General features: G+C 45.1%; 44 protein-coding genes (1 of these 44 cut by a window edge). 7 read left to right on the top strand and 37 right to left on the bottom strand.

The genetic code is table 11. The features are described 5' to 3' along the window. Nucleotides 1-174: 174 nt before the first annotated feature. The 10 genes from NOM01_RS10860 to NOM01_RS10815 form a co-directional block, all read right to left on the bottom strand. Nucleotides 175-315 carry an FbpB family small basic protein gene (locus tag NOM01_RS10860; protein WP_255748511.1) on the bottom strand — a complete coding sequence of 47 codons (141 nt, stop codon included), beginning with the start codon at nt 313-315 and terminating at the stop codon, nt 175-177. A 95-nt stretch (nt 316-410) separates the two neighbouring features. Next, nucleotides 411-1,550: a metallophosphoesterase gene (locus tag NOM01_RS10855; protein WP_255748510.1), complete on the bottom strand. Its 1,140-nt coding sequence runs from the start codon at nt 1,548-1,550 to the stop codon at nt 411-413. Nucleotides 1,551-1,799: 249 nt separating this feature from the next. Further along, the gene (locus NOM01_RS10850; protein WP_255748509.1) at nt 1,800-3,218 is read right to left on the bottom strand and encodes a M20 family metallopeptidase; all 1,419 of its coding nucleotides are present in this window, start codon (nt 3,216-3,218) and stop codon (nt 1,800-1,802) included. A gap of 21 nt (nt 3,219-3,239) precedes the next feature. Continuing rightward, nucleotides 3,240-4,616, bottom strand: a complete 1,377-nt coding sequence (locus tag NOM01_RS10845) for a M20/M25/M40 family metallo-hydrolase (protein WP_255748508.1) — start codon at nt 4,614-4,616, stop codon at nt 3,240-3,242. A 133-nt stretch (nt 4,617-4,749) separates the two neighbouring features. Further along, complete coding sequence (locus NOM01_RS10840) at nt 4,750-6,384, bottom strand: ABC transporter substrate-binding protein (RefSeq protein WP_255748507.1); 1,635 nt, start codon at nt 6,382-6,384, stop codon at nt 4,750-4,752. A gap of 30 nt (nt 6,385-6,414) precedes the next feature. Further along, the gene (gene opp4C / locus NOM01_RS10835; RefSeq protein ID WP_255748506.1) at nt 6,415-7,347 is read right to left on the bottom strand and encodes an oligopeptide ABC transporter permease; all 933 of its coding nucleotides are present in this window, start codon (nt 7,345-7,347) and stop codon (nt 6,415-6,417) included. A gap of 15 nt (nt 7,348-7,362) precedes the next feature. Beyond that, complete coding sequence (locus tag NOM01_RS10830; protein WP_255748505.1) at nt 7,363-8,313, bottom strand: ABC transporter permease; 951 nt, start codon at nt 8,311-8,313, stop codon at nt 7,363-7,365. 14 nt (nt 8,314-8,327) lie between these two features. After that, complete coding sequence (locus NOM01_RS10825) at nt 8,328-9,323, bottom strand: ABC transporter ATP-binding protein (RefSeq protein ID WP_255748504.1); 996 nt, start codon at nt 9,321-9,323, stop codon at nt 8,328-8,330. A 1-nt stretch (nt 9,324) separates the two neighbouring features. Next, on the bottom strand, nt 9,325-10,347 hold the full coding sequence (locus NOM01_RS10820; RefSeq protein ID WP_255748503.1) for an ABC transporter ATP-binding protein: 1,023 nt from the start codon (nt 10,345-10,347) through the stop codon (nt 9,325-9,327). Between the two features lie 18 nt (nt 10,348-10,365). Continuing rightward, the gene (locus NOM01_RS10815; RefSeq protein ID WP_255748502.1) at nt 10,366-11,586 is read right to left on the bottom strand and encodes a M20 metallopeptidase family protein; all 1,221 of its coding nucleotides are present in this window, start codon (nt 11,584-11,586) and stop codon (nt 10,366-10,368) included. Nucleotides 11,587-11,988: 402 nt separating this feature from the next. Here NOM01_RS10815 and NOM01_RS10810 point away from each other — a divergent pair, with 402 nt between their 5' ends. Both NOM01_RS10810 and NOM01_RS10805 read left to right on the top strand, forming a co-directional pair. Beyond that, nucleotides 11,989-13,227, top strand: a complete 1,239-nt coding sequence (locus NOM01_RS10810; protein ID WP_255748501.1) for a M20/M25/M40 family metallo-hydrolase — start codon at nt 11,989-11,991, stop codon at nt 13,225-13,227. 78 nt (nt 13,228-13,305) lie between these two features. Then, nucleotides 13,306-14,463 (top strand): amidohydrolase, encoded by a 1,158-nt coding sequence (locus tag NOM01_RS10805; RefSeq protein ID WP_255748500.1) that lies wholly within the window; start codon nt 13,306-13,308, stop codon nt 14,461-14,463. A gap of 537 nt (nt 14,464-15,000) precedes the next feature. Here NOM01_RS10805 and NOM01_RS17260 read toward each other — a convergent pair. The 23 genes from NOM01_RS17260 to NOM01_RS10690 all read right to left on the bottom strand — a co-directional run bounded on the left by NOM01_RS17260 (nt 15,001) and on the right by NOM01_RS10690 (nt 41,148). Next, on the bottom strand, nt 15,001-15,660 hold the full coding sequence (locus tag NOM01_RS17260; RefSeq protein ID WP_255748517.1) for a helix-turn-helix transcriptional regulator: 660 nt from the start codon (nt 15,658-15,660) through the stop codon (nt 15,001-15,003). Between the two features lie 121 nt (nt 15,661-15,781). Next, complete coding sequence (rarD, locus tag NOM01_RS10795) at nt 15,782-16,705, bottom strand: EamA family transporter RarD (protein WP_255748499.1); 924 nt, start codon at nt 16,703-16,705, stop codon at nt 15,782-15,784. 75 nt (nt 16,706-16,780) lie between these two features. After that, a complete protein-coding gene (locus tag NOM01_RS10790) occupies nt 16,781-17,932 on the bottom strand; it encodes a M20 family metallopeptidase (protein WP_255748498.1) in 1,152 nt (383 codons plus the stop codon). 423 nt (nt 17,933-18,355) lie between these two features. After that, nucleotides 18,356-19,492, bottom strand: coding sequence for a carboxynorspermidine decarboxylase (nspC, locus tag NOM01_RS10785; protein WP_255748497.1), 1,137 nt, complete (start codon nt 19,490-19,492; stop codon nt 18,356-18,358). A gap of 11 nt (nt 19,493-19,503) precedes the next feature. Next, nucleotides 19,504-20,703, bottom strand: a complete 1,200-nt coding sequence (locus NOM01_RS10780; RefSeq protein ID WP_255748496.1) for a saccharopine dehydrogenase family protein — start codon at nt 20,701-20,703, stop codon at nt 19,504-19,506. Nucleotides 20,704-20,836: 133 nt separating this feature from the next. Next, nucleotides 20,837-21,688 carry a polyamine aminopropyltransferase gene (gene speE / locus NOM01_RS10775; protein WP_255748495.1) on the bottom strand — a complete coding sequence of 284 codons (852 nt, stop codon included), beginning with the start codon at nt 21,686-21,688 and terminating at the stop codon, nt 20,837-20,839. Nucleotides 21,689-21,693: 5 nt separating this feature from the next. Continuing rightward, the gene (locus tag NOM01_RS10770) at nt 21,694-23,142 is read right to left on the bottom strand and encodes an aminotransferase class I/II-fold pyridoxal phosphate-dependent enzyme (protein WP_255748494.1); all 1,449 of its coding nucleotides are present in this window, start codon (nt 23,140-23,142) and stop codon (nt 21,694-21,696) included. 16 nt (nt 23,143-23,158) lie between these two features. Continuing rightward, nucleotides 23,159-23,950, bottom strand: a complete 792-nt coding sequence (speD, locus tag NOM01_RS10765; protein ID WP_255748493.1) for an adenosylmethionine decarboxylase — start codon at nt 23,948-23,950, stop codon at nt 23,159-23,161. A 333-nt stretch (nt 23,951-24,283) separates the two neighbouring features. Continuing rightward, entirely contained in the window at nt 24,284-25,432 is a 1,149-nt protein-coding gene (gene tuaH / locus NOM01_RS10760; protein ID WP_255748492.1) for a teichuronic acid biosynthesis protein TuaH, read from the bottom strand. Between the two features lie 21 nt (nt 25,433-25,453). Beyond that, nucleotides 25,454-26,224 (bottom strand): teichuronic acid biosynthesis protein TuaG, encoded by a 771-nt coding sequence (tuaG, locus tag NOM01_RS10755; RefSeq protein WP_255748491.1) that lies wholly within the window; start codon nt 26,222-26,224, stop codon nt 25,454-25,456. A gap of 18 nt (nt 26,225-26,242) precedes the next feature. After that, nucleotides 26,243-26,920, bottom strand: coding sequence for a hypothetical protein (locus tag NOM01_RS10750; RefSeq protein WP_255748490.1), 678 nt, complete (start codon nt 26,918-26,920; stop codon nt 26,243-26,245). Further along, on the bottom strand, nt 26,921-28,405 hold the full coding sequence (gene tuaE / locus NOM01_RS10745; protein WP_255748489.1) for a teichuronic acid biosynthesis protein TuaE: 1,485 nt from the start codon (nt 28,403-28,405) through the stop codon (nt 26,921-26,923). A 13-nt stretch (nt 28,406-28,418) separates the two neighbouring features. After that, nucleotides 28,419-29,354, bottom strand: a complete 936-nt coding sequence (locus tag NOM01_RS10740) for an NAD-dependent epimerase/dehydratase family protein (protein WP_255748488.1) — start codon at nt 29,352-29,354, stop codon at nt 28,419-28,421. A gap of 35 nt (nt 29,355-29,389) precedes the next feature. After that, nucleotides 29,390-30,007 (bottom strand): sugar transferase, encoded by a 618-nt coding sequence (locus NOM01_RS10735; RefSeq protein WP_370646065.1) that lies wholly within the window; start codon nt 30,005-30,007, stop codon nt 29,390-29,392. 235 nt (nt 30,008-30,242) lie between these two features. Continuing rightward, nucleotides 30,243-31,670 (bottom strand): lipopolysaccharide biosynthesis protein, encoded by a 1,428-nt coding sequence (locus NOM01_RS10730; RefSeq protein ID WP_255748486.1) that lies wholly within the window; start codon nt 31,668-31,670, stop codon nt 30,243-30,245. A gap of 87 nt (nt 31,671-31,757) precedes the next feature. Then, nucleotides 31,758-32,987: a glycosyltransferase gene (locus NOM01_RS10725; RefSeq protein WP_255748485.1), complete on the bottom strand. Its 1,230-nt coding sequence runs from the start codon at nt 32,985-32,987 to the stop codon at nt 31,758-31,760. A 43-nt stretch (nt 32,988-33,030) separates the two neighbouring features. Next, on the bottom strand, nt 33,031-34,350 hold the full coding sequence (locus NOM01_RS10720; protein WP_255748484.1) for a UDP-glucose dehydrogenase family protein: 1,320 nt from the start codon (nt 34,348-34,350) through the stop codon (nt 33,031-33,033). Nucleotides 34,351-34,575: 225 nt separating this feature from the next. Beyond that, complete coding sequence (locus NOM01_RS10715) at nt 34,576-34,869, bottom strand: hypothetical protein (RefSeq protein ID WP_255748483.1); 294 nt, start codon at nt 34,867-34,869, stop codon at nt 34,576-34,578. Between the two features lie 57 nt (nt 34,870-34,926). After that, nucleotides 34,927-36,402: an ABC transporter ATP-binding protein gene (locus NOM01_RS10710; RefSeq protein ID WP_255748482.1), complete on the bottom strand. Its 1,476-nt coding sequence runs from the start codon at nt 36,400-36,402 to the stop codon at nt 34,927-34,929. A 32-nt stretch (nt 36,403-36,434) separates the two neighbouring features. After that, on the bottom strand, nt 36,435-37,121 hold the full coding sequence (locus tag NOM01_RS10705) for an energy-coupling factor transporter transmembrane component T (RefSeq protein WP_255748481.1): 687 nt from the start codon (nt 37,119-37,121) through the stop codon (nt 36,435-36,437). Further along, nucleotides 37,114-37,734 carry an MptD family putative ECF transporter S component gene (locus NOM01_RS10700; RefSeq protein WP_255748480.1) on the bottom strand — a complete coding sequence of 207 codons (621 nt, stop codon included), beginning with the start codon at nt 37,732-37,734 and terminating at the stop codon, nt 37,114-37,116. Before NOM01_RS10700 ends, NOM01_RS10705 begins: the two co-directional genes overlap by 8 nt. Before the next feature lie 17 nt (nt 37,735-37,751). After that, entirely contained in the window at nt 37,752-39,422 is a 1,671-nt protein-coding gene (gene cydC / locus NOM01_RS10695; protein ID WP_255748479.1) for a thiol reductant ABC exporter subunit CydC, read from the bottom strand. After that, the gene (locus NOM01_RS10690) at nt 39,388-41,148 is read right to left on the bottom strand and encodes an ABC transporter ATP-binding protein/permease (RefSeq protein ID WP_255748478.1); all 1,761 of its coding nucleotides are present in this window, start codon (nt 41,146-41,148) and stop codon (nt 39,388-39,390) included. The genes cydC and NOM01_RS10690 overlap by 35 nt, the downstream gene beginning before the upstream one ends. A 258-nt stretch (nt 41,149-41,406) precedes the next feature. Between NOM01_RS10690 and NOM01_RS10685 the strand changes: the two genes are divergently transcribed. Continuing rightward, nucleotides 41,407-42,825: a lipopolysaccharide biosynthesis protein gene (locus NOM01_RS10685; protein WP_255748477.1), complete on the top strand. Its 1,419-nt coding sequence runs from the start codon at nt 41,407-41,409 to the stop codon at nt 42,823-42,825. Beyond that, nucleotides 42,822-44,012 carry a glycosyltransferase family 4 protein gene (locus NOM01_RS10680; protein ID WP_255748476.1) on the top strand — a complete coding sequence of 397 codons (1,191 nt, stop codon included), beginning with the start codon at nt 42,822-42,824 and terminating at the stop codon, nt 44,010-44,012. Before NOM01_RS10685 ends, NOM01_RS10680 begins: the two co-directional genes overlap by 4 nt. Before the next feature lie 145 nt (nt 44,013-44,157). Here the strand turns inward: NOM01_RS10680 and NOM01_RS10675 are convergent, their stop codons facing one another. The 4 genes from NOM01_RS10675 to NOM01_RS10660 all read right to left on the bottom strand — a co-directional run bounded on the left by NOM01_RS10675 (nt 44,158) and on the right by NOM01_RS10660 (nt 48,694). Next, entirely contained in the window at nt 44,158-45,627 is a 1,470-nt protein-coding gene (locus tag NOM01_RS10675; RefSeq protein ID WP_255748474.1) for an NAD-dependent succinate-semialdehyde dehydrogenase, read from the bottom strand. Nucleotides 45,628-45,934: 307 nt separating this feature from the next. Continuing rightward, the gene (locus NOM01_RS10670) at nt 45,935-47,257 is read right to left on the bottom strand and encodes an N-acetylmuramoyl-L-alanine amidase (RefSeq protein WP_255748473.1); all 1,323 of its coding nucleotides are present in this window, start codon (nt 47,255-47,257) and stop codon (nt 45,935-45,937) included. 21 nt (nt 47,258-47,278) lie between these two features. Next, on the bottom strand, nt 47,279-47,602 hold the full coding sequence (locus NOM01_RS10665; protein ID WP_255748472.1) for a hypothetical protein: 324 nt from the start codon (nt 47,600-47,602) through the stop codon (nt 47,279-47,281). A gap of 123 nt (nt 47,603-47,725) precedes the next feature. Next, nucleotides 47,726-48,694, bottom strand: a complete 969-nt coding sequence (locus tag NOM01_RS10660; protein ID WP_255748471.1) for a phosphoglycerate dehydrogenase — start codon at nt 48,692-48,694, stop codon at nt 47,726-47,728. Between the two features lie 461 nt (nt 48,695-49,155). On the opposite strand from NOM01_RS10660, the gene NOM01_RS10655 reads away from it, so the two are divergent. The 3 genes in view from NOM01_RS10655 to NOM01_RS10645 are tightly spaced (at most 23 nt apart) and all read left to right on the top strand, a layout consistent with a single transcriptional unit that may run on beyond the window. Continuing rightward, the gene (locus tag NOM01_RS10655) at nt 49,156-50,049 is read left to right on the top strand and encodes an ATP-grasp domain-containing protein (RefSeq protein ID WP_255748470.1); all 894 of its coding nucleotides are present in this window, start codon (nt 49,156-49,158) and stop codon (nt 50,047-50,049) included. Between the two features lie 23 nt (nt 50,050-50,072). Then, on the top strand, nt 50,073-51,242 hold the full coding sequence (locus NOM01_RS10650; protein WP_370646057.1) for a M20 peptidase aminoacylase family protein: 1,170 nt from the start codon (nt 50,073-50,075) through the stop codon (nt 51,240-51,242). Next, a protein-coding gene (locus NOM01_RS10645; protein ID WP_255748469.1) for a M20 metallopeptidase family protein crosses the window boundary here: on the top strand, nt 51,239-51,855 show its 5' portion. It continues 571 nt past the right edge of the window; 617 of the gene's 1,188 nt are visible here — the first part of the coding sequence; its start codon is at nt 51,239-51,241; its stop codon lies beyond the right edge, outside the window. Before NOM01_RS10650 ends, NOM01_RS10645 begins: the two co-directional genes overlap by 4 nt.

The following is a 51,855-nucleotide window of genomic DNA, read 5'->3' as shown; positions in this document are numbered from 1 at the left end:
GTAAATACAAGCTAGCTTCTCAGTTCCATAGTATTTTCATTAAGTGGTGTCCCCCGCCCCTCAAGCAAGTCATAGATGTTTCTTTACTTGTCAAAAAGACGGCCAGAGATTAACTCAGCCGTCTCTATTTAAAGCAACAATAGACAGGTTATTCATGTACCCAAACACAATCATTTATCTCGTCGCGCTTTTTTTTACTTGCGAGGTGCGGCGTTCATCAAGTATTCGATCGATCCTGTTCAATTCGATCCGATCCCTCATTATCTCTTCTTTATTTTTTTTCACTAATTGCAGATACGTAACCTTTTTTCTCATTTCAATCATCCTCTCTTCTTGTTAACTAAATCATAACGCAGTTATTTGAAGAAAAGATTAACGAATTGTGTGATATTTTTGACTTTAATACCAAGTCACCGTGCAACATGTTTCTTTTTCATTTTTTTCACCTTTTTGGTCTTCTGGTCAAGGTCGAAGCCGAATGTAAAGTTGTCTTTGTTTTTCTTAAATGCATGCGTTCGATTCACTTGCGGCGAGAAGGTGCGCACATAAATTTTATCATGCTTTAGGTCAAAGCCCATGACACGAATGTAGCCTTGCCCGCCTTTCACCGATTGATAATCAGACAAAATTTGCATGACCTTTCGATCCGGTTTTCCATCGAAATTATCATCAATCTTATCAATTCGACGCGCGGCACCAAAGCTGTGACCGTTCATAACCATTCGAACATTGGGATTGGGACGCACCACATTTTCAAAGAGCATCTGTCCCTGTGCGGTGCGCCTTCCATAGCTTCCCAAGTAATCGTGTACGAACAGGATAGCAATCCGTTTGCGATAAGCCTGCAGCACATGATTCATCCAGGAAATTTCTTCACCGCCTATGCCCCAACCCATGCCAAGCATAATGTACTTTTGACCATTTGAGTTAATTAAATCAAAATGGCCTTTATTGTTATCATAGGAACCGCCGTACCATGGGTTCAGCTGATAACGCTGTTCTCCAAAATAACGATCGAATGACGCATATTTTTTTTGAAAACCAACATCATGATTACCTGTAATAATCCCATATGGCACATTTGCCTCATCCAGGATTTTCATTGCCTTATCAGCTGTTTTCCATTGATAAGGCTGATCATAATTATTAACAATATCACCCAAGTGAAAAATATATTTCAGATTTAATGAATCTCGGTTAGCGACAAACCAGTGATTCATCCGTTTAAATATGTCCGGATGCAACTTACTGTAGTATTGTGTATCCGGAAGTACACCAAAAGTAAAATCAATGGAGTGAATTCCTTTAAACAGCTCATGTGCTACCTTTGGTTCCTGATTATCAACCGGACTTAAACTCGGCCGTTGAAAAAATACATGGTGAGCTATTTTTGTATTCTCTGCATGCCGCTTAACACTAGTCGTTTGAGCATTGGGTTCCGTTTGTTTACCTGGGAAAAGACTAAGAATCCCTGAAATGACGCAACAAAGAAAAAGAATAATAATCATTATCTTTACAGCTAAAAAATCTCTCCAGTTCATATGCTGCATACTGCCTTCTCCCTTCCGTATCGGACGATTGTCCCGGAGGGCAAGCTCGCCATCTTCGGTTCGCCTTTGAGTCCCTTCCCGTTTTAACTGTGCAAAAATAGTGATTCTCACACGAGCAACTGTATTTAAATTGCACGATTTCTGCTCATTTCATGCAATAAAAAAAGAACTTTCTCCCAAGTTACGGAAAAAGTTCTCTTTAGATGTTTGCTGAAAAAAGTCAACTATCCTCTTAAAGCTGACTTTTCATTATAAACTAGATGGCGTTACATCCGGTGGAATCAAACATTCATAGGTTTCACCGTCAAGTCGTTCTTTGAATTCCCGCTTTGCCTCAGCAAGCAGTTCCGGATCTTCCAATGCCTTGAGTGCAGTGCAAGCCATGGCTTCTCCGGCGTAGAGAGCCGCATTCAACGCAAAGTCTTGAGTTCCCTGAGCAACCACTTGCCAAGTATGCGGTACCGTTGCAAATGCCCATGTTGATGTAAAGCATTGCGCAGTCGGAACATTCCAGCTGACATCGGAAACGTCAGTAGAGCCCTCCATAAATGTATCGTGTTCAGGACATGGAATCACCCAATCAGCAATAGGCTTTTCATCAATCGTTTTACGCTGTTCAGTCGTAAGGAACTTTTTCGCAAAGTTCTTTTCATTATCTCCTAGCGATGCATAGATATCTTTAATGAAAGCAAGATCTTTCTCTGATGGTTCAGGGTAACCGATTTCTTCCATTAAATCAGCCATCACTTGATGCAGCGCAGTGTTCGGAATCAAATTACAGCAACCGCCTTCAATCTTATAGCTCATTTCCGTATCTGTCATCAGTGCCGCACCTTTAGCAACATTAACCACACGTTTAAACAATTCTTTTACTTCATTTGGTTTCGGCGAACGAACCAGGAACCGCTCCTCAGCAATGGCTTGAACAACATTTGGTGAGACGCCGCCAGTGTTCGTTACTGCGTAATGGACACGTGCCTTATCTGCCATATGTTCGCGCAAATAATTGACACCGACATTCATCAGTTCTAATGCGTCCAGTGCACTGCGCCCCAGTTCCGGCAAAGCAGCTGCATGCGCACTGACTCCTTTAAACGTAAAACGTGCTTCAATGACCGCATTGCTTGAGAGATGCTGCACCGCATTTTTTGAATCCGGATGCCACGAAAAAGCTGCATCTACATCTTTAAAACAGCCTTCACGGGCCATATAGGCTTTACCGTTTCCGCTTTCTTCAGCCGGGCAGCCGTAATAACGAACCGTTCCCTTGAGTTGGTGCTTCGTTAAATATTCTTTGGCAGCAAATGCCGCAGCAAGCGAGCCGACGCCCAGTAAATTATGGCCGCAGCCGTGACCGTTGCCATTCGGCACGATCGGATCGTGAACCGTTTTATTACGCTTCTGACTCAACCCTGCAAGCGCATCGAATTCACCAAGGAATGCAATGACCGGCTTACCTTCACCATAGCTGCCGACAAATCCGGTTTTTAATCCTGCTATCTCTCTTTGAACTGTAAAACCTTCATCCTCAAGTGCTTGACTCAGCAGCTCTGCTGATTTCACTTCGCCAAAATGGAGTTCTGCAAAATCCCATACCTTTTCGCTCAGCGCTTGGTAGCTGTCTCTTTTTTCATAAATCATATGCTTTATCTCATCAATTAGGCCCAAGTTAGATTCTCCTTCTCTCTTTTATTGCGCAGCGAAATCAGTCAATAAGTAAGCCATGTGCAGGCTTCCATCCACATAATCTTTCATACGAATCGATTCATTCGGTGCATGTGCTTTAGATTCAGCCCAGCCGACACCAGTGCTGACAATCGGAAGATGGAGGTATTTATCGAAAACATACATCGGACCCGTTCCTGCTGAATTCGGATACAGGATGGCCTCAGACTGATAAGCCTCTTCCGCTGTTTTTTTAACTAATTTAAGAAATGGATCATTAATATCTGAGCGGAAGGCACGCTGTGATTCGATCATGTCCACCTTGACGTCTGAAAAACCGTGACGGGCAAGATGACGCTCGAAACAAGCAAGCAGATGTTCTCCAGTTTGTCCGGGAACCATGCGGCAATCAATCTTAACCTTTGCTTCCTTAGGCAGCACGGTTTTAGCGCCTTCACCGATATAACCGCTCACCATACCGCAAATGGTCAAAGTCGGATGCAGCATGAGTGCGTCTTGGGGCACCTCGCCGCGCGCCTCTGTAATAAACGGACGACTGAGTCCAAACGATTTTTTCAATGCTTCATCATTAAAAGGAACGGCGCGAACCGTTTTAATTAATGCCTCATCGGGTTCCTCTATCTCGTCAAAAAATCCTTCAACAGTTATGTCGTTATTCTGGTTTTTCATGCTGGCCAGTGCCTGCACCAAACGCCAGGCCGGGTTATCAATGACAGCGGCAAGTGATGAATGGATATCGATATTTGCGCTCTTCGTAGAGAATTCATAATAAGCAGATCCTTTTATTCCTGCAAAAAGCGAAACGCGTTCCGCTGCATCCTTATTGCCGAACTCCCAGATACATGCGTCAGCCTTAAAAAGTTCTGCATATTTTTTTAGATATGCGGTGAGACTGGGACTCCCGATCTCTTCTTCCCCTTCAATAAGAAATTTGATATTGCATGGCAGTCCGCCGGTTTGTTCCAATGCTTTAATCGCCGCCAAACGCTGCATCAACGTTCCCTTATTATCAGCAGTACCACGTGCGTAAAGAATGCCATCCTTTAAATAAGGTTCGAATGGCTCTGAGTTCCATTCATCAAGCGGATCCGGTGGTTGAACATCATAATGATCGTAGAAAAGCAAGGTTTTGTTTGCATTGCCCTTTTCCCCCGCAGGTAAAAAACCGTAAATAACGGGGTTGCCACCCAAATCGTCAAGAACCTTAACTTCTGCGCCAAGACCATTCAACAATTCAGAAACAAAATTGACTGTTTCCGGAATTGCCAAGTTCTGAGCAGAAACTGTTTTAAGCCGCAAATAGCTGTAAAGTGTCTCAATCGACCGATCCGCTTGTGCGCGTACTTCTTCCTCCAGTGCTTTTCTCTTGCTGCTCTCCATGATATCGCTTCCTTATCTCGTTTTATTAAGTCGCTAAAGCGGTATAAAAAATTTAAACAGCTGACTCAGAAGAGCAGCTGTTTAAATTTTTAACCATTTAATTGAGCTGGATCCAAAAGTTCAAGCTTGTTTATTATTTAAAAGCCCATTTTTGGAAATTGGCAACTGTGCCCGGCCAGTAAGCAGAAGCACCGCCGTAAGCAAGATCCTTACTCTTCACAACAACTTCGTTGTCAGAGTAGAGCGTAATTACAGGCATATCCTTTTCCCAGATTGATTGAAGCTTGCTGTAAATAACCTTTCTCTTCGCGCTGTCCGGTTCAGCCTTGCCTTCGGCAATAAGCTTCGTTGCTTCCTTATTTTCATATTTCATGAAGTTGTATGCACCTGTTGGACCATAAAGTGCGGAAACATCAGGATCAAGGTTGAATGTAAATCCGATCAAGAGCAGATCAAAATCGCCTGCCGCACCTTTTTGCATGATCGTTGGGAAATCATAAGTTGTTTCTTTAACTTTTACGCCGATCGCTTTGAAGTTCTGAACAATAATATCGGCGGATTGTTCACGCACTTTGTTTCCGATCGGAACAACGAAATTCAACGTCTTGTTGAAATCCCATCCAGCATCTTTCAACATTTGTTTTGCTTTCTTAGGATCATATTTAATCACGTTTGTGCTCTTGTCGAGATAAGGGCTTTGTGATGTGTATGGTCCGTCGACAATTTCACCGTTTCCTTTGAGCAGCTTGTCAACGATCTGCTGACGGTCAATTGCATACGCAAGTGCTTGACGAACTTTCGCGTTTGGCAATGTCTTTGTGTTGTACTGCATGGTCTGGAATCCAATTTGCGGATGAATTTCTGTTTTTACATTCTTAAGTTTCTGAGCTGTTTCAACATCTTGGAACGGTAGATTTCCGATACCGCCTGATGTGTTTGCCTGAATGGTTCCTGCTTGCAATTCAGCTAACAGGTTAGAAGCTTGCATAATCTTGATGAAGAACTTAGGTGTCTTAGGCTTACCAAGGTAATAGTCATTATTCGCTTTATATTGAATGTATGTGTTCTTGTTATAGGTTACAAATTTATATGGACCGTCTGTTACGTTAGGTGCCTGTACAAATTTGCTCTTAGAGAAATCTGCCGGAGCAATGTCTTTCAAGACATGTTTTGGCATCGTAATGATCTTCGTACCGATCATTTCTTTAATGTAATTAGGATCAACCGGTTTCTTCGTTTTGAAAGTAACCGTATGTTCGTCAACTTTTTTCAGATTAGGAATCGTCGTCGCGCCGCCGGTCAATTTACCATTGGCATCAACGCCTGTTAGCGTCGAGATATTCGTTCCGACAGCTACTTCTGATTTCGGGTTGGCAATCAAGTTGAACGTGAAAATAACATCATCAGCGGTAACCGGTTTGCCATCGGTCCATTTCGCTTTAGGATTCAAATTAATTGTATAGGTCTGGTTATCGGTCGTGTCGATCGACGTTGCCAGTTTCGGCTGAAACTTCAATGGTGACGTCATATCAAGAAATGCATCGAACATAACGCGAATCGCGAATTGTCCCCCAATATCTCCGGTATTAAACGGATTAAAACCGCCGGGAGGGTTTACGGTTCCAACATAAATTGTATCTTTCTTCTTGCTGCTTCCTGATGATCCTGAACCGCCACCGCAAGCTGCGAGAAAAACGAGGGACAGAGCCATAAAGGATGTGATCACATATTTTAAGATACGTTTTGAAATGATTTTGTGTCTGTTCATTGTGTTGTTTGCATCCCCTTTTATTGTTTCTTATTTTGCGTTCTGTGACTCAATTGCATCACGGAGGCCGTCACCGATAAAGTTAACCGATAGCACGGCAAGTAAAATCATCATGCCCGGCGGAATCCACAGCCAAGGCTGCGATGAAAGCACGGTAATCGATTCCGCCTGTGTGAGCATATTTCCCCAGCTCGCCGCCGGCGGACGAACGCCCATTCCAAGGAAGCTTAATGACGCCTCCATGATAATGGCCGACGCAACGCCGAATGTGGCGTTAACTAGGATTGGCGCCAGCGCATTCGGAAGAATGTGCTGGAATAGGATCTTCGGCGTTGAATAGCCGAGTGCAACACCTGCCTTTACGTAGTCCATTTCTTTTATAGAGAGCACACTGCCCCTGACCAAGCGGGCAATAGCGGGCCAACCGAGAAGACCAATAACGATGGTAATATTGAAAAGGCTAGGTCCTATAATACTAACCAAGACAAGAATAACCATGAAGTATGGAAAAGACATGAAGATATCGGTGAGCCGCATAATAATCATGTCGATCCATTTGCCGAAATAACCGGCAACAAGTCCTAAAACAATACCAATTGCAACATAAATGGCCACAGCTCCAATCCCAACAGAGATGGATACTTGAGCGCCATAGATCAAGCGGCTCATCACGTCGCGCCCGACGGGGTCGGTACCTAATATGTGTGTTGCTGATGGTGCGGCCTCAAATTCATTAAAAATCTTATTTGGATCATGAGGCGCGATCACAGGAGCCAGCGCAGCAATAAGGATAATTAACAGAAAGACAATTAGTCCGATAAAAGCGAGCCGATGTTTAAAGAAGCGCCGGCTGACCATATGCAGATAACTTTCTTCATCTCCAAGCTTTGCAATCATTTGTTCGGAAGTCGCAAGGCCGTCTGCTTCCGGAACATTTTTATTCGGGTTTAATTTCATAGCCATCTCTTCCGCTCCTCCTTAGTCATACCTGATTCTTGGGTCGGCGACGGCATACAGAATATCTGTCAGCAGGTTAGCAACAAGTACGGTTAATGCTGCAAGCAAGTTGATCGCCATCAGTGTCGAGTAATCCCGAGAAGTAATTGATTGGATCGTGAGCAGCCCAAGTCCCGGCCATTGGAAGACCTGCTCGGTAACAATCGCACCGCCGATCAGCATCGGAATATCAATTCCAATTACAGTAATAATAGGAATCAATGAGTTTCTCAGCGCATGCTTATTCGTAATTATAAACTGTGAAAGTCCCTTAGCCTTCGCTGTTCTCAGATAATCTTTGCCGAGGACGTCCAGCATACTGGAACGAACATAGCGCACCATGTTTCCAGCGATTCCTGTTGCAAGGACCAGAACCGGAAGAACGAGGTGATTAATCGTATCCATCAACCCTCCGTCTCCGCCAAGAGTATTCATGCTACCCGTTGGGAACAGCAACAGTTTGCTGGCAAATACATAAATAACGCCGAGTCCTAAGAAAAAGTGAGGAACTGAAATGCCGAAAAATGAAAAACCGGTAACAAGATAATCAATCCAAGAATTTTGCTTTCGCGCGCAAAGGATACCGAGTGGAATGGCAATGAGATAGCCGACAATTAGTGACACACCCATCAACATGACCGTAGGACCTACATGAGCAAGCAAAATCTGCGTTACGGGTTCACGTGTTGAATAGGAAAAGCCCAAATTACCATGAAACAACTGAGTAAGCCAATTCCAATATTGCACCCAAACCGGCTGATCCAAACCAAGCGCATGCTTGGTGGCAGCAAGCTGCTCCGGTGTTGCGGAAGGATTGACCATCATATCCACGGGATTTCCTGGAGCAAGATTAATAATGAAAAAGTTCAGTACGGTTACCCCAAAAAGCACGGGAATAGCGATTAAAATTCGCCTAATGATGTATTGAAACACTTAAAGTCCTCCTTTCATGCATTTACTGGCTCAAGCGGAAAATGACAAGCAACGAGATGATCTTTTCCTGTGAGCGCGGGCACTTTTTCGCGGCAGATATCTTTTGCGAACGGACAGCGCGTATGGAACACGCAGCCCTTCGGCGGATTCGCCGGACTCGGAACATCGCCTTCGACAACCATCTGATTCCGACCGCGCATATGCGGATTCGGAATTGGATAAGCGTTAAGCAAGATTTCCGTGTAAGGATGTTTCGGATGTTCAAATATTTCTCGTGTAGTCGCAAGCTCCATAACTTTTCCCAAATACATGACAGTGATCCGGTCGCTTATGTACTTTACAGCGCCAAGTCCGTGTGCAATAAACACATAAGTCAGATTGAGCTCTTTTTGAAGATCTTTAAGCAGATTCAATACCTGAGCTTGGATGGAAACATCAAGAGCAGAAACCGGTTCATCACAAATGATCAGCTTCGGATGCAGCATCAAGGCACGGGCAATCCCGATTCTTTGCCGCTGTCCGCCGGAAAATTGATGGGGGTAACGGTTTTTATATTGTTTCGAGAGACCGACAATTTCCAGAATTTCATTCACCTTTTTGTCTGCCTCGCTTTTGGTCGCCAACTTATGGGCGATCAGTGGTTCAGCAAGCAAGTCGCCGACGCGTTTTCTCGGATTTAATGAGGAATATGGATCCTGAAAAATGATTTGCAGATCGGTTCTCAGCTTCCGCATTTCCTTATGCGAGATACTCGCTAAATCCTTGCCCTGAAATAAAACTTGTCCGGCTGTCGGGTCTTCCAAACGAACCAGCGAGCGTCCGGTCGTGGATTTTCCGCATCCGGATTCGCCAACCAGACCCATCGTTTCGCCCGGATAAATGTCGAAGCTTACATCATCGACTGCTTTTACGTAGCCGACTGTTCTTGAGATAACGCCTTTCTTAATTGGATAATACTTTTTTAAATTCTTGACTTGGAGCAACGGCTCTTTTTTTTCAACGGATGGCATGTTATGAACTCACTTCCTTTTCTGCATGCTTCGTTTCATATTCTTGCTCTTCTTTTTCATATAAGAAGCATCGAATGCTGTGAGCCTGCTTGTCCTCAATTGGCTTAAGTTCAGGCTTTTCTTCCAAGCAGCGCTTCATTGCGTGCGGACAACGGTCATAGAAACGGCAGCCCTTCGGCATATTATGAACACTCGGTACGGAACCCGGGATGGAGTTCAAACGCATATCGTCCGGATTGGTGATGTGCGGAATGGATTTCATCAATCCCAGTGTGTACGGATGTTTCGGGTTGTCAAAAAGGGTATAAACATCCGTTTCCTCAACAACCTGACCCGCGTACATGACCGCAACTTTATCCGCCATCTCAGCTACAACACCTAGGTCATGAGTAATCAAGATAATTGCGGTATTCGAGTCTTCACGCAAATTTTTCATTAGTTTCAAAATCTGAGCCTGAATCGTCACATCGAGCGCTGTCGTTGGTTCATCAGCGATCAGCAGCTTCGGGCGGCAGCTGAGCGCCATGGCAATCATGACACGCTGCCTCATACCGCCGGACAGCTTATGCGGATACTCATCAATAATTCCTTCAGCTCTTGGAATACCTACTTTTTTCAACATTTCTACCGCATATTTTTTTGCTTCACTCTTTGAAAGCTTCATATGCAGCTTGATACCTTCAGTCAGCTGATCGCCGATAGTAAGGACAGGGTTGAGTGACGTCATCGGTTCTTGAAAAATCATGGAAATATCATTCCCGCGGATTTTTCGCATGTCTGATTCAGTTGCATGTGCGATATCCTTGCCGTTGAAAAGGATAGAGCCCTCAGTTACTGAGCCGTTTCGATCCAGGAGATGCATGATCGAAAGTGAGGTCACTGACTTCCCGCAACCTGACTCGCCGACAAGGCAGATCGTTTCTCCTTCATTTAAATCGAAACTCACTTCGTCAACGGAAGTAACGGGACCTTTTTCCGTTTGAAATTCGGTTTTAATTTTGTCTACCTTTAAGAGTTCACTCAAAACGTTGTCCCTCCTCAGTTATTTTACGGCAGCCGCATTGTCGGTTAATTGTGGCGTTTCCTTCGCACATAGATATTTATCAACCAGCGACAGGAATGCTTTTCCGGCTACCAGCATCACGCGTTCATCAAAATTGAATTTCGGATGATGATGCGGATAGCTGGCTCCCACTTCCGGATTGCCTGCTCCGGAAAACCAAAACATACCCGGTTTTTTCAGCAGGAAGCTTGAAAAGTCTTCGCCGCCCATTTGCGGAGCGATTTCAACGGCTGTACCTTCACCGAATGTCTCATCCATTGCCGTTTTGAAAACATCGGTCTCTTTTTCGTGATTGTAAACCGCCGGGTAGCCGTCATGATAGTCGACATGACCTTGTGCATGATACGCAGCACAAACATTTTCAACGATAGAATCTAATTCCTTCTTTATTTTTTCGCGAACCTCCGGATCAAAAGTTCGAACAGTTCCTTCAAGTGTCGCCGTATCTGCGATTACATTCGGAGCAACGCCCGCATTGAATTTTCCAATCGTTACGACTGCTGCTTTTTGCGGATCGACTTCCCTGCTGACAATCATTTGCAGCTGATTGACAACTTGAGCGGCCACTGCAACAGAGTCAATTGAAATGTGCGGTGCGGATCCGTGTCCACCCTTGCCTTGAATTTCAATTTTTATATAATCGGCTGCTGCCATGAAATAGCCTTTACGGTAGCCAATCGTGCCATAAGGTACCGTACTCCATAGATGTGTTCCAAAGACCAAGTCCACATCATCCAGGCAACCATCTTTAATCATTGCCTGAGCTCCTCCCGGCGGAAATTCTTCAGCTGGCTGGTGCAGCAACACAACGTCGCCGGCGAGTTCATCTCGATGCTCTTGGATAACTTTCGCAACCCCAAGCAGAGTGGATGTGTGTCCGTCATGTCCACATGCATGCATCACATTCGGTACGTTCGATTTGTAAGAAACATCGGTTTCTTCATTGATCGGAAGTGCATCGAAATCCGCGCGCAAAGCGACAGACAATCCCGGTTTTGTTCCATGAATTCTTGCAACAATTCCGTAACCGCCGACATGAGTCTTAATATCGGTGATGCCAAAGCTTTTAAGCTTTTCTAAAATAAACGCCGATGTTTCTGTCTCGTGATATGAGAGTTCCGGATGCTGGTGAAGAAATCTTCTCCACTCCACCATTGAATTGAATGATTTTTCCAAATCGTCAGACCATGAAGTGTTCATTTTCTGACCCCCTGCTATGAATTAATTACGAATAGTAACAAGTTAAAACAATGAAACTATAAATTATTTTCAGAATTCACAAAAACTATAAAGCAATTATAAATGACGCAAAGCAATTAGTCAAAAAAATTATTAAAATGATAAAATGTTTTTACAAATATGCGTTAAGAATCCTAACACATCAGTCATTATTATGACTACAATGAATTATTTTTCACTTTTTTTTGAATAACGAGCTTTAATTCGGAGAGATATGATAGAATTTATTACAATAATAATAAATTATTTATGATTTGACAATAAGAAATACTATAAATTATTTAAATAGTGTATTCTAATAAAGAAAGTCAGGCATCTTCTGACTCATTAATTTTTCTATTATTCTTTCAGGGGTGAGTAGTTATGGATGGTCAGAATCAATCACCGAACTTCAGCAAAATCGTTTGCGACTTGCGGGCACTTCCCTCCGTTAATGATGCATTGACGTATCTCGCTGCGGACAATGACAGGACCACCACAGAACAAATCGAGTTGACATCGATTCCTGCGCCGCCGTTCAAAGAATCTAAAAAGGCAGCCTGGATGGTTCATCGTTTTCAAACACTCGGCTTGACAGATGTACATACGGACGATGAAGGAAATGTCATGGGATTGATTCAAGGTAATTCGGATGCAAAGAAAATCGTTGTTTCCGCTCATCTTGATACGGTTTTTTCCGAAGGAACACAAATTAAACCCATCATCAAAGATGGCATTGTGTACGCTCCAGGCATCTCTGATGACGGCCGTGGTCTTGCCGTACTCTTGACTCTTATTCGTGCATTGAGTGCATCCGGAATTAAGCCGCAGCGTACACTCCTTTTTGTTGCCACCGTTGGAGAAGAAGGTCTGGGAGACTTGCGCGGCGTCAAAGCACTCTTTAAAACACGTAGAGACATTGGCGGTTTCATCTCCGTTGAGCCCGGCAGTCCCGATCGAATCACGGCGACTGCAGTCGGCAGCCATCGTTATTCGATTACATTTACAGGACCGGGCGGACACAGCTTCGGAAACTTCGGCATTCCAAGTGCCATTCACGCACTCGGACGAGCTATTGCAAAAATAAGTGAGATTCAGGTTCCTGACAATCCGGTAACTACATTCACTGTGGGTACAGTCAGCGGCGGCACATCGATCAATTCGATTGCACAGAATGCGGAAATGGGATTGGACATGCGTTCGATTTCGCAGGAAGCGCTGCTGGAGCTGGAGAATAAGGCGCTTGCCTGTATCCATCAAGCGGTTGAAGAAGAGAATGCGCGTTGGAAAAAAGGAGAATTGATTAAAGCAGTAATCCGGCTTGTCGGAGACCGCCCGGCCGGAGCTCAAATGAAAGACGCTCCGGCGGTTCAAACCGCAATGGCTGTCATTCAAGATTTTGACCTTGAACCGAAACTGCTGCCGATGAGCACCGATTCCAATGTTGCCATCCATTTAGACATTCCCGCGCTCACTCTTGGCGGAGGCGGTGAATGCGGCGGTATGCATACTTTGGAAGAATTTTATAATCCAAAAAATGCCTATATCGGTGCACAAACGGTTCTATTGACCGCACTCGCATTCTCAGGCATCGCGGAAGCTTCACCCTCTGTATTACCCTAACTACTTATTTTTTGCTTAGAACCGCATCCTGCGGCTTTAACGGACTAATAAACGAAACCGTATAAAGGGGACTTACCATTGACTAAAACTCTCGAAGAAAAAGAATTAGAACAGAAGCTGATTGCATGCCGCCATCAGCTGCATGCAAATCCCGAGTTGTCCTTTGAAGAATATGAAACAACGAAAGCACTGAAAGACTGGTTGTCCGAAGCTGGTGTGGAAATGCTGGATTTACCGCTGGAAACAGGAGTGCTCGCAGTTATTCACGGAGAAAAACCTGGTCCGGTCATTTGTCTGCGTACAGATATTGACGCCTTACCCATCCAAGAGACAACCGGACTTCCTTTCGCTTCCAAGGTTCCGGGCAAAATGCACGCCTGCGGTCACGATTTTCACACAGTCTCGATTCTCGGTGCAACCTTGCTGCTCAATGAACGTAAAGATGAGCTTGAGGGAACTGTTAAAATCATTTTCCAACCTGCTGAAGAAAATGGCGGTGGTGCAGTAAAAGTATTGGAAACCGGTGTCCTTGACGATGTACAAGCCATCTTCGGTATGCACGATATGCCGCATATTCCAACGGGAACCATCGGTATCAAGCCAGGTGCCCTGATGGCCGCTGTTGATAAATTCACCATCGATGTTGAAGGGACTGGAACTCATGCTGCAGCACCAGAAAAAGGAATTGATTCTATTCTCGTTGCAGCGCACATCATGACCGCGCTTCAATCTATTGTTGCTCGAAATATTTCGCCTTTGGATAATGCCGTAATCAGTGTCACACGTCTGGAAGCCGGAAACACTTGGAACGTCATTCCGCAAACGTCTCAGATGGAAGGCACTGTGCGCACGTTCCAAGAACATGTACGCGACCAGATCCCTGCTAAAATGCAGCGAGTTGTTGAAGGAGTTGCCGCAGGACTTGGTGCAAAAGGTACCTTGCACTACACGAAGCTTGGACCGGCAACAATCAATAACGAGAAACTGGCGAATTGGGCGGTCGATACCGCTAAAGCATCAGGTTTGAATGTCATCACACCGATTCCTTCGTCTGCCGGTGAAGACTTTGCCGAATATATGAAAAAGATTCCCGGTGCCTTCTTCTTCATGGGTGTCTCCGGAAATTCCGGATTGCATCATCCCGACTTGATTATCGATGAAACAGCAATTCTCCCAAGTGCCAAATTCTTCGCAAATTTAGCGGTTGATATGTTAAAGAAGGTCACAGATTTATAATCTCATCTGGTTCAAACAGAAAATGCCTGAAAGATCGGAAACCGGTCTTTCAGGCATTTTTTATACGATAAAGAAATGAAGTAGTGGGCAAGAAAGACGAACTGCGAGGTATATGAAAGCGACATGAACGGCAGCAACATTGCAAGCTAATGCGGACCCGAGAAAAGTGAAAACTAATGGCGGAAAGCTTAGAGCTAATCCATTAAAAATTAAAGCGAAACCCCAGAGTTTAAAGCCAAACCTATAAAAGTGAAAGCGAACCGCACCTATTATTATCTCGTTACCGAACTTCATTCGTTTCAACTTTTCATGATTTCGTTACGACTTTTTCTCGATTCGTTACAAGTCCAGACATCCGCACATCTTACGGGTTCTTGAGCATCTTCCGACTACTGTTCAGAAAATCCATTAAAATCTTCACTTCTTTTTTCTTCCAAGAACAAAAAGAACCGGTATCCTGATCTGATCCCCAAAATTTGGATCTTGTTGTCCAATTTATGGGGCAGTTTATTCAGGACCGGTTCTTTCACTATTTTTTCACACACTGCCGTGCACTTTTTTAACCTTGCTCAGATAGCGGTAGATCGATGCTTCCGAAGTGCAGAGTTCCTCAGCAACAATGCTGACAATCCCCTTTAGCAGGAAGATTCCGTTTTCATTCAGTTTCTCAATGATTTCCAAGCGTTCTTCTTGAGACATTCGCTCCGGCGGTATATTCACGCCGCCGACAATTTCTTTAATACTTGCCTTGGCAAGATCTTCAATGGACGGGCTTAAATGTTCAACAGTCGGCAAGCTCTTCTTTTCTTCCGGTTTGCGGACACCGATAAACTTACTTAGATAGTCTATAACTCGTTCCATTTTTTTATAATCAACGTTAATACAGAGCATGCCGATGATCTCATCTTTTTCATTACGAATAAAGAAAGTCGACGAACGCAAAATCGTGCCGTCTTTGGCTACGCCTTCATAATTTGTGATGAACGATTTGTTTTGCGATCTGCCTTCTTTAAGCATTTTAAGAATCAAATTGGTAACCGGAGAACCTATTTCGCGTCCACTTAAATTGGTTTCACTAATCGCTACAATCGAATTCTCGAGATCCGTCACATCATGAAGAATAATTTCAGTATCATCTCCAAGCACTTCTCCCAGAAAATCGACCAAATCTTTATACCTTTCTAATTCCGCGTTGATAAAACCACCGCCCTACTTGTTCATCAAATATAAGAAGAAACAATTATCATAATAAAAAAATAAAGGTATATTTATTGTCCAATATACATTCATGCTTGTCAACGAATGAGCAGCTGCGCCGCTATATAGTGGAAGATCGATCCACACGTCTATTCGATCCTTTAGCCATTTCGTTCCATGCATAGACCGCAATGGACAGCCATATGAAAATAAAGGATACGATCTGAATCCGATCCATCGGTTCGTGAAAAACAAAAAGGCCAATAAGGAAAGCAGCCGATGGTGTCATGTATTGGAAAAAGCCAATCATTGTTAATGGAATACGTTTCGCACCTTCGGCAAACCAAATCAGTGGAAGCGCAGTAAGCACACCGGCGCCAATGAGCAACAGTCCTGTTGGTTGAGAAAAGACGCTTATGGATTGTGGTATTTGAATGCCACGAACGATGAGAAAGATCAATGCAAACGGAACAACCACCAGCGTTTCGATGGTCATGCCGACGTATGCTTCAAAGAGAACGAATTTCTTGCTGAGACTATAGACACCGGAAGTCGCGGCAAGCGACAATGCCAGCCAAGGTACATGCCCATAGCTGAATGCCATCACAAGGACACCAGCAGCTGCGAGAAAAATAGAAAAGATCCCTTTATTCCCCGGTCTTTCACTTAAAAAGAGAATGCCCATCAGCATGCTGACCAGTGGGATAATGTAGAGACCGAGACTTGCTTCAATTACATGTTCATTGGCAACAGCCCAGATATAAATGATCCAATTAGCACTGATTGATAACGAGCTTGCGATGACAATGATCAGCTGCTTCGGCTGCTTCAGCAGCCATTTGCTTTGAACGATCAAATCGTTAAATTTCTTGCGAATCAGGATCATAACTACCATAAAAACAAATGCCCAAATGATGCGGTGAGCAAGTACCTCACTTGATGGAACAGACCCCAGCCATTTCCAATAGAGCGTGAGGAAACCCCAAATCGAGAAGGCAAAGAATGTATAAATAACTCCTGAACGCATGTCATCTCGTGAATTCATCCTCGGCGCACCGTCAAATCGCCAGCGGTAAAAGATCTGGAACGGATCCCTTTATTCATCTTTAGACAATCCCTGTCAGTTAAGGAAATCAAGAGCAATTTTCTTATAGATCTTAATTGAATCAAAATATGGTTCACGCTCAACATACTCATTCGGCTGATGCGCGACCGGGGGATAGCCCGGTCCGACAACGGTAATCGGAAAGGTCTTTTCAACTTGAGAGAAAAATGCACCATCGGTATATCCGGAAAAGCCATACGGCTCAACTTTTTTCCCACGTACTTCCTCAATGACTTTCACAAGCCGTTGCACAAAGTCATCATCCTTCGGTGTTTTGACCGGATGCATATCATTGAGAATGTCGATTGTCGCATTTAATTCAGGAATATCATTTTTAACTGTATTAATTAAAGACTCTATTGCAGCGATGATTTCTTTATGATTTTGTGAAGGCAGTGTCCGCATATCGATTTCCACGGTGCATTTGTCCGGAATGACGTTCGTTCCATTTCCGCCGTGCATAACATCTATGCTGGAGGTCGGCTCACTGAGCAGATCGTCTGCTTCATAGTCGAATTGAAATTCAGATTGAAATTTTGAGAGGATCGCAATCATGTGCTCGTTAGCGTTAATTCCGCAGCTCGGCGTTGATCCGTGTCCAGTTTTTCCAAATGTAGTCAATCGAACCCACAATGCTCCCTTTTCCGCGATTGAGAGCTCATTATCGGTCGGTTCGCCGATCAGCACTGCATCAAGATCATCTGCGTAACCGCCTTTAACCAGCTGCTCCGCTCCGATCGAGGAGGTTTCTTCACCGACAGTCGCAATGAATTTAAGTGTTCCTTTTATTGACGCACCCTCCTCCTTCAATTGAATCATCGCTGCAATCATTGCCGCAAGGCCGCTCTTCATATCTGAAGCACCGCGTCCATAAATCTTTCCATCTGCCTCTTCAGCACCGAACGGAGAATAATCCCATGGAATTTCTCCTACCGGTACAACATCCATATGCCCGGTAAAGGCCAACGTTTTTCCTGGTTCTGCACCTTCTAATGTCGCAATTAACTGGTGACGCTTTCCGCTGTATGCAACAACTTCAGTATCAATACCCGCCGCTTCAAATAAAGGCCGAATCAGGGCAACAGCCTCAGCCTCATTTCCCGGAGGGTTCGTCGTGTTGATTTTTAATAAGTTCTTGAGCAGCTCAATTGCGCTCTCATTATCCATTGATTATACCTCTTTTCTTAGGACGAAAGTCTGTCTATTGTATTAAAAATGCGTTTACCGATCTCTCAATTCCACAAATATAATCGGCATTTGGCAAGCAGCTTGACGTATGGCACTCTGACAAACGAGAACCATGGGCGGCTGCCCTCCAATCGTGCCAATGTTCAGAACAATTATGGTACAATGTGTTTCTCAGTTGTTTCGTTCCCCCTTTAGGAGCGATTTTTTACGACTCGCAGTAATGGCTCTGTTGTCTTTGTCTGAAGGTGCAACTTTACGGAAGTCTAACCCTTAACGCTAAGTATAGCAAAATTCTGTCGATTTCTGCACTCCCTTGCAATATTTTCTAACAGAAACCATAGATAAAGGCAGAGGCTCTTGAATAACCGTTGGTTTTTCAAGAGCCTCTGCTTAAATTCTCTATTATGAAAGTCTTGTTTTAAAATTTTCGTAATTGAATTGCTTAATCACATGAATGCCTTCTGTATCGTTGTACGAAGCAATGGCAGGCAGTGCAATCCCGTTAAACGTATTGTTTTTAACCATGGAATAGATCGCCATATCGCAGAACACGAGACGATCACCGACCTGAAGCGGATGGTCAAAAGAATAATCGCCGATCACGTCACCGGCGAGACAGGTTGGCCCGCCGAGTCGATACGTATGCGCTCGCTCCCCCGGTTTTCCGGCATCAATAATTTCAGGACGATAAGGCATTTCCAACACATCGGGCATATGGCAGGTCGCCGATGTATCCAGAATCGCAATCGGCATGCCGTTTTCGAAAACATCGAGTACGGTGGAGACAAGGTAGCCTGTATTCAAGGCAACAGCTTCTCCCGGTTCAAGATAAACATCAAGATCATATTTTTCTTGAATCGACGTAATGCATCGAGCAAGGCGATCCATATCATAGTCCGCGCGTGTAATATGATGTCCACCGCCGAAGTTAATCCATTTCATTCTCTTAAGGTACTTGCCGAATTTGCGCTCCACTGCTTCAAGTGTATGTTCGAGCGCGTCCGAATTTTGCTCGCACAAAGTATGAAAATGCAGCCCGTCAAGACCATCCAAAGCGTCAGGTTCAAAGTTTGCTTCCGTAACGCCCATGCGCGAAAATGGAGCACAGGGATCGTATAGTCCAGTCTCAACTTCCGAATACTCCGGATTGACACGCATCCCGCATTGAATCCGGCGCGGCGATGCTTTTACTTGGTCCTTGAATCGTGCCCATTGGCTGAACGAATTAAAAACAATATGGTCACTGACCTTAAGAATATCGGCAAAATCCTTTTCGTCATAAGCCGGTGAGTAGATATGGACTTCCTTATCCATTTCCTCGCGTCCAAGTCTTGCCTCGTATAACGAGCTGGAGGCTACACCGCTAAGATAGCGACCGATGAGCGGATAAAAGGCATACATCGAGAATGCCTTCTGGGCGAGTAAAACCTTGCAGCCGGTGCGGTCCTGAAGCTGCTTTAAAAGCTCTAAGTTCTTCACAAGCAGGCGTTCATCAACAACATAACTTGGCGACGGAGCCGCCGAGAAATCAATAGTCATTCACAGACTCCTCAATCAATCAGTGCCGGCGCGAAGCTCTCATGCCAAGGCAACCCGAATTTATTTAGGGCATCCATGAATGGATCCGGATCGAATTCTTCAATATTGAACACGCCCGGACGCTTCCATTTACCCGTCATGACCATAGAGGCTCCGATCATTGCCGGAACACCGGTTGTGTAAGAGATCGCCTGTGAGCCGACTTCTTTGTAGCATTCCTGGTGGTCGCAGACATTGTAAACATAGTAAGTGCGCGGCTTGCCGTCTTTGACGCCTTGGAAGATACATCCGATATTCGTCTTGCCCTTTGTCCTCGGTCCTAGTGACGCCGGATCCGGTAGAACGGCTTTCAGGAATTGTAGCGGAACGATTTGTTTTCCTTCAAATTCAATCGGTTCGATCGAGGTCATGCCGACATTTTCCAAAACCTTAAGATGGGTCAGATAGCTTTGACCAAAGGTCATCCAAAAACGAATCTTCTTAATGCCCTTGATGTTGAGGGCGAGTGATTCCATCTCTTCATGATGTAGCAGGTAAATGTCCTTTTCTCCGATCTGCGGGAAGTCATAAACACTCTTGATCGACATCGGTTCGGTTTCGATAAATTTTCCATTCTCAAAATAGCTGCCGTTCGCCGTCACTTCACGAATGTTGATTTCAGGATTGAAGTTCGTCGCAAAAGCATAACCATGATCACCGGCATTTGCGTCAAGAATGTCAATTGAATGAATTTCATCAAAATAATGCTTTTGTGCATAAGCTGAGAATACACTCGTCACACCCGGATCAAAACCGCTCCCGAGCAGCGCAGTGATTCCCGCTTCTTTAAAGCGATCGCGGTATGCCCATTGCCATTTATATTCAAACTTTGCCGTATCTTCCGGTTCATAGTTAGCCGTATCCACATAATCCACTTTAGTCGCAAGGCAGGCATCCATAATCGTTAAATCCTGATAAGGAAGCGCGACGTTGATTACGATGTCCGGCTTCACCTTCTCAATGAGTGCAATCAGTTCCGAAACATTGTTTGCGTCTACTTGCGCCGTCGTAATTTTCGTCTTTCCGCCATCAAGCTTCGCTTTAAGCGCATCACATTTTGAGACAGTGCGGCTCGCAATACAAATTTCTTCAAACACCTCAGAATTCTGACAACATTTATGTACCACAACGCCAGCAACGCCGCCTGCGCCGATAATTAATGCTTTACCCAAACTAAACGCCTCCTTAAAAATTTATCTCTGTCAGCAAACTGTATTGACCCATACGAATTAGGGAACTTGAGGACACGATCAACATTTAGCCTGTCCACATGATTCCTGCATTAGCCCTCAGACACACAAGGCTTTATTCCATTTCTTCCAACAGTTCCTTTACATAATTTGGCAATGCAAAGGCGCCAACGTGAATTTTATCATTATAATATTTGGTTTTCATGCCTCGCACTTTCCATCCGGCGGCGTTAAAGTCTTCAACCGGATGGTACTTCTTCGAAGCGAACCCGAAAAGCCAATGACCGGATGGATAGGTCGGTATATGAGCCTGATAAACACGGCTGATCGGGAATGAATCAATGATCCGTTTATGCGCGCGCTGCATGGCTACTGCGTCAACAGGATAGAACGGACTCTCATGCTGATTCACCATTGCGCCGGTGTCCGTAAGTGCTTTATAGCAGTTGCCGTAAAATTCCTTCGTAAACAATCCTTCACCTGGACCAAACGGATCAGTCGAATCGACGATGATCAAATCGTATTCGTCCTTCTTTGAACGCACGAATTTCAAACCATCGGCATAGTGAATCGTCACTCTTGGATCATCCAATTTTCCCGCGGTCTGCCGCAGATACTTTTTGCACGCCTCAATCACCTGTTGATCGATTTCCACCAGATCAATCTGCTCAATTTCCGGGTAGCGCACGAGCTCGCGAACAGCACCTCCGTCACCGCCTCCGATGACAAGTACCTTTTTCACATTCGGAAGTACGGACATCGGCACATGAACGATCATTTCATGGTAGATGAACTCGTCTTTCTCAGTCAACATCATATAACCGTCCAGTGTCAGAAAGCGTCCGAATTCAAGTGAATCGAAAATATCAATCCGCTGAAATTCACTTTGTCCGCTATACACTTGACGATCCACTTTGATTGAAAAATTGACGTTTTCTGTGTGCTTCTCAGTAAACCATAATTCCATTCCGATCACTCCTTCACGGTCTGTATTCGGTTCACCAGACTGTCCTGGGTACCGGTCAGAAAACAGCCCTTTTCCTTTGCGTACTGAATATACTCGAGTACCCGGTCCGTCACCTTTTCACCCGGTGCGAGAATCGGGATGCCCGGCGGATAGCACATAACGAACTCGCCGCAGATGCGTCCAAGGCTCTCCTGCAATGGGGTCGATTCGCTTTCCGCATAAAAAGCTTCCTGCGGACCAAGCACGACCTGTGGACGAATATATTCCTGGCTGAGCATTCCCGCGCGATCTTTCGCATAGCGCCTTTTGATCTCGGACAGTGCGGACACAAGACGCTCCAAATCAAGGATTCGATCGCCAATTGAAATATAAGCCAGTATGTTGCCGATATCACCGAACTCGATCTGAATGTCATACTCATCGCGTAAAAGGTCATAGACTTCAATCCCTGCAAGTCCGATATCCAAGGTCAGCACCGACAGCTTCGTACGATCAAAGTCATAGACTGAATCTCCATTGATCAATTCGCGTGAATAGGCGTAATAACCGCCGATCTGATTAATCTCCGTGCGTGCATATTCAGCCATTTGGGCAACTTTTTCAAAAATCGCTCGTCCTCTGAGTGCCAGATTCCTTCTGGAAATATCCAGTGAAGAGATCAGCAAATAAGAACCGCTTGTTGTCTGTGTAAGGTTAATGATCTGTCGAACATAACCCTCGTCAAGTCCGTTGACCAAAAGCAGCGAGCTCTGGGTCAAGGAACCTCCGGATTTGTGCATACTGACCGCTGCCATATCCGCGCCAACCGACATTGCTGAAGCCGGGAGTCCATCTCCAAAATAGAAATGTGTCCCATGCGCTTCATCGACGAGCACAAGCATCTTATGCTTATGTGCAAGCTCAGTAATCGCCTTCAGATTGGAGCAAACGCCATAATAAGTCGGATTATTGACCAAAACGGCCTTCGCATCCGGATTTTCCAGAATCGCCTGCTCCACATCGGCAAGCGCCATGCCAAGTGAAATACCCAATTCATGATTCACACCGGGATTGACATAAACCGGTACCGCCCCGCTCAAAATAAGCGCATTGATCGCGCTGCGGTGCACATTGCGCGGCATGATGATTTTCTCACCGCGTTTGCAGGCACACATCACCATGGATTGGACCGCAGAGGTCGTGCCATTGACCATAAAAAATGCGTGCTTTGCACCAAAGGCTTCTGCGGCAAGCGCCTCCGCATCCTTAATCACCGAAACAGGGTGGCAGAGATTATCGAGCGGTTTCATCGAATTAACATCGACGGTCAGGCATTTTTCACCGAGAAAATCAGTCAGTTCGCGATTGCCTTTGCCGCGTTTGTGACCCGGTACGTCAAATGGAACGACGCGCATAGATTTATAACGATTAAGCGCCTCAAGAACCGGCGCACGCTCTTGTGATAAAGTCGTCATGTTCTCTCCTCACTAATCAAAATATGTTCGCCCCGCTAAAGATCTCAATCATTTCTTTGCGAAGATTGTTGCTGATCTTCAGACGCTCTTTTGGCGGAATTTCCAGCACATCACGATTAAACAAATAGTTCTGCAACTCAGGTTCTTTAATGAGCATTTTGGTATGAAAAAGATTGGCCTGATAAACATTAATGTCCATCGCGTCATATTTTTCAAGCGTCTCATCATCAATATAGTTTTGAATCGATGCCATCGGATGGTCCATAAACAATTTTTTACCATCTACATCTCGGGTAAAACCGCGTACTCGATAATCCGCAGTAATGATATCCGAGTCAAAGCTGCCTATTAAATAATTCAATGTATTTAAGGGGGATATTTCTCCACAGGTAGCCACATCAATGTCGACGCGGAACGTCGCGATCGCTGTTCCTGGATGGAATTCCGGATACGTATGCACCGTCACATGGCTTTTATCCAAATGGCCTACGACAGTGTCTGCGTACTGACCGAGATTGCATGAACGGTCGATTTGATCCTTCGGAAATTCCTGCTCCGCAATCAGGATGGTGACACTTGCGCCCTGTGGATCGTAATCCTGCTTGCTGATGTTGAGGACATGGGCGCCGATCATTTCCGTTACACGGCAAAGAATATGGGTCAGTCGCTCTGAATTGTACTGTTCGTCAATGTAAGTAATGTAGTCTCTTTGCTCACGTTCACTCTTCGCATAGCACACATCGTAAATGTTGAAGCTCAGTGATTTCGTGAGGTTGTTAAAGCCGTACAATTTCAGCTTATTTTCCAACCCTATCCTCACAACCTTTCCCGGTTATTCATGATCTATAGCGCCGCTTCGTTTCAAAGAGGAAGAAAATAATTGCGCATGCAAAGAAATGAATTCATTCGCTTATGTTAACAAAAACGCGGCAAAAATTCTATTTTAATTATATAGACAAGTACGTTTAAGTCAAGTAGTTAAATCCATTCAAGAAACGAATTTCTTCTATTATTTATTAACATATCGGCAAGTATTATCCAAAGAAAAAAAGCAGGCAGAATGCCTAACTTTTTAGCGGAAATTTATTCTGCGAAACATCTGCTTAAGTTTATTTAACCAGATCAACTACAGTCTTTTCTATCACAAATAGGAAAGCATTTTTTTAAAAATGATTGGCCAATCCTTTGTTTTTGCGAATTCCTTGCGTGCGCGTATCGCTTCAGAATCAAAAGCGACTGGTTCAAGATGTTCGCACGCTTGAATCAAAGATTCAGGATCAGAAGAATCCAGACAGAGGTACGCAGATTCTTGCTCATACTTTTTCGTTGAAGGCAAATGAATGCCGATTGCTGCCTTCCCTGAAGCAAGAAATTCAAATAATTTTAACGGGAATACTGCATTGTTATACGGCGATGCTTTATAGGGCATCAGCCCGATAGAAATCTGATTCATGAAGCGCGGTACATCCTCCGGAGGAACAGCATCAATCCAGCGTACATTATCCTCCTCAAGCAGGCGTGAATAATCAGGATCTCCTTGAGTCCCATTAGGACCGACAAGTAGAATCTGCCACTCTGGCTTTTTGCGCGCGACTTCACGCAGCAAAACAAAATCAAGTTTTGGCTTGATTCCGCCAATATATCCGAGAACCGTTCCGGTACTCTGCACAGCGAATCCATCATTACCTGCAAAAAGCGAATAATCCACGCCGTTTTCCAAAGTCACAATGCGGCTGCGTTTTTCCGCAGGCATTTCCAGATCAGTGACATGATGCAGATAATCGGATGTGCAAAAAATTAAATCGGCGCGATGCACTATTTTTTGTTCCGAGTGCGCAATCAAACGTCTCCGCAGCTTTGCTGCAAGTGACATTCTGCCGCTTATTGGCGCCGCCCATAGATCACTGCGATCATAAATGACGCGATCCCACGTGAGGAGATCAGCTAATTTCGAAAATCCGGGAAAGGTATACCATAAGTAGAGATGATCATGACCGACATGTGACTTCAGCAAACGTGCCAATTCGGACAGTCGCCGCTTATGGAAGACCGACAAATAACGTGCAAAACGAAAGAATTTGTGCGGAAGCACGTCGGTAATCGTCCACTGTTCAATGGTTTCGGATTCGCCAACCTTTCGATCCGTCAGCCGTTCTGGCGACGGACAGATCCAAAACACATGTTTCGTGTTCGGCTGCGCAGCTAGAAATTCAGCAAGTCGGTGACGGCGATAGCGCAAACCGTCTTGCTGCCATGTGCCGGCGCCGACAATAACGTGTATATCCTTCACAAATTTGACCTTCCCTCTTTATTAAATGCTGATAAACCGTTTAATAACCGCATTCGCTGCATAGTTGACGAAATACCAGCATGAAGGCAGAAGCGGCAGGTGCTCAACACGCCGATACACAAACCATGTTTTTTTAGCCGCCTTCCATTTATTACCCGAAAGTGATTCTTTGCCGCTTATACGGTATTCTGCCAATATCTTATCAAGTCCGTAAGCGACAGCACCCTTTTTCAGCAACGACAGCCAAGTAGCCAAGTCCTGACGCGAACGAAGATCAGGCATGCGAAAATCACCGACTTGTTTCCGGTCAATCATCACAGTCAGACATCCGACGATCGTGTTTTTCAGCATGCGTTTATAGGTGACACGAGCCGGTGCACTGATTATTTTGTTGAGCAAATGCCCATTTGTGTCCATCAGTTCATAGCCTGTGAAGGTAAACGCATAATGATGAAGCTCCATAAATTGCAGTTGTTCCTCCAACTTTTTCGGCTTCCAGCAATCATCACTGTCAAGAAAGGCAACAAAGCGACCCTTGGCTTGCTCCAATGCAGTATTTCTGGCATATGCCGCACCATGATTCTCGTTGAGAAAAACGGGACGGATACGGCTGTCCGCCGCAGCAGCTTCCTGCAGCAGTTGACGTGTTCGATCGGTCGATGCATCATCAACAATGATCATTTCCCAATGGGGATAGGTTTGCTCACGTACCGAACGTATCGTTTTCCTTATTGTCCTTTCCGAGCAGTAGGTAGGCGTGATAATTGAGATAAGTGTATGTTCAATAGCCATGAACCCTCCGCCTCTTTTCTATTCTTTTTTCCTTACAAACTCAGGCAGTGCGGCACCGATAATGACCAATGTAATACCGAGCATAAAGCCAAGTACCGCTCTCTTTTTCGAAGAAATCGTCGAAACGCCTGACCCGCTTTTCTTTTGCGCCGACTCGAGAACCTGAGCACGCCTCATTTGTACTTTTCTTGACTGAAGTGTATAGAGAAACCGAGCGCGGCTCACAGTCTCTTCACTTGAAACATGCGATTTATTTAAGTTATTTATTGCCTCATCAATAATTTTTTCTTTGTTATCGAAACGATTTTTATCCTCATCTAGAAAGGCGCTCGTCACACGATTGACTCCTTCAACCGCCTCAGCCTCGGATGTTCCTTTATAACTAATTTGAATCAAATGATTGGTTAAATCCGTGATACTGATCTGACTGAGCAATGCTTGTTCCTGCTGCTCCCAAAGTTCAGGCAGCCGTTTTTCATAAAACGGAGCATTCGAAAGAAGCACGATCACTTGATTGGGATCGTTCGTGGTATCGTCTCCATACGAGCCTAGTTGAACCGTTGTTTGCGCTTCGAACGACGAGGGCATTTTCCCAGCCGGAACAAAGAATCCGACAATGCCGAGAATAATAGGCAGAGCAGCAACGATCCACAGGTATTTTCTTAACCTCGTCACAACATTTCTAAACACATTCATTCAATACGACTCTCCCGACTGTATCAATTGATGAAGAACTGAAACCGTGCAAATGACAAAACCCAGAAAAACCCAATGAAAATACAAGTTGCTGACCGAGCTCGGACTGATACTGGATATGAGAAACGCGATCTGAGCCGTCAGACAGGATTCTGCAAGCAGTCGTGTATTTCTGCTGGTTAGCTTTGAATGTATCTTCATTAATGTGAAAAAAAGTGTCAAGTACATGGCTAAATAGCCTGCACCAATTAAAAACCCGAAATTACCCGTCAATTCCATTAGCCAATTATGAACTTCAAAAATCTGATCCGTATTCTGAATCGGCTGATTTTCAAGATAAACAGGTACATTCCCTGCTCCGACACCCATACCAAGCGATTCCTTCAAGTAACTCCATGTGCTTTGTAATAAATGAACACGAACAGTGTTTGACGATGGATTTTCATTTACAGCATAGGTTGCCTGGACAAACAAAATCTCTTGCACTTTTGCAATCACTTTCGGCAAAAGGATGAGCAGTCCTCCGACAACTGTAACTCCGCCGATCCAAAGCGACGTCTTTTTTAGTCTCGGCGGCAGCATTAAGAACAAATAGAGAACACTTCCGGCCGCAACGCCAAGTAAACAGGCACGGGATTCCGTCAGATAAATAAGCCAAACCGAGAGAGCAGCGAATAAAAAACAAATCATGCGCAGCAATGGTTTCCGGAAATTCCGTACTGCCGCTAAATAAAAAAAGAACGAGATCGACAACAAAGTTGCAAAATCATTTTGGTTCGTAAACACCGCTGTCGGATAAGCCTGCTTATATACCGGACCTCCAAAAAGAGTTGAAGTCGGCAACTGAATGCGGGCAAAATGGTTGACCAAACCGATCAAAATCAGTGCACCGCTCATCACCAGCCAGATCCAGTGAAAGGCAGCCAACTGACGGACATGTGTAAATGTAAATACGGCCAAAAAAACAAATAAAATACCGATCGCAAGAAGAAGCAAAGCTTTCATTCCTTCAACAAGCGACCAAGCCCAAAGCAGCGACACAGCCGCATAGGCAAGCCATAGCAGAAGAAACACAAGCACTCCTTTAACAGGAGTCGCCGACCATTGATTACCGAATCCGCCAATCCTCGCCGCATGTACCAAAAAAGCAATAAGACTGAAGATCAGAATTAATCGGTATACAAACAAAGTAAAGAATCCGGTAGAAAGACTAAGGAGTTCCTGATTTAAAAAGGTTGATGCGACCAGTACATACATCATGCTCGATAACAGAATGGAGCTTGATGCATGTTTCTTTAAATAAAGAGCGGCAATCGCCGCAAAACAGATCCACCCCAAAGCGAGCAGCATCTGCATCCACGCGTTGCCGATCCAGTAGACACCAATCAGCGCTGCAGACAAAGCTGTGACGATCGCTGATGTTTCAAGCGTCGAGCGATGCGCGCTGAGATGGCTTTTACATAAAGTTAGTGACGCTGATGTCATTGTTTCCTCCGTATCAGACTGCTTCTCTTTTTCGTTTCTTAAGTGAACGCAGGGTCATTCGGAGACCGTCTTTTAATGATACTTCCGGCCGCCATTGCAGCAGTTCCTTTGTCAGCTGGTTGGACAGGACACTGTGCCTGATATCTCCACTTCGTTTCGGGCCGTAATAAACGTCAAGATCAGATCCTGAAACATCCTTCATTAATAGAAAGAGATCCTTAATGCTGATCGCTGTTTGCGATGAAACGTTGACACACAAGCTTTCCTTTACTGAAAGAGCGGCTACTATAGCCGATGCAATATCTTTCACAAAGATAAAATCACGTGTCTGATCACCATCGCCATAGATCATTGGAGGCGTTCCTTTTTGAATCCGATCTGAGAAGATCGATACAACGCCGCCTTCACCCTCCGCATCTTGTCGTGGTCCGTAAACATTGCTGAACCGCAAAATACTGTAAGGCAGCTGATAAAATTTATCAAACATACGCAGATAATGCTCGACAGTCAGCTTTGTCAGTCCATATGGAGACTCCGGGTTCGTCGGATGGTCAATTGTCACAGGTATTTCAATCGGATTGCCGTAAACAGCAGCAGATGATGCAAAAACAATTTTTTTCACTTTTGTCTGCCGTGCTCCATTCATTACATTCAACGAACCGGTCACATTTGTACGTTCGTCAAACAACGGATCGGCAACCGAATGCGACACACTGATCTGAGCCGCAAGATGAACGATGTAATCGGGTTGAATCGCTTGAATGACATTAATAACTGCCGGATCGGCAACATCGCAAATATATAAGTCAACCGGCAGATCGGCAATGTTCTCCCGGTGCCCTGTTGAAAAGTTATCCATGACAGCAACTGCGTACCCTTGTCTTAGCAAAGCCTCAACAACGTGAGAGCCAATAAATCCTGCTCCACCGGTAACTAATACTTTTTCCATGGAAATACCTCCTGATTTTCAAGTTGTTCCTGTTCTTATCGAGCACCGTCTCCGGTCAATAAAACCTTGACCGTGCGCATCAATATGTTCAACTCAAGCGCCGGCGATAGATTACGGACATATTCCAAGTCATAAACGAGCTTCTCTTTCGGCGACAAATCGTAGCCGCCACTTACTTGTGCGAGTCCCGTCAATCCTGGTTTCACAAGCAGACGATTCTTGAATCCCGGAATTTCGCGGTCGAATTCCTCAGTGAACATCGGCCGCTCAGGTCTTGGCCCAATCAGCGACATGTCCCCTTTAACTACGGAAAGAAATTGAGGAAGCTCATCAATTCTTGTCTTGCGAATGAAGCGTCCGATACGAGTGACACGAGGATCATGTGCCTGTGCCCATTGTGCGCCGCCTCGTTCAGCATCCTTCCGCATTGATCGGAGCTTGACAAGTCTAAAGGTCTTACCGCCTTTGCCGACGCGTTCCTGCACATAGAATGGAGATCCAGGCGTCTCCATAACAATGAGCACTGAAAAAATAAAAATAATCGGTGCTGCAATAACCATTCCAACTAGGCCAAGGAGTAAATCAAAGCCTCTCTTAACCAAGAGGTATGTGCGTGCATTCTCTGGGAGAACGACTCTCGGCGGTTTCACCACTGAATAACCGCTATAGACCTCTATTTCTTTTTCCGCCTTCACATGAAACACCTCTCCAGTTCATCGTTTACTTGCCTCTGAACTTGTTTCAATTATAGTGAACGTTTATGTAGCAAATATGGACTATTCATTAAGGCAATGTAAAAGTGCATCCTAAAATTTTAGAAAAATTTACATACTTTTTTCGTTTGCAAGCGGCAAGACCTCTGAAATGCTTGCCGATTTTAGGCCTGCCTCAAGGAAAAAAGGCAGATGAACGGTTATTATCTTTCGACCCGCGCCATTTCATATAAATAGTGATAATCGATCGTCTCTGAATGATAATCACTAATAAAAGCATGCCCAAATTTGCCAAAACCATGAATGGGAAATGAAAAGCATTGAGGATGCCTGCCGTTAAAAGGACGAGCATAACCGAGTAATGCTTTGTGAGTGAAAAACCCTTCCAATTTTTTGAGGAAAAGTAGCTTCGACTCCAAAAGAACAGAACATAGGAGATACCTGTTGCAAGTCCCGCGCCAAGAACGCCGTAAGAAGGAACGAAGAGCCAATTGATGATGAGGCATGGCAGAAGCGAAAAAAGGCTAACCCAAATATTCAAGTAGCTCTTGCGAGAAAAAACGATACCGAGTGTCGTTGTCTCACTGACCGTATACAGTACAGGTTGAAGGCAAAGCAAACCGAGCACACCTGCGGCAGGCACATATTGAGGAGATAAAAGAAACATTAATTGATCCTTAAAGAGCAAAACACCAAAATACAGAACCGACATGAACAAAAGAACGCCTTCACTGACCGCCTGAAACGTACGAATGGATCGCCCTTCGCTGTACCACCGATAAGCGGTCGGCACCCAAAAACTGGTGAAGCTTGATTGAACAACGGCAAGAACAGCGGCAATTTTCAGCGCGGCTGTGAACATGCCGATTTCATAAAAACCGCTCCATGCTCTAAGAGCAATGCGTCCGGCAGAATTCAGTACTGTCGATGCAGACGCTGCAACAACCAGCGGCAGTCCGAAGATAAGCATGCGTCGCAGCAGTGCCCGATCAAATTGAAAATCGTGAAGAGCAAAATAGGAACGGTAGCGAATCAACAGAAATAAATCACCAATAATTTGACCGGCAGCCGCTGAATACACAACCGCAAGAAAATCTCTTCGAATCATCAAGACAAACAGCAAGGTGGCGGCCAAGATGACCAGCTTAATAAAAATGGTAAACATCGAATATGCAAATGCTTTTTCCTCCATACGAATCGACAGCAAAATAAAGCGTTCGAACGTAATAAAAACGAGCGAAACGCCGAGAAGGAGTGCCGCACTATGCTGATCGCTTGCGCCAAAAAGAATATGCGAAGCAGTTCCAAGATTCAAAGCGATTAAAAGCAATAACAGTAAGGCAAATAGAAGCGGAAGCAGCAGTGCATGAAGAAACAATGTCTTCCGATCATTCACCTCATTAAATTCTCTGGCATACGCTTGATCGATGCCTAAATATTGAAAGGTTGACAGCATCGTCAACGCGAGCGCAAACATGCTCGCTTTGCCATATTCCTCAGGTGACACAAAGTGTGTGGTCACTGGTATGGTAATAAAAGCGATGAGCGCACCGCCGGCAGGTCCGATTGAAAAAGCAAGCAGACGTTGAATAAATTCCTTCATTGTTTCCCCTTTTCGATAAAAAAACTATGATTTGAACTTGTTCCTCTTTCTCCTACTTGTTACTTCTGATTTTTATATCGTTTATACTTACAAAACTGTATCGAAAAGCCGAAGCAGTTCAGCGTTCAGCTTTTGTATATTAAACTGATCTTTAATCGTTTGACGCGCATTCTGCGTGATTCTGCTCCACTTCTCCGGTGACAATATGACTTCCTCCAAAACACTCGTCAGCGCTTCCGAATTTTTCTCAGCCACAAGGAATCCGTTCTCTTTGTCGTGAATCAATTCAGGTATACCGCTGTGATAGGTAGAAACAACGATTTTTCTCATCGCCATTGCTTCCATCAACTGAACAGGAATACCCTCCATATCACCATCGCTCGCTGTGATGCTCGGAGCAAGCACAATTTGTGCCGTCTTCATCAGTTCAATCCATTCATCCTGCGTTTTCCAGCCAAGCAGCTGAACATGACGAGTCAGTTTATTCTCGTCAATCAATTGTTGCAGCTTGTCCCGTAATGGACCGTCCCCCGCAATATAATAGCGGACGGAATAGCCCTTTTTTACGAGCTGTCCGACTGCTTGAATGCCATAAACTAATCCTTTTTTTTCAACCAGACGTGCGGCGGAGACAATGACTGCCGGTTTCGCAGGCTGAGAGGGATGGCTGTCAAAGCGCAACAAATCGATCCCCATATGATGAACGATGATTCTCGACGAATCTGCTCCGAGTTCGATGCAGCGTCTGCGCCAAAAATCACTGATCGGCAGGATAAATGACGGCGAACGAAAAAGGTCACGATAAGCATCCTGACCTTTTTGTTTCACATAACGCAGCATATCGTAACCATGAAAAGTGGTGAACAAGGTTCCCTTGAGCAGTCCCATCTCAATGCACTTTTGCGCAAGCAGCCCATTAGGTCCAAAGTGAGCCATAATGACCGTTCGATCCGTCAAGTCAACTTGATTAAGCTTGCGAATAAGCATTATTAAGTTTGGCATCTTGATCAGATTGCGAAAAGCAGCTTCGCATTTATATCTTGGATTAAAAACGCAGGAATACAAGTGCGCACCTAGTGCTCGAACGAAAGACATTCCTTTGCCGATACGCGTTTGCACCTGAGTTGAATCTCCATAATAGACCACTCGACTGAGCAGTTCATAGTTCACCACATCAGGATGAATTTTTGCATCCGGCGCGCTTTTCTTTGCGAGGATGGTCACTTCGTTTCCTGCGTCAATCAGCCCTGTGATTTGATTTAAAATAAATGTTTGTGAGAGTTTAGGAAACTCCCCGACAAAATACAAAATTTTCATTGAGTGTCACCATCATGTTGAGACATTCGACCGCGATGCTCGTTTACTTGCTGACTTCCGGAATCACATCTGGTCGGCCGATCGAGTAATATTCAATATCTGCCTTGCGGGCTGCAGGAATACTGTAGCAATTCCGACCGTCAAAAACGATCGGTTCGCGCAACAGACGGGCAAACGTCTGCGGATCCATTCGCTTAATATCCGGCCAATCGGTAACAATCACCGCACAATCTGCATCGTTCAATGCTTTGGCAACACTGTTCGTATACACTGCAGGTGCACTGATCCATTTGCTTCCTTGATTTGCCGCAATCGGATCGTAGCACACAACCTCCGCGCCAAGCTCTGTCAGTTTCGGTATCAGCACAAGTGCAGGCGATTCACGCAAATCGTCAGTATTCGGTTTAAATGCAAGTCCGAGCACGGCAACCTTTTTTCCGCTAAGCGAGCCAAAACGCGTAAGCATTTTTTCAATTAAGAGCCTTTGCTGATGATTGTTGACTTCAATTACCGACTTGAGCAGATTGAAATCATGATGATGATTTCCAGCCAGCTGCACCAGTGCATTAGTATCCTTTGGAAAACAAGAACCGCCGTAACCGATTCCCGCTTTCAGAAAAGCACTGCCGATTCGATGATCCAAGCCCATGCCTTTAGCAACCTCTTCAACGTCAGCACCCAATTTTTCGCATAAATTCGCAATTTCATTTATAAAACTTATTTTCGTCGCCAAGAATGCGTTCGAGGCGTATTTAATCATTTCACTGCTGGACACATCGGTCCTTACTACAGGAATGCCGAAAGGTGCGTTGATTTCTTCCAGAACGTTCGCAGTTTCCTGATCTTCCGTTCCAATAATGATTCGATCGCCATGAAAGGTATCATGAATGGCCGATCCTTCTCGGAGAAATTCCGGATTTGAAGCGATTCGAATAGTAACGCCGGAACGAACATGACTGAGCATCAATTGTTTGATACGCACGTTTGTGCCGACCGGTACCGTACTCTTGATCACGACAATAACTGATTCTTGAACATGCTCTGCCACATCCATAGCCGCCTGTTCAATATAGCGCAAGTTTGCCGAACCATCGGCAAGCTGTGGGGTTCCAACCGCCAGATAAACAACATCCGCTCCGTCCAATCCGACCCGGTGCTGATCAGTAAAGTGCAAACGCTGACGTTTCTGGTTTCTCAGCATCATTTCACCGAGTCCCGGCTCATAGATGGTTGGAATGCCTTGGTTGAGCTCAGCGATTTTTTCCGGATCAACATCAATACACGTGACCGTATGACCGATTTCAGCAAGCGCAACACCTGTAACCAATCCAACATAACCTGTGCCGATCACTGCGATTTTCATATATGTCCCCCCACATTTTTCCTCTTTAATTACTAAAATATCCTTGAACGCATAAAATCATGCATTGGTTCTTATTATGAATATCGCACGTAAAGAAAGTATTAAGGAAATACATGAATTTAGTTAAATTTTATATCAGCACTCGGCATGGCGGGAAAGAGTTGGGTATTGGGAGATTTTATGGACGATCGATGGGAACGTTTTTATTGTACAAAAAGATCCGTTTCACTTTCCCGGAAACGGATCTTTTTCTTCAGATAATTCTCCATACTTAAGTAGTCGAAAATAATAACCGAAATTGCTGCTTTGTCCAAACAGATTTGTGCGGCGAAACCATACCCGTACATCGTCCTCGGGAAGTTCAGCATAGCGGATGATTTCAAGATTGTGGGTAAGTGAAAAGGCGTTGACCGCATCACGTATTGATGCCGCCTCAACTATTTTCTTCGGCAGCCGGATATTAATAGGAAATCGTTGCCTGCCGTCATACTCTTCATAAATGGCATATCGATTCTTCATGCTTTCCCTCCCTTACCTTTATTATTTCCTATCGTACCCTAAAAAGGGCTTCCCATATCATGATTCATCTTGAGTTAAAAGGCTTAGTACACGAGCACCGGATGTGTCATCTAAAGGAAAATCATCGGTGACGATGCGGTCCTTTAAATGAATCAACCGCGTACCTGCCTGGCTGATCAATTCATAGTCATGCGTAATCACTAGAAAAATCCGATCTTTTTCCGCTTCTCTTTTTAGACATTCAGCTGTTTTTTCTAAGCTGCGCCAATCGAGTCCGGAGGTCGGTTCATCGAGGATAATGACCGGTACGGTACTCATTAAAGCGGCTGCGAGCGTCACCCGTTGTTTCTCTCCTCCCGAGAGTGTCGATGGATGCCGGTCACGCAGCGACCATAAATCGAGTTCTCGTAAAAGCTGCTGCGCACGCGTTACCTGATCAGCATCTTCTTTAATCCCGACAAACAGTTCATCCCAAACGCTCTGTCCAAATAACTGGAAATCCGCTTCCTGCATGACATAGCGAATTTGCCGACTTCTTTTTCTGCGCAGAGCAAGCCGTCCATCCACTGTGACCGTTCCCTCACTCTTTCTGGAAAGGCCGCAGAGTGCGCGAGCAAGACTTGTCTTGCCGATCCCATTTGAGCCGGTCAGCATCACAACCTCACCGGAATGAATAGAAAAAGTAAGATTATGCAAAAGTGCTTCTCCACCGGACCAGCTGTTAATTGTTAATTGATGAATGCTCAATTCATGGATATTCTGCGGTACTGACCGACGATTAATACCCGTTTTCCAGACTAAACGTGTCTGCCTCAACCCGGATGCAGCCAATTGTTCAGCCGGCAAGATTATGAGCTTATCCCTTGAATAACTGCGCACCGCCTGGCCATTGCGCACATAAATCATTCGATCAAGCAAATCTGTTAAATAATGCAGGCGATGCTCCGCAATCACAATCGTATGGCCGGCTTCCTTCCATTTTCGAATCAGATCGGCGAGCTGAGTCGTCGCTGCCAAGTTCAGATTCGATGAAGGTTCATCAAGCACGTAGACCGTTTGCCGGGCAACACGGATAGCAGCAATCGCTACTTTTTGTTTTTCTCCACTCGATAAAGTCATGATTCGATGATCGAGCAGCGGCAGCAAGTTTTGTTCCTTTGCAGCCTGATGTATGCGTTCCTTTATTATTTTCGGTTTCATACCGAAATTTTCGCAATAAAATGCAAGTTCATCCTCTACTATCGGTGCAAAAAACTGGCTTCGAGGGTCCTGAAACACACTGCCCACCTGCTCCGATCGTTCCCATGAATTCATACTTTTAATCGATTGGCCGTTCAGCTCCGCCTTTCCCTCAATGACTAATGCATCATCCATGTAAGCCAGCCCATTAATCAGGCGAATGATCGTTGACTTGCCGCTTCCGCTTGGTCCGGATAATACAACCAGTTCTCCAGACGCCACAGATAAAGAAAAGTCATTGAGAATCGGCGTTCCTTGACGCGAATGTACATCAATGTTTTTTAATTGGATCATGAGATCAACTCTTTCATCAATTCATCGGCGGACTATCTCGTCATCAGTAAAAAGAATGCTAAGGCAAGAACCAGCAGAATAACCACATAATCGCAGGAACGAAATTTGATCACATGCACTGATGTACGTCTTATCGGAGCCTCTACCCCACGGGTTACTGCCGATGCCGTTAATTCATCGGAAATCTTCAACAATCGAATCATCAGTGGAACAAGTGCATACTCAAAGGTACGCCACGGATGCAGCCAGCCTGTTCGGCTGAAAAAAGCTACACCGCGCTGCTTCATGACCTCATGAATGGATCGTATTTCCAAACCGGCAATGGGGATAAAACGCAGACTGACGGCAAAGGCAATGATCATTGTCTTCGGAAAATGCCAGCGCCCCAGTGCAGACATGAGTTGGCCTGCAGGCGTGCGTACGAGTACTTCTCCGGCAAGTAATGCAGGCAGGAAACAAACAATAAAATAAGAAAAAAATGCAATGCTGACAAAAAGAATATTCCGCGTCTCGGATGCTAAATAATCAGATAGAAAATAAAGCAAAAGGAACAGCACATAAATGGGCAGTGATTTTCGCACCCCATTCAGAAATCCGTAAATTCCCATAACCACGAATAAGAACAGCAGCTGCGTCACGCTTGATCCAAAAATGAGGAAACCAATAATTAAAACAACACTGAACTTAGTTCGAGGATCCAGAATTAAAGGTTTACTCATTGATCTGTAAAATACCCGATTTAACAAAATGCTTGCGCAAGATCTTGGCCCCTGCCCAAGAACCAACGGCAGACCCGGCAAAAGTCAGAACGAAAATAAGCGCTACTGTGATCGGATTAAAGTAGATGTCCATCATCTTGGTGATCTGTGCCGCGGTATAGCCATGAACACCCTGCGGATTATAATTGCCGATAATCCATAGTATGGCCGCCGGATGAAGCGCCTTAACACTGAGAAAAACGCTGCAGGCAAGCCCTGCTCGGAACACATTGTGATACCCGTTCCCGCGCGGCATCATCATCACTTCGCCAATCAGTCCGACCAGAGCATAGAAAATGACCATATGCGGCAGACCGGCGAGCAGAAAAATGAACCCGTAAAGAATACTGTGCAGAAAAATTGCTCCGTGCTTCCCCACTTTCAAAACCATAAGCAAAAACAGCGGTGCCGTTAAAAAGGATATAATCGCCCCTGAAACCAAAATGGCGCCTCCTGCGGTCAAAAAGCTTAAAACCCCAAACACTTTAGAAAGTGCACTTCCGATTATCATGATCGCTGCAGTAAAAATTGCAATCGTAACTACATCACGTATACCTAAAAATCTTTTTTTCATGACATCTCAATCCTTATCTATCTGATTTTCTTTAGTGTGCCCTGTTCCAAGGCGTAAACCGCATCGGCATGATTCAGTGCGGAACGGCGATGCGACACGATGAGCATCGATTTTCCGTCAAATCGTTCATCAATGGAGCGAAGAATAATCCGTTCATTCAAACGGTCGACATTGCTTGTCGGCTCGTCAAGCAGAATCAAATCACTGTCGCGCACAAACAAACGTGCCAAGGCCAGCCGCTGACGTTCACCTGTTGACAAACGATCCCCAAGCTCGCCAACCTTTGTTTCAAAGCCATGAGGAAGTGTATCAATCATCTGCTTCAGGTTAACTTGTTCTGCTGCTGTTGCCACTTCTTCATCCGTTGCGTCCGGGTTGCCGATCCTAATATTGTCGGCAATGGATTGATTGAACAGAAAAGCGTCCTGGAGCGATGCGCCTTCGATCGCGCGCAGTGCGCGCGTTTGAATCAGCGTCATGGGCGCTCCATTCAGCGTGACTTCACCATGAGTCGGATCCCAGAAACGCATCATCAATTTGAGCAACGTACTCTTTCCTGATCCGCTTGCGCCGGACAGACCAATTCTTTTGCCTTCTTCTAAATGAAGATCAATTGCTTTCAGTATTTCTGGTTGATCGTTATAGCCGAAGTCTACTTGTCCAAGTTCAAGGTCCTCAAATGTACTCGGCTCGTAGCCGCCTGCTGCCTCCTGCACGGCCGGAGGTTCTTCGATGAGCTGCACAACGCGGCGACAGGCAGCAAATGCCGGAATCAGTCCATTGCCGAGCTGATTTAACGCAAGAACCGGCGCCGATGAAGCAAATAAAGCTATGGCTGCATAGAGGACGGTTGACCCGATAAGTGTTCCGGATGAAACCAGGATGGTACCCGCAAAAATGATGGCAAAGGTAAAAAGCAGCAGCCCGCTCTCACCGAGGCCGCGAAGAAAAAATGCATTTTTACCAAGCTCAATTTCTTCCTGATTCAATTCTCGTTCCATGTCCGCTATCTTCTGCTCATAGACCTTTTTTCGCCCAAATAAGCGAAGATCACGAATACCCGAAAAAACGTCAAGCTGTAAGTGATGAAATTGACCGGCTAGTTTCCTCAGCGCAGTTCCTTTATCTTTTTCGAGCTGATAATTGATAATCGGAATAACGAAGCCAAGCGTTAAATAAGCGAGTAACCCAATCATCCCGAAAATCGGATGCATCATCCAGAGGACACTAGTCATGACCGTCGACACCGTCACACCGATTAATACCGGACCGATTGTGTGCGCATAAAACACTTCAATGAGTTCGATATCACTGGTAACCGTTGAGACCAGTTCACCGCTGTTCTTCGCATCCATTTTTGCAGGTGCAAGCCGTCTCAGCGCCGCGAAGACATGATTGCGCAGCTCTGCAAGCAGCCGGAAGGCGACATAATGCCCGGTATACTGTTCCGTGTAGCGAAATACGCCGCGGATCAAGGCAAGCACGAGCATGCCGCCAAACACGCTCCATAAAATGAGCGGACTTCCATACATGAGCTTTTCTATTCCATAACAACCCAGCATAAAGATCGCGGTCACGGACAGACTGCTCATCACCCCTGAAAATGCGGAAAAGAGCAATACAGGTGTCAGTGGTCCGGCTAGTTTCAGAAGTTTAATAACTGCCGAATTCGTTTTTCTCATCTGCATGCACACCCTCTTCCAGTTTTTCTTCTTCCTCAACAAACTGTTTATAAACGCCTTCTTCATTCATCAATGTCTCATGTATGCCCGTCTGAACCACAACACCATGATCCAGCACATAAATACGGTCTGCATCACGTATTGAATACATTCGGTGCGCGATCACTATCACCAGCTTTTCTCGAGCGAGTTCCCGCATCACATCAAGCATGATTTCTTCACTGTCAGCATCCACATTTGAGGTTGCTTCGTCAAAAAGATAAATCGGCCGATCAGCGAGCAAAAGCCGAGCCATAATCAGCCGCTGCTTCTGACCTCCCGACAAATTGCCGCCATTCTCCGTCAGCGGCGTATCAAGCCCCTGCTCCAACTGATCAAGAAACGTTCCAAGGTTAACACGTTCCAAAGCGGCAATAAGTTCGTTGTCTGATGCATTCGGATTGCCGAAACGTAGATTTTCTCTCAGAGAAGCCGTAAATAACCGACTGTCCGAGGACATAAGCCCGATCTGTTGAAACACACTGTCCGGAGCTACGCTGCGCAATTCGTCTCCGTTAATTGTTAAACTTCCTTTATATCCTCGAAGCAAACCTGAAATCAATGCTGCCAGTGTACTTTTGCCGGATCCGGATTGGCCGACAAGCGCAATTCGTTCTCCTGTTTGCGCTTTAAAATCTATGGCTTGCAGAATAGGACGGGTTCCATCGTAAGAAAAACTGAGTCCGTTTGCCTCAATTCTACAGTTCGATGCCTCAGGCAATTTTTGCTGTCCCTGTTGTTCTTCCGGAAGATCAAAAAACTGAAAGAGCCGTTCTGCAGCCGATACACCGGTCATCGCAACGTGGAAAAGTGAACCGAGATACCGCAATGGGAGAAAAAACTCGGTGCTTAAAAACAGGACGAGGATCAATCCGACTAGATTAAGATTGCCTTGTGATGCCTGAATCAAACCGGTCGCAATGCCGGCCCCAGAGCCGCCATATACAATAAAGTCCATAACGGTGATCGAATTGAGCTGACCCTTAAGTACCTGCATAATCGAGGTACGAAAGCGCTCAGAGTTCTGATTCATTTCCCGATGAATCGTTTCATCCATCTGAAAGATCTTAAGTGTCGTCAAGCCGCGAATATTTTCAAGAAAATGTTCACCCAATCCGACATACGCACGCCAGTAGTTCCTTGACTGCCCTTTCGCCATTTTACGAATAACAAGAATTGAAAGCGGAATCAACGGCACACAAATCAGAAGCACAAGCGCAACAACCCAATTAAATGCACCGAGCACCAGCAAAATCGTCGGCGGAATCAGTATGGTGCTGAACACATGAGGGATATAACGGCCGAAATAAGCACTTAGCTGATCAATGCCGCCTGCTGCTGTCTGTGCGAGTTCCGCGGTCGAGAATGAGCCATGCTCACGAATCTCCTGCTCCGCTACTTTTTGATAAAGCCGACGCCTTAAGATACTTCGTGCAGCATTTGAATAGCGTGCCGCTGCTGCAACCATGTGCCCATTCGTCTGCATTCGCGCAAAAACCAGTACGAGTAATACCGGCAACGCAGCAATCACGTACCAAAGCACAGCCTGTCCCATTAAAACAGATTGAAGTACAAGAGCAAAAAGCAGCATGCTTGCCATATAAAAAACAGCGCTTAAATAACTGTTCAGTACACTGATGAACAACCATTTTCTTGCGCCTTTTGTCAAACGGAACAGTCTCTTATTAATCAAAACAAACCGCCACCCTTCTCACCCACAGTTGTTCTGTCCCTGCCCGAGAAACGAAGGGACATCAAACGGTCCGAAAAAACTAATCTATACTCTACTATACATGATTCGCCTGGTGTTATAAATGAAAATGTATCTCAACTAAAGTGTCAACACCTTCCTTTCAACAAAGCTTACGTGCATCTGTATGAAATGCGCATACAAGTGACAGACTAATAACATAATTTTTAGCAAAAACTGCTAACGAAACGGCTGAACCCTATGAACAAATTGATTAAGAAATTAATCGGCTTTTCGATGGGACCGATCATTGGTGCACTGATTTCATTCATGACCATCCCGATTACTACGTATTACATTGATCCCGCCGAATATGGAAAAGCAAGCATGTTTCTCCTGTTCCAGACAATCGTCGGCACGTTTCTCTTTCTTGGCGTTGATCAGGCCTACACACGGGAATATCATGGTGCCATCGACAAAACAAGACTGTTACAAAATGCATTGCTGCTGCCCCTAGGACTGGCACTTCTGGTTTTGCTTGCTGCGCTGCTTTATCCCAGTCCCCTTTCACAGTTGTTATTCGGCCGTCAGGGTGAACTATTGCCTACGATCCTTTTTGGTGTGATGGCCGTATTTATGGTTCTGGAACGCTTTCTCATGCTCTCCGTTCGTATGCGAGAAAAAGCGTTTGAATATTCCCTGCTGGCAATAATGACTAAATCGGCGGTGTTTCTTTTAACCTTGGTTTTCATTTTTTTCATTCGTCGAGATTTCTTGACTGTTGTCTATGCCACGGTTTTTGGCCAGATCATTGGTGATGTCTGGCTGCTCTGGCACTACCGTAGATTGCTCAACCCAATTGGATTCTCTGTGGATCGTGTTTTGTTGAAGACGCTCGTCACGTTCGGGTTGCCAATAGTGATTGCGACCTCGCTTTCAAGTCTTCTCGGTGGATTAGATCGGCTGGCACTTCGGCTTTGGAGTAATTTTGATCAGATCGGCATTTTTTCTGCAACCTTGAAAATTGCCGCCGTTCTTTCCGTATTTCAAAGCGGATTTACCAGTTTTTGGGTCCCAACTGCCTATCGCTGGTACTCAGAGGACCGGCCTGTTATCTATTTTAAATTGGTTAGTGATACCGTTCTGCTCGCGATGTCGCTGCTTGCCGCCGGTATCTTCCTATTTAAAGGAGTTATCGTGTTTCTTTTATCTTCTCACTACAGCAGCGCACGGTACCTTGTTTGTTTTTTATGTATGCAGCCGCTCATCTACACTGTAAGTGAAACGACTTGCCTCGGTATTGTTTTTTCAAAAAAAAGTTATTTGAACATTTGGGTTGGCCTTTGTGCCCTGATTCCGGCGGTCATACTCGATATCCTTCTCGTACCGCCGTTCGGTGCAAAAGGTGCGGCGATCGCAACAGCGGTTGCGTTTCTCTTCTTTTTTGCGGCGCGAACATTTTTCTCAGGAAAACACTGGGTCTATTTTCCAATTGTCAAGCATTACACGGTATTCCTCATTCTCTTTGCCGGTGCATTTTTAAACCTAGTGAACTTTCGTTGGATCACATTCGCAAACATTTTTATACTGCTCCTAGTCCTTGCTGTTCAGCACAGCACCATTCGCGGACTTTGGACATTATGGAAAAAATCAAGAATGAATCGGAGGGAAGCGTTATGAAGATCGCACTCATTTGTACGGAAAAGCAGCCTGTGCCTGCCGTACGAGGGGGAGCAGTAGAGACATTAGTCGATCTGCTCATTCAGGATAATGAACGAAATCCGATGGCTGCACTTGATATCTACTCCATTGATGATCCTGCTGCACGACTGCAGAGTGAGGGCATACGACACACGCGTTTCTTTTTTATAAAAAAGAACGATCCATTTCATTTTATCCGATGTATGATGAATCGAGTTTTCAACAAATATCATATCTCTATTTATTCAGACATGTTCTTGCATCGAACGATTCGTCTGCTTGAAAAACATCACTACGATTGGATCATCGTGGAAAATCGTCCGAAATTCATCAAATCGCTGCGCAGACATCTTGGCAGCAAGGTGCGCATCGCACTGCATCTGCATAATGATACGCTGAATAAAGGGTGTTATGAGGCGAGCTCAATTGTTCTACTGTGCGACCGTGTGCTCTCGGTCAGCAGCTTTATCAATAATCGTGTACAGACCGCTGCATCTGAGCAGGATAAATGGAAAGCACGTGTTCTTTACAATCGTATTGATCACGCTTTGTTCAGGCCGTCCTTTGATAACCGTTTCTCAAACAGAATCCGTGAACAGTGCGGCATACCGGAAAACCGGCCGGTTGTGCTCTATTATGGACGCTTGAATATCGAAAAAGGTGTGCTGGAACTGATAAAAGCCTTCACGCGCGCACGAAAAGTCAAACCGTCACTCTATTTAGTGCTGCTTGGCAGCTATACTTACAAAAAGGAGCAGAAGAAAATCCAGGAGGCACTCGATTTACTTCCAAAAGACTCCTATTCTCTGATGAACTACATCAGCCATGTTGAATTGCCGGCATATCTCTCTGTCGCCGATATGGTCGCACTTCCTTCGTTATGCAATGAAGCGTTCGGCTTAACAATTGCCGAATCGATGATGCTCGGCAAAGCCATCATCACAACCGATGCCGGTGCCATTCCCGAACTTATTGGAACAGGAACAGGAACAGGACTTGTGGTCCAAACGGGAAACAGCATTGGTCCACGCTTGACTGATGCCTTGCTACGCTGTGCAGCTCGTCCGGATTTACGCAATCGACTCGGTGCAAATGCTCGAAAAACCGCATTACAGCGTTTTCGAGCTAACGGCTATCTCAAAGAGCTCCTAGAAAAGCTAAATTAAAGCTTGGCTTCGTATGTTTCATGAACTTATCTTCTGATAACCAAGTGCCCTCGAAACTTTATCGTGCGGTTTAAATCGTTTCCGCTCTGTAAAACAAAAACTCCGGACCCAATTTTCCGGATCCGGAGTTTCTTAATTAAATTGTTTAAATCCCGTAATTGAGATTGATAAATTTTACATTTACATAATCATCAATGCCTTGATGACCGTTTTCTCTGCCGAATCCGGAATGTTTAACACCGCCGAATGGAGTTTGAGTGTAAGCAACCGTGTTGCTGTTGACACCGACCATGCCGTACTGCAATCCTTGACTGACCTTGGCAATCCGCTTCAGATCCAAAGTGTAAAAATAGCTGGCAAGCCCGTAATTGGTGTCGTTAGCCATGTTAATTACTTCATCTGTATCTTTAAACTTAATTACCGGAAGCACCGGCCCGAACGTTTCTTGGTAAAAAATATCCATTTTATTCGTGACGCCAATCAGAACGGTAGGCGCATAGTAGTAACCGTTTGCGTAATCACCATCGGTCAAACGCTTGCCTCCGGTTGCGAGCAACGCACCCTTTTCAACACTGTCGTTAATTTGACGCTGGATTTTTCCGATTGCATCTTCACGAATAAGCGGTCCGGCATCCACGCCTTCCTCCAAGCCATTGCCGACTTTAACTTTTTTCACAGCGGAGACAAGCTTGTCTGTAAATTCATCGAAAATCGATTCATGCACGAAAATTCGATTAGGCGATGTGCAGACTTGTCCGTTGTTGCGGAATTTCGATGATACCAAATCGGTCACCGCTTGATCAACTGGGGCATCATCGAATACGATAAACGGTGCGTGACCGCCAAGCTCTAAGGATACTTTTTTCAATGTATCGGCTGACTGTCCGAATAGCATCTTTCCAACTCCGGTTGAACCTGTAAAAGTGATTTTGCGCACCACGTTGCTCGAAGTCAGTGCCTTACCGATTGCAGGTGCGTCGCCAATTACAAGATTTACGACCCCATCAGGAATTCCTGCTTCTTGGAAAATTTTCATCAGTGAAGTCGCAGAAAGCGGCGTTTCCGGTGACGGCTTCAGCACGATTGTATTTCCGCCTGCAAGGGCAGGTGAAATCTTTCGAGTAATCATTGAAGACGGAAAGTTCCAAGGCGTAATTGCACCGACCACGCCAAGCGGTTCTTTTTTGACAAGAAATAAATGGCCGCCTGGTCCCGGAATGGTTTCCCCATAGATACGGCGCATTTCTTCCGCGTGCCAGCGCACGCTCTCCGCACCGCCAAGCACTTCGCCTTTAGCCTGAGCGAGCGGTTTGCCTTGCTCGATTGTCATAATCTCTGCAAGCTCATCCGCTTTTTCTGTAATCAGATCCGCAACCTTACGCATGATTTTAGCGCGTTCGTCTACAGGCATCGATGACCAAACAGGAAAAGCCGCCTGCGCCGCCTCAATCGCCTTTTCCGTATCTGCCGCGCCTCCATGCGCTACTTGAGCGATCACTTCACCGGTAGCAGGATTAACAACATCATCGACCTCCATGCTTTCCGCATCGATCCATTTCCCGCCGATAAAGAGTTGCTTCGGTGCCTGATCTACATAAGAATTATTTATTGTCATTACGTGTTCACCTCGTTAGTGTAATAAATCCATGCTGTATGATTGAACTATAAAACTAGCATACCTGATCTATTTGGCAACTTCCAACAGTTTGCAAACAGAATGGCACTTGATTCGAAGACTTGGTTTCGTCAAGCTTCTGGCGAAGGTGTTAATGCTTAGAAAACCTGATCCTACCAAACCTTTTTGAATTTGGTCATTTGTTTTTGTACATAGATATTCTAACGTTAGGTGAGCAGTCATTGCAATACTTTTCAAAACATTTAAAAACCGCTCTCATTATTGAGGCGGCATTTAAAATAGCTTATCAGTGGAAAAAAGGATGCATGATGCGAACATCACTCTTTTTCACAAATGCAATGCGGTGATTATAAGAAATCTGGTAATACTGATCCTCACCGCTCACAACGTGATCGGTTTCTGGTTTATTAAACAGCTTGGCGTAGTAATAATCCGAGCAAGTTGCTTTCTCAGCGACATAAATTTGGCCGGCAGGCATCGAATAAATCGGCGTAATTTCCACAGCAGGAATGCTGAATTTTTCATAGGCAGATGCCTCCGGATAGGCAGAACCATATACAGGAACTGATGCCGCGCCTTTTTTCGCCGTGATCATCAGACCGCTGCCCTTAACTGTATTGACGCCCTTTGGATTGTAGAACCACGCCTTTTGGCCTCCGAAATCGATAGCCGTCCAATCCTTCATCTGATCTACTTTATAATAGGAACGACCGGCAACGGCTTTATCGCTCCAATCATTAAGCACATTTGTCCCGCTGCCGTTCGGATGAAGAAGCGGATCGCTGATCAGTGGCGCGTTAAAACTTGGCTCCGTATATAGATAAACAAAGTTTGAAGATTTCGGTTCAAGCGGCTGGTTATTATAAGACGTTTCCGGTTTGTTCGTTTTATAATCCGGATTGATTGTAATAATTCCATTATTTTTCTTCAGATTTAACGCATGCGTTTTTTTGGAAAATGGAGCACCAAGTAAATCAAAGTAATGAGCCCAGTCCCAATACGCTGCAGGATCCCAGTGCATGCCCACCTGTCGTGACGGACTGAGACCCGGTACTTCCTCATGGCCAATGATGTGTTCGCGATCCAGAGGAATATCATATTTCTTCGCTAAAAACTTAACCAGTTTTGCTGAAGCACGATACATCGGTTCACTGTACCATGTCGAACCTTCAACCGCATAACCTTCATGCTCAATGCCGATTGAATGGCTGTTGATGTACCAGTTGCCTGCATGCCAAGCAACATCTTTCGGATCCACCATCTTGGTAATTTGTCCATCTGAGGATCGGATTACATAATGCGAGCTGACATAGTTCTGCTGTAAAAAGGTGTTCATCGTGCCTTCATAGCTGACCTCTGAATCATGAATAATAATGTAACGGATTTTTTGTCCGTCATACGGACGATTGGCAAGGTCATAGTTGCCGTAATCACCGTCCGCATCGGAAAATGCTTTGTATAGTGCAGGAACGTTCTGCATGTCGACTCCTTTCGGACCGTCAGCGCTGCTGTGCTTGTGTTTTTGCAGATGAAGATGTGCCAAACTACTTTTATCAGGCTTAACATTTTTCGCCGAAAGCCGAAGCGTTTCGTCTGAAAAAAGGTGCACACAGCACCTTTCTTGATCGTTTTATAGACTTGATCGGCAAAATCGGACGCGTTTCATAATCGGCACAGATCCGCTATCTTCAGCGACAGTGCCAAACCAATCCTCGAGATCCCTTGAACGTGTACCTGTGATCTGTTTTTGATAATCAGAAGGCAACGCAGCACCGCCAAGAATATTCTTCTCAGTATCGTTCTTGAGCGATTCAGGCGATGCATGAATCAGCTTCGCCGCTCGATCCAACGTATGAATCGTGCTGTCAGACAATTTTGTACTTGTTCTTTTTTTTAGTATATCACCCTTAGCCAGAAGATCTGCAGACAAATTGATGTCTGTAAAATGCATCACACCATAACCATATGTACTGCATGTTCAGAAAAAAATGTTCCTGAACGGCTCTATAAAATTTCAAAAAAAAGAAAATGGACAATCACCGTCCGTCACTTTTTAAAATCTATCTTCTATTAGTACTCATTGATTCTGCCGCAGCGCTTCTGTATTCACGACAAAGTCCGGTTGCTCATGATTCATGAACTTACGCACATTTTCGACGGTCACACGAGCGACTCGGGCAATACTTTCTCGTGTTGTTCCGGCAACATGAGGCGAAACAATCAGGTTATCTAAATCCGGCAAAGATTCAGGCGGCTCCTGCTCAAACACATCCAACGCAGCTCCTGCAAGCCGCTTTTTCTTCAGAGCGTCGAGCAGTACCTGCTCATCAATCAACGCTCCTCTGGAAATATTGACTAGAAAGGCTGTTGTTTTCATCTTATCGATCGCATGCTGATCAATAAGATGGTAGTTTGAGGAGGATAGCGCTGTGCTGATCACGATATAATCCGCTTCGCGCAGAAGACGATCCAAATCTACAAACGTCGCGTGCAGTCTACTGGCTGCGTCTTGATCTTGATAATTGCCAAAAGCAAGTACACGCATAGTAAAACCGCCTGCGAACTGTGCTACCTTTTGCCCGATGGAACCGAAACCGATAATTCCAACCGTCTTTCCGTCAAGTTCATAAGCCTCGCCGCTCGGCCACTCGCCCTTTTTCGTTCCACGGTCCAACATTGGAATCATCCGCGACAAACTGATCATTTGGCCAAAAGCCATTTCCGCAACCGAGGTAGCATTTCCGCCCGGTGCATTGCTGACCAGAATACCCCGATCCGTTGCATCACTGATTGCCACATTATCCAATCCCGTTCCCGTCTTCAGTATATAGCGGAGGTTAGGAGCCGCCTCAATCACTTCACGGTCGCAAGGAGCAATGGCAGTGATGCAGACCTCGCAGTCCCGAATTGACTTCTTAATTAATTCTTTGTCCAAAGCCTGGTCATACATCAGGCAGCGGACATGCGCACCCATCGCTTCCAACTGATCCGCCATTTTCCTATGGATGGGCACATATGATTTACCGACACAAAAAAGAATTTGCATGACGAACCCTCCGATTAATCAATGATGATTTCTGTTCCACACACCACTCGCGTTCAGTTATTAATATACCAAAAACAGCCGAGGTACTCTAAATAAAATGATTCAATAGATTGTATTCATGGTGCCAATCCTTTGTTGAACACGGTACTTCGGTATGTTACAATTCCGTTAATTAAGATTACTCAGATGTTTTCTTCCATTTGTTCACACTTTTTACTCGGCTGTATTTTTTTGACTATTCATTAGACACCCATACATTCGAGCGATTGCAAGAAACCTTGAACGGACTATTGTATGTTATTCCATGCTGTTCCGGCACAGATTACGTATGACTGACAATCGAACCGTGCTATGATTGAACAAGATACAAACGTTTTTTTAAAAGCCGGAATATTCAGGTTCTGTTTGGTCATCGGTCTCGCTTACGAATGCGATAAACTATCAAACTAGTGGTGAAAAATGTGAAATACGGATGGATGATCTATTCGAAATCAGCAATACATAATCGATATGGCAACAATGCATTTGCTTGGATGACGGAGACTGCCGCCAAACATCATATCCATTTGGATATTCTTTTTGTTGAAGACTTAATGATTCAAATCGCATCATCGGTGACTTTCTATCATAAAAATGAGCAGTTGAAGCTCCCGGATTTTGTTCTCATGCGTTGCTACAACAGAATTGTCGGCTCTCAATTGGAACAATTAGGGATCAGGGTCATCAATCCTATATCCGCCATGTTTCAGTCGCGCAACAAAGTCATTACGTCGCAGCTTCTCACTCATGCAGGGATTCCGACACCGAAAACCGTTTACACCGTTACGAATGACTATTCCCTGATTTCGAATCACTTTAGCAAAAAGCCTTTCATCTTAAAAGAGGTGGAAGGATCACAGGGAAAAAATGTTTTCTTAATCAAAAATGAACATGATTTTACAGAAGCATTCAACACAACAAAAGGGTATTGTCTTTGTCAGGAATACATGGACAACAGCTATGGCAAAGATCTTAGAGTGTATGTGCTTGGCGGGCGTGTAATAGGGAGTGTTCTTAGAAAATCAAAGTCAGGATTCAGAGCCAATTACTCATTAGGCGGCACCGCTGAGTTCTATGAAACGAGTAAAGCTATTGAATTGCTCTCAGTCCAAGCCGCAAAAGCTCTTAATCTGGAATTCTGCGGAATCGATTTATTATTCACCAACAACGGATTTACCGTTTGCGAAGTGAATGGTAATGCAGGCTTTAGGACCATATCAAAAGTATCCGATGTTGATATTGCCGAGGAATTATTTATTTATGTGGACCAAGTCGTTTATGGACATGAACCTGTGATTGGCAGTAGCGATTGTTAATGAAGAACTGATTAACAAATAAAATGAGAAGGCAGGGCGATTCGATGCATCGAGAATTAAGCAGCTCCGTAAGAGAAAATGTGATGAACCTTTTCCACTACCTGCATACCCATGCAGAGATCAGCATGAAAGAAACCGCAACGACCGCTTTTATTAAAGAAAAATTGGACGAGCTCGGATATCGTACGCGTACATTTGATGACTGTCCCGGTGTTATTGGCGAAATCGGCAGCGGAAAACCGATCGTCGCCTTACGTGCCGATATGGACGCGCTTTGGCAGGAAGTCAACGGTAAATTGCAGGCCAATCATTCCTGCGGCCATGATGCTCACATGTCGATGGTACTCGGAGCCGCCATGGTGCTGAAGGAAAAACTTGATTCTGGCGCAGGCACGGTTCGTCTTGTGTTCCAACCTGCTGAAGAAATCGGTCAAGGCGCTCTGGAGTTAAGCAGACGAGGCGTTCTGGACGATGCCGACTACTTCTACGGCGTACATCTGCGCCCTATTGAAGAAACAAAAGACGGCCGCGCCCGGCCTGCAATCCTGCACGGTGCCTGCGGCACGATCCGCGGCGTAATCGATGGTGAAGACGCACATGGTGCTCGTCCCCATCTCGGAACCAATAGCATTGAAGTCGCAGCCTCCATCGTGAATGCACTTGGACACCTCCACGTCAATCCGATGATCCCGAGTTCAGTCAAGATGACCAATCTCCATGCTGGCTCGGCAACCAACATTATACCGGGTCACGCTGAATTCAGTTTGGATGTGCGTGCACAGACAAATGAAGTCATGGCCGAATTCAAAAAGAAAATTAAACAGATTGTTCAAGGAGTAGCAGCGAGTTACGGAGTCAGCATAAGCCTTGACGATTCACATGGCAGCCCTGCCGCCGTTTCCGATCCCGAAGCGATCGCGATTATGGGGGCTGCTATTAAAGAGGTCCTTGGCGACGACCATTTCGACCCTGCCAGCTTATCAAGCGGCGGCGACGATTTCCATCAATATGCGATTCGCACACCAAAACTGAAATCGACGATGCTTGGACTCGGCTGCGATCTCAAGCCCGGCCTGCATCACCCATATATGACCTTTAACCACGATGCCATGTATGACGGCGTACTGATTTTAGCCACTGCAGTACTCAAGACATTTGAAAAAGTGAGCGGTTCCGCCGCGGTTAAGGAGTGATCGCCCTGAACGCGCAACGATCGAAGCAATTGCTGCAGGAAGCTCAGCTGCTGCAGCCCCAATTAACCGCATGGAGGCGTGATTTTCATCAGCATCCCGAGCTTGCTTTTGAAGAACAGCGCACCTCTGAAAAGGTTAGCTGCTTTCTCAAATCACTCAATCTTGAAATTAGCGGACCGTTTGCCGAAACCGGGATGGTTGCCTTACTTAAAGGCAAAAAGCCTGGCAAAACAATTGGTTTGAGAGCGGATATGGATGCACTTCCGATTCAGGAACAGAACACTTTCTGCTTCAAATCTGAGAATGACGGTAAAAGCCACGCCTGCGGCCACGATGCGCACACGGCCATGCTGATGGGTGCCGCGCAGCTTTTGGCAAAGCGTCAACCGGAGCACGGCAACATTGCCTTTCTCTTTCAGCCTGCCGAAGAGGTCAGCAAAGGAGCCAAAGCGATGATTGATGCCGGCGCCTTAAATGGAATTGACGAGATGGCTGGCCTTCACATTAATGCGGGTATCGATCTTGGCAAGATCGCCTTCTCAGGAAAGATTGGCTGCGGATCTACTGATTTTTTCTCTTTAACAATTATAGGAAAAGGCGGTCATGCGGCACA

The sequence above is a fragment of the Sporolactobacillus sp. STSJ-5 genome, from assembly GCF_024385605.1.
Taxonomy (GTDB): Bacteria; Bacillota; Bacilli; order Bacillales; family Sporolactobacillaceae; genus Sporolactobacillus.
This window is presented reverse-complemented; position numbering and strand designations above follow the sequence as displayed.

Excerpts from the sequence above, each read along its gene's own strand:
- NOM01_RS10720 (WP_255748484.1), bottom strand. The coding sequence starts at position 34,350 with ATGAAAATCGCAGTGATCGGCACAGGTTATGTTGGATTGGTTACAGGT.
- NOM01_RS10675 (WP_255748474.1), bottom strand. The coding sequence starts at position 45,627 with ATGACAATAAATAATTCTTATGTAGATCAGGCACCGAAGCAACTCTTT.
- rarD (WP_255748499.1), bottom strand. The coding sequence starts at position 16,705 with ATGAATTCACGAGATGACATGCGTTCAGGAGTTATTTATACATTCTTT.
- NOM01_RS10725 (WP_255748485.1), bottom strand. The coding sequence starts at position 32,987 with ATGAAAATTTTGTATTTTGTCGGGGAGTTTCCTAAACTCTCACAAACA.
- NOM01_RS10770 (WP_255748494.1), bottom strand. The coding sequence starts at position 23,142 with ATGACGACTTTATCACAAGAGCGTGCGCCGGTTCTTGAGGCGCTTAAT.
- opp4C (WP_255748506.1), bottom strand. The coding sequence starts at position 7,347 with ATGGCTATGAAATTAAACCCGAATAAAAATGTTCCGGAAGCAGACGGC.
- NOM01_RS10710 (WP_255748482.1), bottom strand. The coding sequence starts at position 36,402 with ATGATCCAATTAAAAAACATTGATGTACATTCGCGTCAAGGAACGCCG.
- NOM01_RS10680 (WP_255748476.1), top strand. The coding sequence starts at position 42,822 with ATGAAGATCGCACTCATTTGTACGGAAAAGCAGCCTGTGCCTGCCGTA.
- nspC (WP_255748497.1), bottom strand. The coding sequence starts at position 19,492 with ATGACTATTGATTTCTCGGCGGCTCCGTCGCCAAGTTATGTTGTTGAT.
- speE (WP_255748495.1), bottom strand. The coding sequence starts at position 21,688 with ATGGAATTATGGTTTACTGAGAAGCACACAGAAAACGTCAATTTTTCA.
- NOM01_RS10650 (WP_370646057.1), top strand. The coding sequence starts at position 50,073 with ATGAGAAGGCAGGGCGATTCGATGCATCGAGAATTAAGCAGCTCCGTA.
- NOM01_RS10730 (WP_255748486.1), bottom strand. The coding sequence starts at position 31,670 with ATGAAGGAATTTATTCAACGTCTGCTTGCTTTTTCAATCGGACCTGCC.
- NOM01_RS10740 (WP_255748488.1), bottom strand. The coding sequence starts at position 29,354 with ATGGAAAAAGTATTAGTTACCGGTGGAGCAGGATTTATTGGCTCTCAC.
- NOM01_RS10705 (WP_255748481.1), bottom strand. The coding sequence starts at position 37,121 with ATGAGTAAACCTTTAATTCTGGATCCTCGAACTAAGTTCAGTGTTGTT.
- NOM01_RS10700 (WP_255748480.1), bottom strand. The coding sequence starts at position 37,734 with ATGAAAAAAAGATTTTTAGGTATACGTGATGTAGTTACGATTGCAATT.
- NOM01_RS10660 (WP_255748471.1), bottom strand. The coding sequence starts at position 48,694 with ATGCAAATTCTTTTTTGTGTCGGTAAATCATATGTGCCCATCCATAGG.
- NOM01_RS10815 (WP_255748502.1), bottom strand. The coding sequence starts at position 11,586 with ATGAACACTTCATGGTCTGACGATTTGGAAAAATCATTCAATTCAATG.
- NOM01_RS10860 (WP_255748511.1), bottom strand. The coding sequence starts at position 315 with ATGAGAAAAAAGGTTACGTATCTGCAATTAGTGAAAAAAAATAAAGAA.
- tuaE (WP_255748489.1), bottom strand. The coding sequence starts at position 28,405 with ATGACATCAGCGTCACTAACTTTATGTAAAAGCCATCTCAGCGCGCAT.
- NOM01_RS10825 (WP_255748504.1), bottom strand. The coding sequence starts at position 9,323 with ATGCCATCCGTTGAAAAAAAAGAGCCGTTGCTCCAAGTCAAGAATTTA.
- tuaG (WP_255748491.1), bottom strand. The coding sequence starts at position 26,224 with ATGGCTATTGAACATACACTTATCTCAATTATCACGCCTACCTACTGC.
- cydC (WP_255748479.1), bottom strand. The coding sequence starts at position 39,422 with ATGCAGATGAGAAAAACGAATTCGGCAGTTATTAAACTTCTGAAACTA.
- NOM01_RS10790 (WP_255748498.1), bottom strand. The coding sequence starts at position 17,932 with ATGGATAATGAGAGCGCAATTGAGCTGCTCAAGAACTTATTAAAAATC.
- NOM01_RS10810 (WP_255748501.1), top strand. The coding sequence starts at position 11,989 with ATGGATGGTCAGAATCAATCACCGAACTTCAGCAAAATCGTTTGCGAC.
- NOM01_RS10840 (WP_255748507.1), bottom strand. The coding sequence starts at position 6,384 with ATGAACAGACACAAAATCATTTCAAAACGTATCTTAAAATATGTGATC.
- NOM01_RS10685 (WP_255748477.1), top strand. The coding sequence starts at position 41,407 with ATGAACAAATTGATTAAGAAATTAATCGGCTTTTCGATGGGACCGATC.
- NOM01_RS10845 (WP_255748508.1), bottom strand. The coding sequence starts at position 4,616 with ATGGAGAGCAGCAAGAGAAAAGCACTGGAGGAAGAAGTACGCGCACAA.
- NOM01_RS10855 (WP_255748510.1), bottom strand. The coding sequence starts at position 1,550 with ATGCAGCATATGAACTGGAGAGATTTTTTAGCTGTAAAGATAATGATT.
- NOM01_RS10715 (WP_255748483.1), bottom strand. The coding sequence starts at position 34,869 with ATGAAGAATCGATATGCCATTTATGAAGAGTATGACGGCAGGCAACGA.
- NOM01_RS10750 (WP_255748490.1), bottom strand. The coding sequence starts at position 26,920 with ATGAATGTGTTTAGAAATGTTGTGACGAGGTTAAGAAAATACCTGTGG.